Origin of the sequence: Rhizobium sp. RU35A, assembly GCF_900156005.1 — a bacterium.
GTDB classification, from domain to species: Bacteria; Pseudomonadota; Alphaproteobacteria; order Rhizobiales; family Rhizobiaceae; genus Neorhizobium; species Neorhizobium straminoryzae.
Genome location: NZ_FTMR01000001.1, coordinates 274981 through 331294, shown reverse-complemented (window position 1 = coordinate 331294; position 56314 = coordinate 274981). Strand labels below are relative to the sequence as shown.

50 protein-coding genes and 1 pseudogene (2 of these 51 running past the window's edge) are annotated in these 56314 nt (G+C 65.0%); 37 read left to right on the top strand and 14 right to left on the bottom strand.

The genetic code is table 11. From position 1 onward, the window contains the following. The 8 genes from F3H95_RS01775 to F3H95_RS01740 all read left to right on the top strand — a co-directional run. Window positions 1-17 carry the end of a hypothetical protein gene (locus F3H95_RS01775; RefSeq protein ID WP_143126655.1) on the top strand. The gene continues 631 nt to the left of window position 1, outside the view, so only the last 17 of its 648 coding nucleotides appear in the window; its start codon lies off the left edge, out of view; the stop codon is at window positions 15-17. 258 nt (window positions 18-275) lie between these two features. Next, window positions 276-1490 carry a phage portal protein gene (locus F3H95_RS01770; protein WP_149744720.1) on the top strand — a complete coding sequence of 405 codons (1215 nt, stop codon included), beginning with the start codon at window positions 276-278 and terminating at the stop codon, window positions 1488-1490. A 256-nt stretch (window positions 1491-1746) separates the two neighbouring features. Next, window positions 1747-2070 (top strand): DUF6107 family protein, encoded by a 324-nt coding sequence (locus F3H95_RS01765; protein ID WP_143127972.1) that lies wholly within the window; start codon window positions 1747-1749, stop codon window positions 2068-2070. Window positions 2071-2181: 111 nt separating this feature from the next. Then, the gene (locus F3H95_RS01760) at window positions 2182-2754 is read left to right on the top strand and encodes an HK97 family phage prohead protease (protein WP_143127973.1); all 573 of its coding nucleotides are present in this window, start codon (window positions 2182-2184) and stop codon (window positions 2752-2754) included. Between the two features lie 4 nt (window positions 2755-2758). Next, window positions 2759-4012, top strand: coding sequence for a phage major capsid protein (locus F3H95_RS01755; RefSeq protein ID WP_143127974.1), 1254 nt, complete (start codon window positions 2759-2761; stop codon window positions 4010-4012). A gap of 179 nt (window positions 4013-4191) precedes the next feature. Next, window positions 4192-4761 carry a head-tail connector protein gene (locus F3H95_RS01750; protein WP_149744719.1) on the top strand — a complete coding sequence of 190 codons (570 nt, stop codon included), beginning with the start codon at window positions 4192-4194 and terminating at the stop codon, window positions 4759-4761. Further along, window positions 4761-5096: a phage head closure protein gene (locus tag F3H95_RS01745; RefSeq protein ID WP_149744718.1), complete on the top strand. Its 336-nt coding sequence runs from the start codon at window positions 4761-4763 to the stop codon at window positions 5094-5096. Before F3H95_RS01750 ends, F3H95_RS01745 begins: the two co-directional genes overlap by 1 nt. Beyond that, window positions 5093-5491 (top strand): DUF3168 domain-containing protein, encoded by a 399-nt coding sequence (locus tag F3H95_RS01740; protein ID WP_149744717.1) that lies wholly within the window; start codon window positions 5093-5095, stop codon window positions 5489-5491. The genes F3H95_RS01745 and F3H95_RS01740 overlap by 4 nt, the downstream gene beginning before the upstream one ends. A gap of 7 nt (window positions 5492-5498) precedes the next feature. On the opposite strand, the gene F3H95_RS01735 is transcribed toward F3H95_RS01740, so the two are convergent. Beyond that, window positions 5499-6728: an MFS transporter gene (locus F3H95_RS01735; protein ID WP_149744716.1), complete on the bottom strand. Its 1230-nt coding sequence runs from the start codon at window positions 6726-6728 to the stop codon at window positions 5499-5501. A 372-nt stretch (window positions 6729-7100) separates the two neighbouring features. On the opposite strand from F3H95_RS01735, the gene F3H95_RS01730 reads away from it, so the two are divergent. The 21 genes from F3H95_RS01730 (at window position 7101) to F3H95_RS01630 (ending at window position 29377) form a co-directional block, all read left to right on the top strand. Then, window positions 7101-7508, top strand: coding sequence for a phage major tail protein, TP901-1 family (locus F3H95_RS01730; RefSeq protein ID WP_143127979.1), 408 nt, complete (start codon window positions 7101-7103; stop codon window positions 7506-7508). Continuing rightward, window positions 7508-7984 (top strand): gene transfer agent family protein, encoded by a 477-nt coding sequence (locus F3H95_RS01725; protein WP_149744715.1) that lies wholly within the window; start codon window positions 7508-7510, stop codon window positions 7982-7984. Before F3H95_RS01730 ends, F3H95_RS01725 begins: the two co-directional genes overlap by 1 nt. After that, a complete protein-coding gene (locus F3H95_RS01720; RefSeq protein WP_149744714.1) occupies window positions 7981-8229 on the top strand; it encodes a rcc01693 family protein in 249 nt (82 codons plus the stop codon). Before F3H95_RS01725 ends, F3H95_RS01720 begins: the two co-directional genes overlap by 4 nt. Before the next feature lie 3 nt (window positions 8230-8232). Next, the gene (locus F3H95_RS01715) at window positions 8233-8790 is read left to right on the top strand and encodes a phage tail tape measure protein (protein ID WP_149744713.1); all 558 of its coding nucleotides are present in this window, start codon (window positions 8233-8235) and stop codon (window positions 8788-8790) included. Window positions 8791-8803: 13 nt separating this feature from the next. Then, window positions 8804-9442, top strand: a complete 639-nt coding sequence (locus F3H95_RS01710; protein WP_149744712.1) for a DUF2460 domain-containing protein — start codon at window positions 8804-8806, stop codon at window positions 9440-9442. Next, entirely contained in the window at window positions 9439-10314 is an 876-nt protein-coding gene (locus F3H95_RS01705; protein WP_149744711.1) for a DUF2163 domain-containing protein, read from the top strand. Before F3H95_RS01710 ends, F3H95_RS01705 begins: the two co-directional genes overlap by 4 nt. Further along, a complete protein-coding gene (locus F3H95_RS01700) occupies window positions 10311-10751 on the top strand; it encodes an NlpC/P60 family protein (RefSeq protein ID WP_149744710.1) in 441 nt (146 codons plus the stop codon). Before F3H95_RS01705 ends, F3H95_RS01700 begins: the two co-directional genes overlap by 4 nt. A gap of 142 nt (window positions 10752-10893) precedes the next feature. Further along, on the top strand, window positions 10894-14703 hold the full coding sequence (locus tag F3H95_RS01695; protein ID WP_149744709.1) for a glycoside hydrolase/phage tail family protein: 3810 nt from the start codon (window positions 10894-10896) through the stop codon (window positions 14701-14703). Continuing rightward, entirely contained in the window at window positions 14703-14915 is a 213-nt protein-coding gene (locus tag F3H95_RS01690) for a hypothetical protein (protein WP_143127986.1), read from the top strand. Before F3H95_RS01695 ends, F3H95_RS01690 begins: the two co-directional genes overlap by 1 nt. 154 nt (window positions 14916-15069) lie before the next feature. After that, on the top strand, window positions 15070-15297 hold the full coding sequence (locus tag F3H95_RS01685; protein WP_244617872.1) for a hypothetical protein: 228 nt from the start codon (window positions 15070-15072) through the stop codon (window positions 15295-15297). A gap of 48 nt (window positions 15298-15345) precedes the next feature. Continuing rightward, the gene (locus F3H95_RS01680) at window positions 15346-16017 is read left to right on the top strand and encodes a response regulator transcription factor (RefSeq protein WP_143127988.1); all 672 of its coding nucleotides are present in this window, start codon (window positions 15346-15348) and stop codon (window positions 16015-16017) included. Further along, the gene (locus F3H95_RS01675) at window positions 16007-17404 is read left to right on the top strand and encodes a HAMP domain-containing sensor histidine kinase (RefSeq protein WP_149744708.1); all 1398 of its coding nucleotides are present in this window, start codon (window positions 16007-16009) and stop codon (window positions 17402-17404) included. Before F3H95_RS01680 ends, F3H95_RS01675 begins: the two co-directional genes overlap by 11 nt. Window positions 17405-17586: 182 nt before the next feature. Beyond that, window positions 17587-18009, top strand: a complete 423-nt coding sequence (locus tag F3H95_RS01670; protein WP_143127990.1) for an RT0821/Lpp0805 family surface protein — start codon at window positions 17587-17589, stop codon at window positions 18007-18009. 209 nt (window positions 18010-18218) lie between these two features. Beyond that, entirely contained in the window at window positions 18219-19397 is a 1179-nt protein-coding gene (gene ccmI, locus F3H95_RS01665) for a c-type cytochrome biogenesis protein CcmI (protein WP_149744707.1), read from the top strand. After that, the gene (ccmE, locus tag F3H95_RS01660; protein WP_149744706.1) at window positions 19394-19843 is read left to right on the top strand and encodes a cytochrome c maturation protein CcmE; all 450 of its coding nucleotides are present in this window, start codon (window positions 19394-19396) and stop codon (window positions 19841-19843) included. Before ccmI ends, ccmE begins: the two co-directional genes overlap by 4 nt. Beyond that, window positions 19840-21828 (top strand): heme lyase CcmF/NrfE family subunit, encoded by a 1989-nt coding sequence (locus F3H95_RS01655; protein WP_143126496.1) that lies wholly within the window; start codon window positions 19840-19842, stop codon window positions 21826-21828. Before ccmE ends, F3H95_RS01655 begins: the two co-directional genes overlap by 4 nt. A gap of 86 nt (window positions 21829-21914) precedes the next feature. Next, on the top strand, window positions 21915-22373 hold the full coding sequence (locus F3H95_RS01650; RefSeq protein WP_280177815.1) for a cytochrome c-type biogenesis protein CcmH: 459 nt from the start codon (window positions 21915-21917) through the stop codon (window positions 22371-22373). Between the two features lie 148 nt (window positions 22374-22521). Then, complete coding sequence (locus F3H95_RS01645; RefSeq protein WP_143126494.1) at window positions 22522-24084, top strand: Do family serine endopeptidase; 1563 nt, start codon at window positions 22522-22524, stop codon at window positions 24082-24084. Between the two features lie 105 nt (window positions 24085-24189). After that, window positions 24190-24942: a response regulator transcription factor gene (locus tag F3H95_RS01640; protein WP_280177825.1), complete on the top strand. Its 753-nt coding sequence runs from the start codon at window positions 24190-24192 to the stop codon at window positions 24940-24942. Further along, window positions 24939-26360, top strand: a complete 1422-nt coding sequence (locus F3H95_RS01635) for an ATP-binding protein (RefSeq protein WP_143126493.1) — start codon at window positions 24939-24941, stop codon at window positions 26358-26360. The genes F3H95_RS01640 and F3H95_RS01635 overlap by 4 nt, the downstream gene beginning before the upstream one ends. Window positions 26361-26395: 35 nt before the next feature. Next, window positions 26396-29377 (top strand): bifunctional [glutamine synthetase] adenylyltransferase/[glutamine synthetase]-adenylyl-L-tyrosine phosphorylase, encoded by a 2982-nt coding sequence (locus tag F3H95_RS01630; RefSeq protein ID WP_149745079.1) that lies wholly within the window; start codon window positions 26396-26398, stop codon window positions 29375-29377. Here the strand turns inward: F3H95_RS01630 and F3H95_RS01625 are convergent. Together F3H95_RS01625 and pepN are read right to left on the bottom strand one after the other, a co-directional pair. Then, a pseudogene (locus tag F3H95_RS01625) lies at window positions 29370-31673 on the bottom strand (ATP-binding protein); the annotation flags it as partial. The gene F3H95_RS01630 and the pseudogene F3H95_RS01625 sit on opposite strands and share 8 nt — an antisense overlap. Before the next feature lie 196 nt (window positions 31674-31869). Next, window positions 31870-34518, bottom strand: coding sequence for an aminopeptidase N (gene pepN / locus F3H95_RS01620; RefSeq protein WP_149744704.1), 2649 nt, complete (start codon window positions 34516-34518; stop codon window positions 31870-31872). A gap of 267 nt (window positions 34519-34785) precedes the next feature. Here pepN and F3H95_RS01615 point away from each other — a divergent pair, with 267 nt between their 5' ends. Further along, complete coding sequence (locus tag F3H95_RS01615) at window positions 34786-35724, top strand: DMT family transporter (RefSeq protein ID WP_143126490.1); 939 nt, start codon at window positions 34786-34788, stop codon at window positions 35722-35724. A 24-nt stretch (window positions 35725-35748) separates the two neighbouring features. On the opposite strand, the gene F3H95_RS27020 is transcribed toward F3H95_RS01615, so the two are convergent. The 4 genes from F3H95_RS27020 to F3H95_RS01600 all read right to left on the bottom strand — a co-directional run bounded on the left by F3H95_RS27020 (window position 35749) and on the right by F3H95_RS01600 (window position 38482). Beyond that, on the bottom strand, window positions 35749-35892 hold the full coding sequence (locus tag F3H95_RS27020; protein WP_185969894.1) for a hypothetical protein: 144 nt from the start codon (window positions 35890-35892) through the stop codon (window positions 35749-35751). A 21-nt stretch (window positions 35893-35913) separates the two neighbouring features. Continuing rightward, entirely contained in the window at window positions 35914-36105 is a 192-nt protein-coding gene (locus tag F3H95_RS01610; RefSeq protein ID WP_143126489.1) for a hypothetical protein, read from the bottom strand. A 150-nt stretch (window positions 36106-36255) separates the two neighbouring features. After that, complete coding sequence (locus F3H95_RS01605; RefSeq protein WP_149744703.1) at window positions 36256-37131, bottom strand: uracil-DNA glycosylase; 876 nt, start codon at window positions 37129-37131, stop codon at window positions 36256-36258. Between the two features lie 55 nt (window positions 37132-37186). Further along, complete coding sequence (locus F3H95_RS01600) at window positions 37187-38482, bottom strand: Hsp70 family protein (protein WP_149744702.1); 1296 nt, start codon at window positions 38480-38482, stop codon at window positions 37187-37189. Window positions 38483-38670: 188 nt separating this feature from the next. Between F3H95_RS01600 and F3H95_RS01595 the strand changes: the two genes are divergently transcribed. Then, window positions 38671-39693 carry an alginate lyase family protein gene (locus F3H95_RS01595; RefSeq protein ID WP_149744701.1) on the top strand — a complete coding sequence of 341 codons (1023 nt, stop codon included), beginning with the start codon at window positions 38671-38673 and terminating at the stop codon, window positions 39691-39693. Between the two features lie 89 nt (window positions 39694-39782). Here the strand turns inward: F3H95_RS01595 and F3H95_RS01590 are convergent, their stop codons facing one another. From F3H95_RS01590 to F3H95_RS01575, 4 genes are all read right to left on the bottom strand, one after another. Further along, window positions 39783-42914, bottom strand: a complete 3132-nt coding sequence (locus tag F3H95_RS01590) for an efflux RND transporter permease subunit (RefSeq protein WP_149744700.1) — start codon at window positions 42912-42914, stop codon at window positions 39783-39785. Then, window positions 42911-44263, bottom strand: coding sequence for an efflux RND transporter periplasmic adaptor subunit (locus F3H95_RS01585; RefSeq protein WP_149744699.1), 1353 nt, complete (start codon window positions 44261-44263; stop codon window positions 42911-42913). Before F3H95_RS01585 ends, F3H95_RS01590 begins: the two co-directional genes overlap by 4 nt. 173 nt (window positions 44264-44436) lie before the next feature. Continuing rightward, window positions 44437-44637 (bottom strand): hypothetical protein, encoded by a 201-nt coding sequence (locus tag F3H95_RS01580; RefSeq protein WP_143126483.1) that lies wholly within the window; start codon window positions 44635-44637, stop codon window positions 44437-44439. Between the two features lie 202 nt (window positions 44638-44839). Beyond that, window positions 44840-45628, bottom strand: a complete 789-nt coding sequence (locus F3H95_RS01575) for an SDR family oxidoreductase (RefSeq protein ID WP_143126482.1) — start codon at window positions 45626-45628, stop codon at window positions 44840-44842. A 341-nt stretch (window positions 45629-45969) separates the two neighbouring features. Here F3H95_RS01575 and F3H95_RS01570 point away from each other — a divergent pair, with 341 nt between their 5' ends. From F3H95_RS01570 to F3H95_RS01555, 4 genes are all read left to right on the top strand, one after another. Beyond that, window positions 45970-47628 carry an electron transfer flavoprotein-ubiquinone oxidoreductase gene (locus F3H95_RS01570; protein ID WP_149744698.1) on the top strand — a complete coding sequence of 553 codons (1659 nt, stop codon included), beginning with the start codon at window positions 45970-45972 and terminating at the stop codon, window positions 47626-47628. 220 nt (window positions 47629-47848) lie between these two features. Beyond that, a complete protein-coding gene (locus tag F3H95_RS01565) occupies window positions 47849-48499 on the top strand; it encodes a pentapeptide repeat-containing protein (protein ID WP_244617870.1) in 651 nt (216 codons plus the stop codon). A 632-nt stretch (window positions 48500-49131) separates the two neighbouring features. Continuing rightward, window positions 49132-50037 carry a hypothetical protein gene (locus F3H95_RS01560; RefSeq protein WP_149744696.1) on the top strand — a complete coding sequence of 302 codons (906 nt, stop codon included), beginning with the start codon at window positions 49132-49134 and terminating at the stop codon, window positions 50035-50037. A 499-nt stretch (window positions 50038-50536) separates the two neighbouring features. Next, window positions 50537-51166, top strand: a complete 630-nt coding sequence (locus F3H95_RS01555; RefSeq protein ID WP_149744695.1) for a L,D-transpeptidase — start codon at window positions 50537-50539, stop codon at window positions 51164-51166. Between the two features lie 33 nt (window positions 51167-51199). Here the strand turns inward: F3H95_RS01555 and F3H95_RS01550 are convergent, their stop codons facing one another. Then, the gene (locus F3H95_RS01550; RefSeq protein ID WP_149744694.1) at window positions 51200-51613 is read right to left on the bottom strand and encodes a DoxX family protein; all 414 of its coding nucleotides are present in this window, start codon (window positions 51611-51613) and stop codon (window positions 51200-51202) included. Between the two features lie 78 nt (window positions 51614-51691). Beyond that, window positions 51692-52912 carry an MFS transporter gene (locus F3H95_RS01545; protein ID WP_149744693.1) on the bottom strand — a complete coding sequence of 407 codons (1221 nt, stop codon included), beginning with the start codon at window positions 52910-52912 and terminating at the stop codon, window positions 51692-51694. A gap of 245 nt (window positions 52913-53157) precedes the next feature. Between F3H95_RS01545 and F3H95_RS01540 the strand changes: the two genes are divergently transcribed. Beyond that, window positions 53158-54117, top strand: a complete 960-nt coding sequence (locus tag F3H95_RS01540; protein WP_149744692.1) for a diacylglycerol kinase family protein — start codon at window positions 53158-53160, stop codon at window positions 54115-54117. Between the two features lie 6 nt (window positions 54118-54123). Here F3H95_RS01540 and F3H95_RS01535 read toward each other — a convergent pair whose 3' ends face one another. Further along, window positions 54124-55482, bottom strand: coding sequence for a glutamine synthetase family protein (locus F3H95_RS01535; protein ID WP_149744691.1), 1359 nt, complete (start codon window positions 55480-55482; stop codon window positions 54124-54126). A 155-nt stretch (window positions 55483-55637) separates the two neighbouring features. Here F3H95_RS01535 and F3H95_RS01530 point away from each other — a divergent pair, with 155 nt between their 5' ends. Beyond that, on the top strand, window positions 55638-56314 hold the 5' portion of the coding sequence (locus F3H95_RS01530; RefSeq protein ID WP_149744690.1) for an aspartate aminotransferase family protein. Its footprint extends 691 nt past the window's final position; 677 of the gene's 1368 nt are visible here — the first part of the coding sequence; its start codon is at window positions 55638-55640; its stop codon lies beyond the right edge, outside the window.

Genomic DNA, 56314 nt, shown 5'->3' with positions numbered 1-56314 from the left:
ATACCAAGGCTGCCTGAGCGGCAATCGGCGCTGAAACCCTTCGGGCGGGCGTCCTGTCGCCTGCCCGGATGCGCGCCTCCCCGACGGCCTGTTGCGAACGGCCACATGACCGTGCGGGCATTCCGGATGCATGCGTGTGCTCCTCTTTCCTTTCCGGGAGGCTGGACGTCGACCGTCACCTTCGGGATTCCTGAACCCTGAACCTCTGCGCGCCATGCCATCCGCCCCTCGGGCGGAGGTTTTTGCCCTGCGCGCCCTGCAAAGGATCGCTGCCCATGAAGATGCCTTTTCGCCTGCCGCGGCGTGCTGCGGCGGAACGCCTTGCCACGGCCATGCCTGCCGGCTCCCTGCGGGAGCCCGGTCGCGGTTCGGAGCGCAAGGCGCAGACGGCCGGTCTCGCCATCCTGTCCGGCGAGGGGGCCGCACACTGGTCCGGCCGCTCCTATGCGGCGCTGGCGCGGGCCGGCATGATGCGCAACCCCGTGGTCTACCGGTCGATCCGCATGATTGCCGAAGCCGCCGCATCGGTGCCTTGGCTGGCCTATGACGGGGAGCAGGAGCTGTCGGCGCATCCGGCGCTCACGCTGATGGCGCGGCCCAACCCGCGCATGGCGGGGCCCGATTTCCTGGAGGCGCTGTTTGGCCATCTGCTACTCTCCGGCAATGCCTATGTCGAAGGACTGTCGGTGGCCGGTCCGGTGCGGGAACTGCATCTGCTGAGGCCCGACCGGGTGAGCGTGGTGGCGGGCGCCGATGGCTGGCCGCTGGCCTATGACTACCGGGTCGGCGGCATGGTGCGCCGGCTGCCGGCGCTGGGCGATGGCGAGCGGCCGGGCCTGCTGCATCTGACGCTGTTTCACCCGCTCGACGACCATGGCGGATTTCCGCCGCTTGCCGCCGCGGGCGCCGCCCTCGACCTGCACAATGCGGCGGCGAACTGGAACAAGGCCCTGCTCGACAATTCCGCGCGTCCCTCCGGTGCGCTGGTCTACCAGCCGAAGGATGGCGGCAACCTCTCGCCCGATCAGTATGAGCGGCTGCGCGCCGAGCTGGAAAGCGGCTACAGCGGCGCGGTGAATGCCGGGCGCCCGCTGCTGCTGGAGGGCGGGCTGGACTGGAAGGCGATGGGACTTTCGCCGAAGGACATGGATTTCATCGAGGCGAAGAATGCCGCCGCCCGCGACATCGCGCTGGCTTTCGGCGTGCCGCCGATGCTGATCGGCATTCCCGGCGACAACACGTTCGCCAATTACCAGGAGGCGCATCGCGCCTTCTACCGGCTGACCGTGGTGCCGCTTCTGACGCGCACGGCAGCGCGCTTTTCCCACTGGTTTTCAGAGGTTTACGATGAGGCGCTGACCTTGCGCGCGGATCTCGACCAGGTGCCGGGACTGGCGGCGGAACGCGATGCGCTGTGGGCACGGGTGGGGGCGGCGGACTTTCTGAGCGATGCCGAAAAGCGGCAGGCGGTCGGCTATGCGCCGGGGTGAGGGGGCTTTTCGCACTGTGTCTGCCGGCGGATGAACTCAGCCGGGAATGAGGTCATGGCGGCCGGTTGCGACGCCGCAATTGACTCATCCTGTGAAGTCCTCGAGCCGCCACATGAACCCGCAGCGCCAACCGATTCCGATCATTGAGCAATGCGGCGCTGGCCGCTGACACATCGTCATCTTCTCGCGCCGACCTCTGCGGGCGTGGCGTCACCCTTTGCAACCCTTATAGCGCAGACCACGGGAGGAGAAAGCCATGGCAGACATGGGCCAGGAGGGCGGCATGCTGGCCGCCCGGGTGATCGGGGCGGCGGCCGGCGCCTGGGTCTCGCTCGTCTATCTGGTGCCGAAGAGCGGGCGCGAAGCGGCAAGCCGGTTCATGACCGGGCTCTCCTGCGGCATCATGTTCGGCGGGCCGACCGGTCTCTGGCTTGCCGGGCGGCTGGGCCTTTCCGGCGAGCTGACCCCCGTCGAGACCATGCTGTCGGGGGCTGCCGCCGCCAGCCTGACGGCCTGGTGGGTGCTGGGTGCCGTCGAGCGGATCGCCAGCCGCTATGGCGGCAGCCGCGACGGGCACTGACACTTCCGATCGGGCGGTCGCTCCCGTCCGGTCCCCTGCGGCGCGTCTGGCGCCGCCCCCCTGCCGGGAGTGCCGGCAGCCTTTTCCATTCCATCCTTTGGGGAGAACCTCATGCACGCCTATCGCGGGCCGCGCCCGACCGCGCGCAAATTCGCCAGCCTCGAACTCTCCGGTCTCGGCGGGGACGGCACCTTTTCCGGCTATGCCAGCGTGTTCGGCGAGGTGGACCTCGGCAAGGACGTGATCGAGCGCGGCGCCTTTCGCCACTCGCTGGTGGAGCGCGGTGCTGCGGGCGTGCGCATGCTCTACCAGCACGACCCGCACGAGCCGATCGGCACCTGGAGCGTGATCCGCGAGGACGCGCGCGGCCTTTATGTGGAGGGCCTGTTGTCCGGCGGCGTGGCGCGGGCCCGCGAGGTGTTCTCGCTGATGAAAAGCGGCGCGCTGGACGGGCTCTCCATCGGCTTTCGCACCGTGAAAGCCCGCACGGACGCCAAGACCGGCGTGCGGCGCATTCTGGAGGCCGATCTCTGGGAAATTTCGGTGGTGACCTTTCCGATGCTGCCATCGGCGAGAGTCTCCAACGTCAAGCATGCGCGGTTCTTCCGCGACCGGGAAACCGAACTCGTCCGCAGCCTGCGGCGAACGGCGAAACTGATGATGGCAACCACGTTCAAGGGATGAAAACATGACGGAAGCAGCACGGGCTCATGCGCCGGAGGTGAAGGCGGTGCCGGACACGGTGACGGCCGCCTTCGAGGATTTCATGCAGGCCTTCGAGGCCTTCAAGGAGGTGAACGACCGCAGGCTCGGCGAGATCGAGCAGAAGCTCTCCTCCGACGTGGTGACACGCGACAAGGTGGAGCGCATCAACCGCGCCATGGACGACCAGAAGAAGGTGCTGGACCAGTTGGTGCTGAAGAAGGCGCGGCCCGCCCTTGGGCATGGCGGCGAGGCCGGCCCGGAAGCGGCCGAGCACAAGGCGGCCTTCGATGCCTATATGCGCCGGGGCGAGGAGGCCGGCCTGCGCGAACTGCAGGCCAAGGCCTTCTCCGTCGGTACGGCTACCGATGGCGGCTACCTGGTGCCCTCGCAGATGGATGGCGAGATCGGCCGGCGCGTCTCCGTCGTCTCGCCGATGCGGGCGCTCTCCACCGTGCGCACCGTCTCCGTCTCGGTTCTGAAGAAGCCGTTTGCCACGGCCGGCTTGTCTACCGGCTGGGTGTCGGAGACGGCAAGCCGGCCGCAGACCAATACGCCCTCGCTTGCCGAACTCGCCTTCCCGACCATGGAACTCTACGCCATGCCGGCGGCGACCCAGGCGCTGCTCGACGATGCGGCCGTCAACATCGAGGAGTGGATCGCCGGCGAGGTGGACATCGTGTTCGCCGAACAGGAGGGCGATGCCTTCGTGCGTGGCGACGGAACCAACAAGCCGAAAGGGTTTCTCGCCTATACGACGGTGGCCGATGCCAGCTGGAGCTGGGGCAATCTCGGCTACATCGCCACCGGGGCGGCCGGCGCCTTTGCCAGCTCCAGCCCGTCCGACGTGCTGGTGAACGCCGTCTATGCGCTGCGCGCCGGCCACCGCCAGAACGCCACCTTCATGATGAACCGCAAGACGCAAGGGGAAATCCGCAAGTTCAAGGATGCCGACGGCAACTATCTGTGGCGCCCGCCGGCGACCGCCGCCCAGCCGGCCAGCCTGATGGGCTATCCGCTGGCGGAGGCCGAGGAAATGCCGGACATCGCCGCCAATGCCCTGTCGATCGCCATCGGCGATTTCCGCGCCGGTTATCTCGTCGTGGACCGCGCCGGCGTGCGCATCCTGCGCGATCCCTATTCCGCCAAGCCCTATGTGCTGTTCTACACCACCAAGCGCGTGGGCGGCGGCGTGCAGAACTTTGAGGCGATCAAGCTGATCAAGTTCGCCGCAAGCTGAGGCGGGCTGCCCGAGGGGGAGGCAGGCATGTCCTGCCTTCTCTGGGCAGCACGACGTCCAAGGCACAGCCGGCTCGTGCCTGCCCTGGTGCCGATCGAGCCACGATGTTTCGGACGCAGACGAGCGGGCCGGTCCAGCCTGTGCGCCGGCACCGCAATCCCATCAACGAGGATGTTTCCATGACCTATATCCTGACGGAGCCGCCGCTGGCGGAGCCGGTGACGTTGGCCGAGGTGAAGGCGCATCTGCGCATCGATCATGCCGACGAAGACGCGCTGCTTGCCGGGCTGATCCAGGTGGCCAGGCTGCATCTGGAGCGGGAGACGGGGCTCTGCCTTCTGGTGCAGGGCTGGCGGCTGTGCCTGGACGACTGGCCGGACGACGGCGTGGTGCAGATTGTCCGCGCGCCGGTGCGCACGATCGAGGCGGTGTCGGTCTATGACGGGCTGGGGCAGGTGGTGCATCCCGCGCTGACCGGCCATGTGCTGGATGCCAATCGCCAGCCGGCGCGGCTCTGGCTGTCCAGCCGGCCGCTGCCGGGACGGGCGATCAACGGCATCGAGATCGATTTTACCGCAGGCTTCGGCGAGACCGGTGCGGAGGTGCCGGCCTCGCTCATCCGCGCGATCCTGCTGCATGTGGCGCATATGCATGCCTTTCGCGGCGTCGTGGCGCTCGACGAGCAGCCGGCCGGCGTGCCGGATGGTTATGGCCGCCTCGTTGCCCCCTACCGGATGCGGAGGCTGTGATGCGGGCGGCTCTTCTCGATCCCGGCCGGCGGACGGCGCGGCTTGTGCGCGAGGTGCCGGTGGAGACGGCTGACGGACAGGGGGGCGCGAGCCTTGGCTGGACGGCGGCCGGTTTGCTGTGGGCGCAGATCGAGCCGGTGTCGCACGCCGCTTCCGAACTGGCCGGTGCCAGGCGGGTGGTGCTGACGCACCGGATCTGGATCCCGTGGCAGACGGGCGTGGCGGCCGGCCAGCGGCTGCGCAAGGGCACGCGCATCTTTGCCATCCAGGCGGTGCGCGATCCCGACGAGAGCGGTCGCTTTCTGGTCTGCGACTGCGAGGAGGAGGCGTCATGAGTGCGGTGAATGCGTTGCTGGCCGCGATCCGCGCCCGTCTTTCCGGCGATGCGGCGCTGATGGGCCTGATCGGCGCGGACGGTTTTCACGACCGGCTGCTGGCGCGCCCGCGGCTGCCCTGCGTGGTGGTCGGGGCGGTCGAGACGCGCGATTATTCGACCGCGACCGAGGCTGGGGCCGAGCATTTTCTGACGCTGGATGTCGTGGCCGAGGGCGAGGGTCGCAAGGTGGCCGAGATGGTGGCAGAGCGGCTGCGGCTGCTGTTGCACGATGCGCCGCTTTCGCTCTCCGGTGCGGTGCTGGTCAGCCTTCTGCTGCGCTCGACGCGCAGCCGGCGCGAGGCGAAGACGAAGCTTTTCGTGGTCGAACTGTCGTTTCGGGCGGTGACCGAGTGAGCAGGCGTCAGGCGCTCGCTTCCGTTGACAGGCCGGGTGGCACATCGCGCCGGTGGTCGCGGACCAGCTTTCCGAGCCGGACGAGCAGCAGGATGGACAGCCCCACCAGAAGGCTTGCAACGAGAAGGGCCGGCAGCGTGCCGCCGGCATCCATCAGCGCGGCGAAGGCAAGCGGGCCGGCGGCGATCGCCATGTTCTGCGGCAGCGAGATGCGCGCCGATTGCAGGCCGTATTCCTGCGGCGAAAACACCGCGAGCGGCAGTACGGCGCGCGCCACCGCCATGATGCCGGAGCCGAGGCTGTAGAGCACCACGAAGCCGATCAGCACCGGCGATGTGCCGGGCAGGAGCGCCAGCAGAAGGAAGCTTGCCAGCATGCAGAGCGTGCCGGTGAGCGCCGTCAGCAGCGGGCTGCCGCGACGGCCGAAGGCGAAATCCACGGCGCGGGCGGAAATGCCGATCACGCCGCGCGCCGCGCCGAGCTGCAGGGCAAGCGCCGGCGAGGCGCCGGATTTCTGCAGCAGTTCAAGCAGTGTCGGCGAAAAGCCGAAGGAGACGAAGGCGGCAATGGTGGTGCTGGCGGCGACCAGCAGAAAGGCGAGCCGCCTGTCACCCTCCGAGAGCGTAACGGGGGCCTGTGCGGCGCTGATGGCCTCTGCCATCTGCGGCTGCGCTTTCGGAAGCGCGAAGAGATGCAGCGGCAGGCAGACGAAAAATTGCAGGCCGGCCAGTACCAGCAGCGTGTCGCGCCAGCCGATCCAGTCCGCAAGCCAGGTGTTGACCGGCCAGAAGACGGTGGCCGACAGGCCGGTGAAGATCATGGTGAGTGCAATCACGCGCTTGCCGGCGGCGCCCTCGCGCTCGACGATCGCCGCGTAGGCGGGCGTCGACAGCGCCTGCGCGCCGCCCCAGCCGAGGACCACCCAGGTGGCTGCATAGGCGAAGAGATGGTGGCAGGCACTCAGCAGCAGCAGGCCGAGCCCCAGCCAGGCCGAGCCCATGGCGAGAACCCGGGCGGCGCCGTGGCGCGCCAGCATGCGCCCGACCGAGGGGCCGGCAAGGCCGCTCACCACCATCATGACGGTGAGGCCGCCGAAGATGACCGCGTTAGAGAGGCCGATCTCCGCCCCCATGCGCGGGCCGATGACGGCCACCATGTCGAAGCCGGTGCCCCAGCCGATGATCTGCGTGAGCGACAGCACGGCGATCAGCCTGGCGCGGGGGAGGAAGGCGGGCATGCGGGCTCCGGACGGTGCGGCTGTTAGGACGGAGCCTGAACGGCTCTGGCACGGATGGGGCAGCGATGAGCAGCGATCAAGAAAATGGCGGGCGGGACATTCTCCCTTTTCTAGCAATCCGGCGGGTCGCCGCAAGCCATCGGGCCGGTCAATCGGACAGTTCACGAAAGGGTGAACGTCTCGCTGCGCCTATCTCGAAAAGCCTGACGGAGGCTGACCAGACCGTGCCGGTGACGACATCGTGGCGGCTGGCCGGTGGAGGATCCGGCGGCCCAGCCTCTTCCATGCTGTGGTGGCCGGGCCGGATGCAGCGCGCTGGCGGATGCCTCCCCCGCCGCCGGAGGTTTTCAACACGCACGAAGGAGACGGTGCATGGCTGCGCAAAAGGGCAAGGACCTTCTGTTGAAGGTGGACAATGGCGGCAGCTGGCTGACGGTGGCGGGCCTGCGCTCGCGCCGGCTGGCCTTCAATGCCGAGACGGTGGATGTGACCGATGCCGACAGCAGCGGGCGCTGGCGGGAGCTTCTGGCCGGGGCGGGCGTGCAGCGGGCGTCGATTTCCGGGGCGGGGATCTTCAAGGACCAGGCCTCGGACCTTCTGGTGCGCAGCACCTTCTTTGCCGGCACCATCCTCTCCTGGCAGGTGCTGGTGCCGGGCTTCGGCACGATCAGCGGTCCCTTCCAGATCACCGCGCTCGAATATTCCGGCGAGCATGACGGCGAGATCCGTTTCGAACTGGCGCTGGAATCGGCCGGCAGCCTCAGCTTCGGGGCGCTGTGATGGAGCGGTTCGGACAGGTGGGCAATCGCGCCAACCGGCGGCGCGGCGAAATCGAGGCGGTGATCGACGGCGAGCGGCGCATCCTGTGCCTGACGCTCGGCGCACTGGCGGAACTGGAGACGGCCTTTGCCGCCGACGACCTGACGGCGCTTGCCGCCCGCTTTTCCCGCGGCCGGCTGACGGCGACCGATCTGGTGCGCATTCTGGGTGCTGGCCTGCGTGGCGGCGGCAACCTCTATTGCGACGAGGAGGTGGCGGCGATGAGCATCGAGGGCGGCGTGGCGGCCTATGCGGCGATTGCCGCCGCCCTTCTGGAGGCGGCCTTCGGCGGCGAGGCGGGCGTGGAGACAATGGGCGATGGCCGGCGGCAGGCGGGCATCGGCCATACGGGGGCTGGCCATACGGGGGCTGGACTGGCGGGGGTCGGGCTGTCGGGCGGCGGGGCGCGCGACGTGGGTGCGCCGTCAAACCCTTGAGGGCCGCAGCAGGTGGCGAAGGGCCGGTGCCGCCCTTTCCCTGGCAGGCGGTGATGCATGCCGGGTTCTGCCTGCTGCGGCTTTCCCCACGCGACTTCTGGCAACTGACGCCGCGCGAATTCTTCTGCATGGCCGGCGGTTTTTTGGCGCGGCCGCAGGGGCTCGCGCGCGACGGCCTGGCCGCACTGATGGCGGCTTTTCCGGACCGGCCGGCCGGGGCGAATGGCGACATTTCAGGGAGATGACCGATGGAGACGGACAGTGCATCGCTGGATGACCAACTGACGGGCACGCAGGCGCTGAGTGCCGCGATGAGCGATCTCGAAAGCCGCTCCGAACGGTTCGGGGCGGCGCTGACCAGTGCGCTCAAATCCTCGACGGTGAGCGGGCGAAGCCTGGAGGACGTGCTGAAGGGGCTCGGCAACCGGCTGACCGACATGGCGCTCTCCTCGGCGCTGAAGCCGCTGGAAAGCAGCCTGTCCGGGTTTATGTCGGGGCTCGGCGGTAGCCTGCTGGGCAGTTCGAGCTCGGTGACCGCCTTTGCCGATGGCGGGGTCGTGCGGTCGCCCACCTATTTTCCGATGGGTGGCGATCTCGGCCTGATGGGAGAGGCGGGGGCGGAAGCCATCCTGCCGCTGAAGCGCGGCGCGGATGGGGCGCTTGGCGTGGCCGCCGGCACGGGCGGCGGGGCGGCGCAGATCGTGTTCAACGTGACGGCAACCGACGCGGCAAGCTTCCGCAAGAGCGAGGGGCAGGTGTCGGCCATGCTGGCGCGCAGCGTGGCGCGCGGCCGGCGCGGGCTGTGAGGAGGCATTCCACATGAGCGGTTTTCACGAGGTGCGCTTTCCACTGCGGCTGGCGCATGGGGTGACCGGCGGGCCGGTGCGGCGCACCGACATCGTCAACCTGTCGAACGGGCGCGAGCAGCGCAATGCCCGCTGGCGCCATGCACGGCGCAGCTATGACGCGGGATCGGGGGTCAAGTCGATCGCCGATCTCTACGAGGTGCAGGCCTTTTTCGAGGCGCGCCTCGGCGAGCTTTACGGCTTCCGCTTCCGCGACCCGGTGGACTGGAAATCCTGCGGGCCGCTGCAGGTGCCCACCGCCAGCGACCAGCCGATCGGCACCGGCGACGGCGCTACCGCCGACTTTGCGCTCTGCAAGACCTATGCGGATGCTGCCGGCAGCCATCAGCGGCCGATCGCCAAGCCGGTGGCGGGCACGGTGACGGTGTCGGTCGCCGGCGTGGTCAAGCCGGCCTCCGCCTTCACCTGCGACGTGACGACCGGCATCGTGACCTTCGCGCCCGGCCATGTGCCGGCGGCGGGTGCTGCGGTGCGGGCCGGCTTCGAATTCGACGTGCCGGTGCGCTTTGCGACCGACCGCATCGAGGTGAACCTCTCGACCTTCAATGCCGGCAGCATTCCGGCCATTCCGATGACGGAGATCCTGCCATGAGAACGATCCCGGACGCGCTCGCCGCGCATCTTGCCGGCGATGCCACCACCACCTGCCAGGCCTGGCGGGTGACCCGCAAGGACGGCGTGGTGCTGGGTTTCACCGACCATGACCGCGCCCTTTCATTCGACGGAACGCTCTATCGGGCCGCAAGCGGCTTTGCGGCGAGCGAGGCGGACCTGGGCGAGGGCATGGCGGCCAGTTCCGCCGAGGTGGCCGGCGGTTTTTCGAGCGAGGCCATCACCGAAGCCGATCTCGCAGCCGGGCGCTTCGACGGCTCGGTGGTGGAACTCTATCTCGTCAACTGGGCCGATCCCGGCCAGCGCCTGCAGCTTTCTGTGCGCGAGATCGGCGAGGTGACGCGGGCCGGCGGCCGCTTCACGGCCGAACTGCGCAGCCTTGCCCATCGGCTGGATCAGCCGCAGGGCCGGCTCTACAACCGCCGCTGCGACGCCAGTCTGGGCGATGCCCGCTGCCAGGCCGACCTCTCCGGCTTTCGCGCCGTCGGGACGGTGGTGGCCATGGAAAGCCGCAGCCGTCTGCGGGTGGCGGGGCTTTCCGCCTTCGCGACCGGCTTCTTCGACCGGGGCACGCTGACGCTTTCCAGCGGCGACGTGGCCGAAGTGGACGGGCATGTGCGGGAAGAGGACGGCACGGCCAAGCTGACGCTGTGGCTGCCGCTGGAGCGGGCCGTCGCGGCGGACGAAGGCTTTTCCTTGAACGCCGGGTGCGACAAGAGCTTTGCCACCTGCAAGGTCCGCTTCGGCAACCACCTGAATTTTCGTGGCTTCCCGCATGTGCCGGGCAGCGATTTCGCCTATTCCTACGTGGACGGGGAGCGCGTGCATGATGGCGGCGCGCTGTTTTCATGAGCGCCGGCAAGGACGATCGCGCGGCCTTGATCCTGGCGATGGCCGAGGGTTTTCTCGGCACGCCCTATCGCCATCAAGGCGCGACGCGGGGCGTGGGCTGCGATTGCATCGGCCTGATCCGCGGCGTGTGGCGGGAACTTTATGGCGCCGAACCGGAGGCCGTTCCGCCCTACGCGCCGGACTGGGCGGAACGCTCCGGTGAGGAGCGGCTGCTGGATGCCGGGCTTCGGCTGTTCGGCCCGCCGATTGCCTTCAGCGCGGCGGCGCCCGGCGACGTGCTGCTGTTTCGCTGGCGCGCCGGCTGTGCCGCCAAGCATGCCGGCATACTCTGCGATGCCGGCCATTTCATTCATGCCTATGAGCAGCAGGCGGTGACGCGCTCCGCTCTGGTGCCCGCCTGGCGGCGGCGCATCGTGGCCGTGCATCGGTTTCCCTAAGTCCGGTTTCCCGGAACCCGGTTTCTCTGAGCCCGGTTTCACGGTGCAATCTGTCTGGCTGGCCTTCGCGCGCCGGTCTTCCCTCGATTTTGTCTGCGCGCTGCCGCCCGCGTGACGGCGGCCTGAGCGAGGCTTTTCTTTCATGGCGACACTTCTCTTTCAGGCGGCCGGTGCGGCGCTGGGTTCCGTGCTCGGGCCGGTCGGGGCGATGCTTGGCCGCGCGGCCGGCGGGCTCGCCGGTGCAGCACTCGACAAGGCGCTGATCGCCGGTACCAGCACGGTGACCGGCACGCGGCTTTCGACCGCCCGCGTGCCCGGTGCCGATGAAGGCGCGCCGATTGCCCGCGTCTATGGCACGGCGCGCATTGCCGGCACGCTGATCTGGGCGACCCGCTTCGAGGAGGAGGTGACGGTCGAGCGGCAGGGCGGCAAGGCGACCGGCGGCACTCGCGTCGAGAATTTCAGCTACTACGCCAATCTCGCCGTCGGGCTTTGCGAGGGTGAGATCGCCCATGTGCGGCGCGTCTGGGCCGACGGGCGGGAACTGGACCTGACCACGCTCGAGATGCGCCTCTACCGGGGAAGTGAAGACCAGCTGCCGGACCCGCTGATCGAGGCAAAGCAGGGAGCGGGCAATGCGCCGGCCTATCGCGGCCTTGCCTATGTGGTGTTCGAGCGGCTGCCCCTCGACAGTTTCGGCAACCGCATTCCGCTCCTGCAGTTCGAGGTGCTGCGGCCGGTCGGGCAACTGGAAAGCCAGGTGCGGGCCGTGACGATCATTCCGGGCGCCACCGAGTTCGGCTATGCCACCGTCGCGGTCAGCGAGCAGGATGGCAGCGGCGCGGCCAGCCTGCTGAACCGCCATGTGCTGCATGCTGCCACCGACTGGCAGGCCTCGCTCGACGAAGTGCAGGCGCTGTGCCCGAACCTGCAAAGCGTCGCCCTGGTCGTCAGCTGGTTCGGCACGGATCTGAGGGCCGGTGAGTGCCGCATCCTGCCGGGCGTGGAGGTGGCGGCGCGCTCCGGTCTTTCCCTGGACTGGCAGGTGGCCGGCATCGTGCGCGAGGATGCCCATCTCGTCAGCCGGAGTGATGGCGCGCCGGCCTATGGCGGCACGCCGGCCGATGCCAGCGTGCTGCAGGCGATCGCCGACCTCAAGGCGCGCGGGTTGAAGGTCTATCTCTATCCCTTCGTGATGATGGATATTGCGGCCGGCAACGGGCTGCCGGACCCCCATGGCGGCAGCGAACAGGCCGCCCATCCCTGGCGCGGCCGCATCACCTGTCATCCGGCGCCGGGGCAAACAGGTTCGCCGGACAGGACGGCCACGGCCCGCACGCAGGTGGAGATCTTCTTCAACCGGACGGACGGGCTGCGGCGCATGGTGCTGCATTATGCCGACCTTGCGCTTTCGGCAGGTGGCGTCGATGGCGTGATCCTCGCCTCCGAACTGGTGGGGCTGACACGCGTGCGCGGCGAGGCGGGACGTTTTCCTGCGGTCGAACAGCTGGTGCAACTGGCAAGCGACGTGCGCGCCAGACTGGGGGCCGCGACGAAGCTGACCTATGCCGCCGACTGGAGCGAATATTTCGGCTACCAGCCTGACGACGGATCGGGTGACGTCTATTTTCCGCTCGACGCGCTGTGGGCCTCCGCCAGCATCGATGCGGTGGGCATCGACAACTACATGCCGATCTCGGACTGGCGCGACGACGATCTCGGCGCTGCCAATCCGGACGGGGCGCGCCTCTCGGACGATCCCGCGGCACTCGTCGCGGGGATCGGCAGCGGCGAAGGCTTCGACTGGTTCTATGCCGACGAGGCTGCCCGCAAGGCGAGAGCGCGCACGCCGATCACCGACGGACTTGCGGGCAAGCCCTGGGTGTTCCGCTCCAAGGATCTCGCCGGCTGGTGGGGCAACCGCCATTACGAGCGGGTGGGCGGAGCCGAGCGGACGGTGCCGACCGCCTGGGTGCCGGGCTTGAAACCGGTCTGGTTCACCGAACTCGGCTGCTCCGCCATCGACAAGGCGGCAAACCAGCCGAACCTGTTTCTCGATGCCAAATCCACCGAAAGCGGGCGGCCGCATTTTTCGACCGGCGCGCGCGCAGACAGCATGCAGCGTCGCGTGCTGGAGGCGCATCACCGCTGGTGGCAGGGGGAGAGCGCTCCCGCCGGTATGGTGGACCCGGACCACATCTTCCTGTGGTGCTGGGATGCGCGGCCCTATCCGGCCTTTCCCCATGACACCGAGGCCTGGAGCGATGGCGAAAACTGGATGACCGGCCACTGGCTGAATGGCCGGCTGGGCGCAACGACGCTGGCCGATGCGATCGCCGCCATTTTGCGCGATCACGGCTTTCCGGCCTTCGACGTGTCGGAGGTGAGCGGCGACCTGACCGGCTATGTGCAGGGTGAGACGGTCTCGGCGCGGTCGCTGATCGAGCCGCTGGCGGAGACCTTCCTGCTCGACATTCTGGAAGAGCCGGCGGGCCTGCGCTTTCGCTCGCGCAGCCGCGTCAGCCTGCCGCCGCAGGTGATCACGGTGCTGGCCGAGCGCGACGAAGAGGCCGCCTGGAGCGAGACGCGCGGCCATGACAGCGATTTCGCCGCAGAGGCGGTGCTGGGCTTTGCCAATCCGGCCCTCGACTACGAGCAGGCAAGCGTGCGCTCCCGCCGCATTCCGGGCGCCGGCAACCGCATCCTCTCCGCCGATCTCGTCGCGGCCCTGTCCGAGGAGACGGCGCAGGCGGCGGCCGAACTGCTGCTGCGCGACAATCATCTGGCGCGGCGGACGCTGAGCCTGCCGCTGTCGCCGGCCGATCTTGCGCTGATGCCGGGCGATGCCTTTCGTCTGGCCGACGGGCCGGACGGGGTCTATCGCGTGACGCGGGTGGAAGAGGGGGCGGTGCGCCGGATCGAGGCATGCCGGCATGAACCGGCCGCCCTGCTGACGACGGCCGCGGCAACCGCCGGGCGATCGAGCGGCAGCGCCGCCTCCGCCGGCTTTGCGCCGGTGGTGCATTTCCTCGACCTGCCGCGCTTCGAGGCGGGCGAGGCCGAGAGCTTTGCCCGCATCGCGCTCTATGCAAAGCCCTGGCGGCGGGTGCTGGCTTCGTCATCGGCAACCACGCAAGGCTATCGCAGCCGGGTGACGCTGGACCGGCCGGCGCAGACGGGCGCGCTGACGGCTGCGCTGTCCCCCGGCTTTTCCGGGCGCTTTGACCGGCTGGGCGTGCTGGAATTCGACCTTGCCTTCGATGGGCTTTCCTCGGCGGACGAGACGGCGGTGCTGAACGGCGAAAACCGGCTGGCGGTGCTTTGCGCCAGCGGCGCCTGGGAGGTGCTGGGCTTTGCGACTGCCGAGGAGACCGCGTCCGGCCACTGGCGGCTCGGCCAGCTGCTGCGCGGCCTGGCCGGCACGGAGGATGCCATGGCCGCAGGGGCCGCGGCCGGTGCGCCGGTGGTGGTGCTGAATGCCGCCGTGCCCCCGCTCGGGCTTGCCGCCTCCGAACGCGGCATGCTGCTGAACTGGCTGGCGGAGGCGCAGGGGACGGGCGGCGGGCAGGCCGGTCCCTTTGCCTTTGCCGGCGGTACGCGGGCCGAGACGCCGCTGTCGCCGGTGCATCTCGCCGCACGGCGCGGCGAGGACGGCGTGACATTCACGTGGGTGCGGCGCGGACGCGTCGATGCCGACGACTGGGAGGCCTCCGACATCGTGCTCGACGAGCCGGAGGAGCGTTACCGGCTGGAAATCTTTTCAGGCGAGACGATGCGGCGGACAATCGAGGTGAATGCGCCCAACGCCCTCTATCCCCTTGCAAACGAGATTGACGACTTTGGCGTGGCGCAGGCGAGTTTTCGCCTGCGGCTGCGGCAACTGGGGCGGGCCGTGCCGCTCGGCATTCCTCTCACCACGGAAATTGTTCCCAAACGACAAGGAGATGCATGATGGATGACGCGAAACCCTGGTATCAGTCGAAGACCATCTGGGGAGGCCTGATCGCCATCCTCGCGGCCGTGATGCAGGCCAGCGGCAAGGAGATTTCGCCAGCCTCGGCGGGCGATCTGACGGAGGCTGCAACCAATGTGGCAGGCGCTGTCGGCGGAATTCTGGCCGTGTACGGACGGCTGTCGGCCCGGACCAACATTACCCCGAATTAATTCGTCCGCCCCCCGGAGAACGGCGGCTGAACGGTGCATTCATTTGCCATTCAGCCGCCTTTGCTAAATAATTCCTTCATCGGGTCGCTCTGGAACCCGTGCGTCACTGTGAGTGAAAGTTGTAGTCATGGCAGCAAACAGAATGATCGCGACGATGGGCGCGGCGCTCTTGACCCTCTTTGCCGGGCAATCGACTGCGCGTGACTATCTCGTTCTGGTGGCGGGCGATTGCGGTGACGCGGCGACCAAGGTCGTGCGCGATACCGGCGGACAGCTGCTGTCGGCCCAGCCCTCCACGGACGGCCGCAGCTGTGTCGTCACCGTGCTGGTGCAGGGCAGCGGCGAGCGTCCGCGCAAGGTGACGGTGCGGGTGCCGATGTAGTAGAAGGGCCCCGACGCAATCCGCAGCACGCCATTCCGAAGGGTCACCATGCGCATTCTCGTGGTCGAAGACGATGAAAACCTCAACCGCCAGCTCTCCGAGGCCCTGAAGGAATCAGGCTATGTGGTGGATCAGGCCTTCGATGGCGAGGAAGGCCATTACCTCGGCGAAACCGAACCCTATGATGCGGTGATTCTCGATATCGGCCTGCCGGAAATGGACGGCATCACCGTGGTGGAGAAGTGGCGCGCTGCGGGCAAGGGCATGCCGGTGCTGATGCTGACCGCCCGCGATCGCTGGAGCGACAAGGTGGCGGGCATCGATGCGGGTGCCGACGACTACGTGGCCAAACCCTTCCATGTGGAAGAGGTGCTCGCCCGTGTGCGGGCGCTGATCCGCCGCGCCGCCGGCCATTCCTCCTCGGAAATCGTCTGCGGCCCGGTGAAGCTCGACACCAAGGCCTCCAAGGCGACCGTCAACGGCACCGCGCTGAAGCTGACCTCGCACGAGTTCCGCCTCCTCTCCTATCTCATGCATCACATGGGGCAGGTGGTGTCGCGCACCGAACTCATCGAACACATGTATGATCAGGATTTCGACCGCGATTCCAACACCATCGAGGTGTTCGTCGGGCGCCTGCGCAAGAAGATCGGGGTGGACCTGATCGAAACGGTGCGCGGCCTCGGCTACCGCATGCAAGCCCCATCCGATGTACGTTAGGTCGGTCACCGCCCGCGTTCTGGCTCTGGCAACGGCGTGGTCGGCGCTGGCCCTGGTGGTGATTGCGCTGGTGATCTCGGCGCTCTATGCGAAATCCTCGGAGCGTGCCTTCACCGACCTGTTGCGCGCCCAGCTCTACAACGTGATCAACTCGATCACCATCGGCGAGGACAACAGCCTGGCCGGCAATCCGCAGCTTGGCGACCTGCGCTTCTCGCAGCCGGAAACCGGCTGGTACTGGATCGTCGAGCCGCTCGGCACCTTTGCGGCAACCCCGCTCTCCTCCTCCTCGCTCGGCACCTCGAACATCCAGGTGCCCTCGATCCTCAACGTTCCCTTCAACAACCGCTATGAGCGCTTCTATCCGGCGACCGACGCCTATGGAAACCACGTGCTGGTGGCTGAGACGGAGGTTGTGCTGGATGCCGATGGCCGGGCGGCACGCTTTCGCGTCTCCGGCAACCTGAACGTCGTGCAGGAGGATATCCAGGCCTTCACCCGCAATCTCTATATCGCGCTGGTGGTGTTCGGGGTGTTGAGCCTGGTGGTCAACGGGCTTGCCATTCTCTTCGGCCTGCGGCCTCTGGACGAAGCCCGGCGCGCGCTGGAAAAGGTTCGGCGCGGCGAGGCGGAGCGGCTGGAGGGGCAGTTTCCGCGCGAGGTGCGCTCGCTGACGGTGGAGATGAACGCGCTGATCGACAGCAACCGGCGTATCGTGGAGCGCGCGCGCATGCAGGTGGGCAATCTCGCCCATTCGCTGAAAACGCCGATCGCGGTGCTGCTGAACGAATCGCGGCTTCTGGAGCGTTCGCAGGGCGAGGTGGTGCGCTCGCAGGCCGAGGCGATGCAGGGGCAGGTGCAATCCTATCTCAACCGCGCGCGCATTGCCGCCCAGCGCGAATCGCTGCTCGCCCGCACCGAGGCCGAGCCTGTTCTGGAACGGCTCGTCCGCGTGATGCGGCGCCTGAACCCGGAGCGGAGCTTTGAGCTTGTGGTCTCGCCCGCCGGCCTGTCGCTTGCCATGGAGCAGCAGGATGTCGAGGAAACCGTCGGTAACCTCCTGGAAAATGCCGCCCGCCATGCGACCTCCACGGTGTGGCTGTCCGCCCATGCGAGCGAGGCGCCGGAGGGCTCGGAAGCCGGTGGCCGGCAATGGGTGGAAATTGTCGTCGAGGATGACGGGCCGGGTCTTGAGCCCGACGAGATCAAGGAGGCGCTGAAACGCGGCCGCCGGCTTGACGAAAGCAAGCCGGGCACAGGGCTTGGCCTCTCCATCGTCGGCGAGATCACCCGCGAATATCAGGGCGAGTTGCAGCTGTCGCGCGGGGAGCGCGGTGGCTTGAGGGCGCGCCTGACCCTTCCGGGGCTGGCACGCGAAACGGTCTGAGGCTGGATTTTGCGGCAGGTGCGAACATATCTGTCGCACGGCCGGCCGAAATACGGGCGGGGGCCGGCTTCGGCCTCGACCTCGCCCACGAAAAGGCTAAAAGATCTGGTGCGGAGCGCAAGGACGAGGATTGCGATGCCGTTGCCGGAAGGCTGCTGTTGATGTCGATTGGTTGGAGAAGAATGTCTTTGCGCGCTGTCACATTTGCCCTGTCTGCCCTGATTGCCGCGAGCACCCTCTCCGGCTGCGCAACCTCGGGAGGAATCGGATCGGGCGGACTGTTTTCCAGTCGCAAGCCGGGTGTGGACTATATCGCAGCACTTCAGGGCGGCATTGTCGGGCGCCTGCCGGCCGAGATCAGCAAGAGCGACCGCCAGCGCGCGCTGGAAGCCGAGTATCGCGCCCTCGAGCAGGGCGAGGTGGGGCAATCGGTGGCCTGGAAGGGCCGCGGCGCAAGCGGCACCGTGGTAGCGGCCGCCCCCTATCAGGTGGGGTCGCAGAACTGCCGCCAGTACACCCACACCGTTACCTCGGAGGATGGCGAGGTCTCGGCCCGTGGGGCGGCTTGTCGCAATGCCGACGGCACCTGGACGCCCCTGCTGTAACGTCCGGGCATCAGGCGAAGGGGTTCCGCCAGCTCTCGTCTCGGCCTGCGGTTCAGCGCCGCAGGGACAAGGTTCGATTGACGCACATCAAGGCTGCACGCAGACTGCGCCGCCATAGGTGCGGGAGAGCTTGTGGTCAAACGCCTCAAATTCGTGTCATCGTCCCCCTTCCGGTTGGAATGCGGGCCAGCTTGAAGTAATTGGCCTCTATGGTTTTATGGATCGTCCTTGCTTGTTTCACGGCCCTGGTGGCGGCGATCCTGATCGCGCCGCTGATGCGGCCCATCCCCGAAAGCCGCAAGGGGCACGAGGATGAGGCAGCCGTTTATCGCGACCAGTTGCGCGAAATCGAGCGGGACCGGCACCAGGGGCTGATCGGTGCCGCGGAGGCGGACTATGCCCGTGCCGAGATCGGTCGCCGGCTGCTGGCCGTCGCCGACAAGACCGCCCGCGCCGAACGGGACGGGACGGAACCTGCCTCCCGCAAGCATCAGCTCACCACCTTCTCGATCCTTCTCTGTCTGCCGCTCGTCGGCATCGGTCTCTATGTGACGCTCGGCAGTCCCGGCCTTCCGGCGCAGCCGCTCGAAGCGCGGCTGGCCAATCCCGGCAACAACATGGCGCTGCTGGTCGCCAAGGCCGAACGGCATCTGGCCGCCAACCCGCAGGATGGCGCCGGCTGGGATCTGCTCGCGCCGATCTATTTCCGCAGCCAGCGCCTCGGCGATGCCGAGATGGCCTATCGCCGGGCCATCGCACTGCTCGGCGAAACCCCCGACCGGCTGGCCGGCCTCGGCGAGACGCTGATTGCCGCCAATGAAGGCGTCGTGACGCTCGATGCCCGCCAATCCTTCGCGCGCGCCGTCGAACTCGACCGTGGCAACATGCGCGCCCGCTTCTATCTGGCGCTCTCCGACGAGCAGGCCGGACGCCGGCAGGCAGCGCTCGACGCATTTCGCGCGCTCGCAGCCGATTCGCCGCCGGGTGCGGCCTGGATGGCGCTGGTCAACGAGCATATCGCCCGCAATGGCGGTGCGCCGCTGGCAACGCCGTCCGACGGACCCCAGATCGGCAAGGCTTCCGGGAAGGCGCCCGGCAATCCGGATGCGGCGGCGGTCGAGTCAGCGCAGAACATGAGTGCGGGCGACCGCAAGCAGATGATTGAGGGCATGGTGACGAGCCTTGCCGCCAGGCTGAAGGACGATCCGGACAATATCGAGGGATGGCTGAGGCTGGTGCGCTCCTACAAGGTTCTGGGCGAGGACGGGAAAGCGACCGATGCGCTGCGCATGGGGCTGAAGACGTTTCCGGCCGATGGTGCGCCGGGACAGCGTCTTGTGGCGCTCGCCCGGGAGATTGGCCTGTCCGTCGAGGGGGTGACGCAATGACGCGCAAGCAGAAGCGACTGGCCGTGATCGGCGGTGGCATGGGCTTCATCATGGTGGCGGTGCTGCTGGTGATGTTCGCCTTCAGCCAGTCGGTGGCCTATTTCTACATGCCGGGCGATCTTTCGGCCGTCAATGTTTCGCCGGGTACCCGAATTCGTCTTGGTGGTCTCGTGGAAGCCGGTTCGGTGGTGCGCGGTGCGGGATCGACGGTCAGCTTCAAGGTGACCGACGGCAATGCCAGCGTGCCGGTTCGCTATACCGGCATCCTGCCGGACCTTTTCCGCGAGGGGCAGGGCGTGGTGACCGAGGGCGTGTTCGACACGGGCCATGATTTTCGTGCCGATACGGTGCTCGCCAAGCATGACGAGAATTACATGCCGAAGGAGGTGGCCGATCGCCTGAAGGAAAAGGGCGTGTGGAACGAAGGCGAGGGGGCCAAGCGATGATCATCGAAATCGGCCATTACGCGCTGGTGCTGGCGCTGGCCACGGCGCTTATCCTTTCCATCGCCCCCGTGATTGGCGCGCGGCGCGGCGATGCGGCCCTGATGGCCTTGGCACCCCTCGGCTCGGTGCTTCAGTTCGCGCTGGTCGCTTTTGCCTTTGCCGTGCTGACCTGGGCCTATGCCGTTTCGGATTTCTCCCTGCGCAATGTCTGGGAAAACTCCCATTCGCTGATGCCGATGGTCTACAAGCTCTCGGGCGTCTGGGGCAATCACGAAGGCTCCATGCTGCTGTGGCTCCTGATCCTGACGCTGTTCAGCGCCATGGTGGCGGTGTTCGGCCGCAACCTGCCGGACACGCTGAAGGCGACGGTCCTGTCCGTGCAGGCCTGGATCAGTCTCGCCTTCCTGCTGTTCATCCTTTTGACATCCAATCCCTTCCTGCGGCTCGATCCGGCCCCCGCCGAAGGACAGGACCTCAATCCCGTGCTGCAGGATCCGGGGCTCGCGGTGCATCCGCCGCTGCTCTATCTCGGCTATGTCGGCTTTTCCGTCTGCTTCTCCTTTGCAGTCGCTGCCCTGATCGAGGGACGGATCGATGCGGCCTGGGCGCGCTGGGTGCGGCCGTGGACGCTGGCCGCCTGGACCTTTCTCACCGCCGGCATCGCCATGGGCTCCTACTGGGCCTATTACGAACTTGGCTGGGGCGGCTGGTGGTTCTGGGATCCGGTGGAAAACGCCTCCTTCATGCCCTGGCTTGCCGGCACTGCGCTTCTGCACTCGGCGCTGGTGATGGAAAAGCGCGAGGCGCTGAAGATCTGGACCGTGCTGCTGGCGATCATGACCTTTTCGCTGTCGCTGCTCGGCACCTTCCTGGTGCGCTCCGGCGTGCTGACCTCCGTGCATGCCTTCGCGACCGATCCGTCGCGCGGCATCTTCATCCTGGCGATCCTCAGCCTGTTCATCGGCGGCGCCTTCACGCTGTTTGCCTGGCGGGCGCCGCAGCTGAAGAGCGGCGGCCTGTTCGCGCCGATCTCGCGCGAGGGGTCGCTGGTGCTGAACAACCTGATCCTGACGGTGTCCGCCGCCACGGTTCTGACGGGCACGCTCTATCCGCTGGTTCTGGAGACCCTGACCGGCGAGAAGATCTCCGTCGGTGCGCCCTTCTTCAACCTGACCTTCGGCCTGTTGATGATCCCGCTGCTTCTGGCGGTGCCCTTCGGTCCGCTGCTGGCCTGGAAGCGCGGCGATCTTCTGGGCGCGCTGCAGCGCCTCTATCTGGTGGCGGGGCTTTCGCTTTTGGCGGGGCTTGGCCTCTTTTATGCCGAGCATGGCGGGCCGGTGCTGGCGGCGCTCGGGCTTGCACTCGGCTTCTACCTGATCCTCGGTGCGCTGGCAGATCTCTGGTATCGCGCCAATTTCGGCAAGCTTGCCGTCTCCATCGCCTTTCGCCGCCTGAAGGGGCTGCCGCGCTCGGCCTTTGGCACGGCGCTCGCGCATATGGGGCTTGGCATCACCGTGCTCGGCATCGTCGCCGTCACCACCTTCCAGACGGAAACGGTGGTGGAGATGAAGCAGGGCCAGACAGCGGAGGCCGGCGGCTATACGCTGATCTTCGACGGCATGCGCGAGGCGGTCGGCCCGAACTTCACCGAGGAGCGGGCGCATTTCACCATTAGTCGCGGCGGCGTGACGGTGGCCGATGTCTGGTCTTCCAAGCGGCTCTATACAGCCCGCCGCATGCCGACGACGGAAGCCGGCATCCTGAGCTTCGGCCTCAGCCAGCTCTATGTGTCGCTGGGCGATCCGATGGACGATGGCGGCATCGTCGTGCGCATCTGGTGGAAGCCGTGGATCCTGTGCATCTGGGGGGGCGCGCTGGTGATGATGCTGGGCGGTTTCGTCTCGCTCTCTGACCGTCGCCTAAGGGTCGGCGCGCCGAGCCGCCGCACGAAGGCGGTGAAGGCGCAGATGGAGCCGGCGGAATGATCACGCCTCCAAGGGATCTTCGTTTCTGCATGGGCCTTTTCTCCGTTGGGGGACGAGGAGGCTCTGGGCCGGCCGAAGGGCGCGGCTTGCGCCTTGCAAGGATTGTCCTCGGGCTTGTCCTTCTTCTGGCGCCCATGCCGGCCTTCGCCGTCAATCCGGACGAGGTGCTGAAGGACCCGGTGCTGGAAGAGCGGGCGCGTGCGCTTTCCGGCCAGCTGCGCTGCATGGTCTGCCAGAACCAGTCGATCGATGATTCGAATGCGGAGCTGGCCAAGGATCTGCGGCTTCTGGTGCGCGAACGGATCGTGCGCGGTGACAGCGATAGCCAGGTGATCGACTACGTCGTTTCCCGCTACGGCGAATTCGTGCTGTTGAAGCCGAGGCTGAGCGCCAGGACGGTCCTGCTATGGTGCATGCCGGCCGTGCTTCTGGCGGCCGGAGCGCTTGCGCTGGTGCTGACCATGCGCCGCCGCCGTGCGACCGTGACGGAGCAACCGCTGACCGAAGCGGAAAAAGCCCGGCTGGATGCGCTGCTCGGCGAGTGACGGCCTCTGCAACATTCGGAAACATTACGAACATTTCACCCGCCGGACAGATGCAGTTAAGGCGGGCCACCCTATATCTTCTGTCATCCACCGCCGCCGGATCGCCGGCACTCCAGTCTGAATGAAGTGAAGCAGAAGGTATCTTACAATGCTCAAGAGCAAGATCGGACGTCCCTCCCTGAAAACCGTGCTGAAGGGATCGACCGTGGCGGGCCTCGCGGCCGTCATGCTCTCCACCGGCATCCCGGCCCAGGTCTACCAGACCTTCGCCGAGCCGGTGACGGTCGCCGCACCGCAGGTTCCGAGTTTCTCCGACGTGGTCTCCGCCGTTTCGCCGGCTGTCGTCTCGGTTCGCGTCAAGTCGGATGCGACCCCTGTTTCCGATGACAGCGGCAACGGTTTTTCGTTCAATTTCGGCGGTCGCGGCTTCGATGACCTGCCGGACGACCACCCGCTGAAGCGCTTCTTCCGGGAGTTCGGCAACCAGCAGGGCCAGGGCGGCAAGAACCAGGACCGCGCCCAGCGCGACCCGAAGCGCCCGCACTACCTGCGCCCCGTCGCCCAGGGCTCCGGCTTCTTCATCTCGGAAGACGGCTATGTCGTTACCAACAACCACGTCGTCTCGGATGGTTCGGCCTATACGGTGGTCATGAACGACGGCACTGAACTCGATGCCAAGCTGGTCGGCAAGGACAGCCGCACCGATCTGGCGCTGCTGAAGGTCGATGCCAAGCGCAAGTTCACCTATGTGAAGTTTGCCGATGACAGCAAGACCCGCGTCGGCGACTGGGTGGTGGCTGTCGGCAATCCCTTCGGCCTTGGCGGCACGGTGACGGCCGGTATCGTTTCCGCCCGCGGTCGCGACATCGGCTCCGGCCCCTATGACGATTTCATCCAGGTCGATGCAGCCGTCAACCGCGGCAATTCCGGCGGCCCGACCTTCAACCTGAACGGCGAAGTGGTGGGCATCAACACCGCGATTTTCTCGCCCTCCGGCGGCAGCGTCGGCATTGCCTTTGCCATCCCCGCCTCCACCGCCAAGGACGTGATCGCCGACCTGATGAAGGACGGCAAGGTGGAACGCGGCTGGCTCGGCGTACAGATCCAGCCGGTAACGCAGGACATCGCGGATTCGCTTGGCCTCTCGGAAGCCAAGGGTGCGCTGGTCGTTGCGCCGCAGGACAATTCTCCGGGCGCCAAGGCCGGCATCAAGCAGGGTGACGTAATCACCGCCGTCAATGGCGAGCCGGTCAAGGATGCCCGCGATCTCGCCAAGAAGGTGGCCGCGATCGGGCCGAACAAGAAGGCCGAAGTGTCGATCTGGCGCAATGGCAAGGCGCAGTCCGTCACGGTTCTGCTCGGCAATCTGGCCAGCGACGAAGCGACCAAGGCGGAAAGCAGCCAGAACCAGGATCAGGGTTCGCAGCCCTCCACCGAAAAGGCGCTGACGGCACTGGGTATCACGGTTGCCCCGTCCGATGACGGCAATGGCGTGGCCGTGACCGATGTCGATCCCGACTCCGAGGCCGCCGCCAAGGGGTTGCGCGAAGGCGAAAAGATCACCTCGGTCAACAACCAGCAGGTATCTTCGGCCGCCGATATCACCAAGGCGATCGAAGCAGCCCGCAAGGATGGCCGCACCCGTGCACTCTTCCAGATCCAGTCTCAGAACGGCAGCCGCTTCATCGCCCTGCCGCTGAACGAAGGCTGACCGGGGCCGAGCCTTTCTGAAACGGGGCGCCGGGCCGGGAATGGCTCGGCGCCTCTCTTTCATTCGGCATTGTGTTTCCATGCGATGAGGCTTTCACCCATGCAGATGACCGGACATGAGAGCGATGGAAAGTCCGAAACCTGTTTTACGGATGGCGTGACGGACGCTATTGTCCCGCACATGAAGATTCTTGTGATTGAAGACGATCTGGAAGCCGCAGCCTACATGACCAAGGCCTTTCGCGAGGCCGGCATCGTGGCCGATCACGCCAGTGATGGCGAAAGCGGCCTGTTCATGGGCTCGGAAAATGCCTACGACGTGATGGTGGTCGACCGTATGCTGCCGCGTCGTGACGGCATTTCCGTCATTACCGAGCTGCGCAAGCGTGGCATCAACACGCCCGTGCTGATCCTTTCGGCACTTGGCCAGGTGGATGACCGCGTGACGGGCCTGCGCGCCGGGGGCGACGATTACCTGCCGAAACCCTATGCCTTCAGCGAGCTTCTGGCCCGCGTCGAGGTGCTGGGCCGTCGCAAGGGCGCGCCGGAACAGGACATGGTCTACCGGGTCGGCGATCTGGAACTGGACCGCCTGTCGCATGAGGTGCGCCGCGGCGGCAAGGAGGTCCTTCTGCAGCCGCGCGAGTTCCGCCTGCTGGAATATCTGATGAAAAATGCCGGTCAGGTGGTCACCCGCACCATGCTGCTCGAAAACGTGTGGGATTACCATTTCGACCCGCAGACCAACGTGATCGACGTGCATGTGTCGCGCCTGCGCTCCAAGATCGAGAAGGATTTCGACAAGCCGCTGCTGAAGACCATTCGCGGTGCCGGCTACATGATCAAGGACGAGGCGTGAAACCCTCGCTCAGCCGTATCCGCCTTGTCTTTCGCTCGACGACCGTTCGGCTCTCGGCGCTATACATCCTGCTGTTTGCGCTCTGCGCGGCCTTCCTCGTGGTCTATGTGACGGCCATGTCGGAGAGGCTTCTGGCGCAGCAGGTGCGCGAGGCGCTTATCCAGGAGACATCGGATTTCCTGCGCGCCTATGAACGCGGCGGCATTACCGTTCTGCTGCGCATCATGGAGCGGCGGGCGCGCCAGCCGGGTGCCAATCTCTACGTGATCGCAAGTTCGAGCGGCGAGATGCTGGCCGGCAATGTGGCGAGTGTCGAGCCCGGCGTGCTCGACAATGAGGGCTGGACCCGCTTTCCCTTCCATTACGAGCCCTTCACCGAGACCGGGCCGCCGCGGCCGCATGTGGCAACCGCCAATGTGTTCTTCCTCGACAATGGCCTCAGGGTGATGATCGGCCGCGATCTCGGCGAACCCGGCCGGTTCCGCGGCATCGTGCGGCGTGCGCTGATGGTGGCGCTGGCGATCATGGGGCTGGGTGCGCTGGTGATCTGGTTCGGCATCGGCCGCAATGCGCTGAAACGCATCGACCGGATGTCGGCGGCGAGCACCAAGATCATCGCGGGCGACCTTTCGCAGCGCCTGCCGGTTGGCGTTTCCGGCGACGAGTTCGACCGTCTGTCCGAATCGCTGAACGCCATGCTGGAGCGCATCGAGAAGCTGAACGAAGGCCTGCGGCAGGTCTCCGACAACATCGCCCACGATCTCAAGACGCCGCTGACCCGGCTCCGCAACAAGGCGGCCGATGCGCTGGCCCAGGATCGGGAAGAGAGCCGCCGGATGGCGCTGGAAGGCATCATCGCCGAATCCGACCAGCTGATCCGTACCTTCAATGCGCTCCTCATGATCTCACGCGTGGAGGCCGGCTCGATTGCCGCCGAGATGACGAGTGTCGATCTTTCGGCCATTTCCGCCGACAGCGCCGAGCTTTACGAGCCGGTGGCGGAGGAGGCGGGACTGGCGCTGACCACCGATATCGAGCCCGGGCTTGCCGTGCACGGCAATCGCGAACTGATCGGGCAGGCAATCTTCAACCTCCTGGACAATGCGATCAAATATGCCTGTGAGGCCGATGGGGCCGAACCGATCCGGGTGATCCTGCGCCGGCAGGCGGACGGGCTTCACCTGTCCGTGGCCGATAGCGGGCCGGGCATTCCGGCCGACAAGCGCAAGGAAGTGACCAAGCGCTTCGTGCGTCTCGACGAAAGCCGCTCCAAGCCGGGGACCGGGCTTGGCCTTTCGCTGGTGGAGGCGGTGATGGAACTGCATGGCGGCCGGCTGGAGCTTTCCGCTACCCATGGCGATGAGGCAGTGCAACCAGGACTGACCGTTACGATGGTGTTTCCCCTCCAGAAGCTCTAAAGGGAGCATGAGGAGCATAGGGAGGATGCGTGACGATGACGGTTCGGCGGCTGACGCAGACGGTGCGGGAACTGAAACCCTTCAACCAGACCGAGGCGCGCTCGGCGCTTTCGGCGCTGAAGGAGATGGGGGCGCGCGAGGCGGCGATTGCCGCTGTTCTTGCTGAAGGCGGACCGCTCAAGGATTTTCTCGTCGGCGCGCTCTCGCTCTCGCCCTACCTCAAGGACATTGCGGCGATCCGGCCCCAACTTTTGGCGTGCGCGCTGGAGGAGGCGCTGGAGCCGCAGCTGGAGGCGGCCCTGGCTGGCGCGCGTGACTGCTGGCAGCCGCGCATGGATGGGGTGACCCCGACCGAGTCCGAGGTGATGACCGCATTGCGCGATGCCAAGCGGCAGGTGAGTTTCCTGCTGGCGCTCGCCGATCTCTCCGGGCTGCTGCATGCGCGCGAAACGACGCAATGGCTGACGAAGCTTGCCGATGCGGCGGTGGCGGCCGCCATGGATCACCTGCTGCTGGCATCTCATCACGCCGGCAAGCTGCGGCTTGCCGATCCCGCACGGCCGAGCGACGGTTCCGGCTTGATCGTGCTCGGCATGGGCAAGCTCGGCGCGGGCGAGCTGAACTATTCCTCCGATATCGACATCGTCGTCTTCTTCGATCCGGACAGCGGCATTCTGCCGGACCCGGCCGAAGCGACCGAAGTGTATGGTCGCATGATGCGCCGGCTGATCCGCATCCTGCAGGAGCGGACGGGTGACGGCTACGTGTTCCGTACGGACCTGCGCCTGCGGCCCGATCCCGGTTCGACACCGCTTGCGGTGCCCGTCGAGGCGGCGCTGATCTATTACGAGGGGCGCGGCCAGAACTGGGAGCGGGCCGCCTATATCAAGGCGCGGCCGATGGCCGGCGATCTGAAGGCCGGCGAGGCTTTCCTGCGCGAAATAACGCCCTTCGTTTTCCGCAAATACCTCGACTATGCGGCGATCGCCGACATCCACTCGATCAAGCGGCAGATCCATGCCCACAAGGGGCATGGGGTGATCGCGGTCAAGGGGCATGACGTGAAGCTCGGGCGGGGCGGCATTCGCGAGATCGAGTTCTTTGCACAGACGCAGCAGCTGATTGCCGGCGGCCGCGTGCCGGCGATCCGTGAGCGACGCACGGAGGCTGCCCTTGCCGCGCTTGCCCAATCCCGCTGGATCACGCCGGAAATCGCCGCCGAACTGACAGAAGCCTACTGGTTCCTGCGCGATGTGGAGCATCGCATCCAGATGGTGCGCGACGAGCAGTCCCACCGCCTTCCGGAGACCGAGGCCGAGTTGAAGCGCATTGCCTATATGCTGGGCTTTGCCGACACGGCGACGTTTTCCGCTCGTCTCGAAGATGTGCTCCGCCGTGTCGAACGTCGCTATGCGCGCCTGTTCGAGCAGGAGGCGAAGCTTTCGGCCAGCGAGGGCAATCTGGTCTTCACCGGGCAGAACGATGATCCGGAGACGCTGGTCACGCTGTCGAAACTGGGTTTCGAGCGGCCGGCGGACATGTCGCGGGTGATCCGCACCTGGCATTACGGGCGCTACCGGGCGACGCAATCCGTCGAGGCGCGCGAGCGGCTGACGGAACTGATGCCGGAGCTTCTCTCTGCCTTTGGTGCGAGCAAGCGCGCCGACGAGGCATTGCTGCGCTTCGACGGTTTCCTGAAGGCGCTGCCGGCGGGCATCCAGCTGTTTTCCCTCCTTGGCAACAATCCCGGTCTGCTGTCGCTGCTGGTGATGATCATGGCGGCGGCGCCAAGGCTCGCCGATATCATCGCCGCGCGCCCGCATGTGTTCGACGGCATGCTCGATCCCGGCCTGATGCAGGAAATGCCGACGCGGCATTATCTCTCCGAGCGGCTGACGACCTTTCTCGGTGGCGCTCGCCATTACGAGGAGGTGCTGGATCGGCTGCGCATCTTCACCGCCGAACAGCGCTTCCTGATCGGAATTCGCCTGCTGACCGGAACGATTTCCGGCGTCCAGGCCGGTCGCGCCTTTACCGATCTCGCCGACCTTGTCATCGAACAGGCGCTGAGGGCGGTGCTTGGCGAGATGGCACAGGCGCATGGAACCTATCCCGGTGGCCGCGTCGCCGTTCTCGGCATGGGCAAGCTCGGCAGTTACGAGCTGACGGCGGGCTCCGATGTCGACCTGATCCTGCTCTACGACTATCCGGAGGCGGTGCAGGAATCGGATGGTGCAAAGCCGCTCGATGCCATGCGCTATTTTACCCGCGTGACGCAGCGGCTGATCGCGGCCCTTTCGGCACCGACGGCGGAGGGGATCGTCTTTGAGGTGGATCTGAGACTGCGTCCCTCCGGCAACAAGGGGCCGGTCGCCACCCGTATCAATGCCTTCCGAAGGTATCAGGAGGAGGAGGCCTGGACCTGGGAACACATGGCCTTGACGCGGGCGCGCCTTGTCTGCGGTGACGAGAGCCTGATGGCCGAGGCCGGCCAGGTGATCGCCGATGTGCTGGCAAGACCGCGCGACCGCCAGAAGACGGCGGCGGACGTTTCCGAAATGCGCGCGCTGATCGAGCAGGAAAAGCCGCCACGCGATCTCTGGGATTTCAAGCTGATCCCCGGCGGGCTGATCGACATCGAATTCATCGCGCAATATCTGCGACTCGTCGCGCCGTCCGGGGCGGCGGGGCAGGACGATGAGGCGGCCGTCTCGATGAGCGGGACAGAGGCGGCGTTGCGCCGGAATGCCAGCGGGCGCCTGAGCCCGGACGATTTGGAGACCTGCGTGACGGCGCTCCGGCTCTATACCGAACTCTCGCAGATCATCCGGCTGTGCGTGGAAGGCGCCTTCGACCCGAAGGACGCACCGGCCGGCCTGATCGAGCGGTTGTGCACGGCGGGCGATGCACCGAGCCTCAAGCTGATCGAGGCCGAGGTCAAGCGGCTGTCGAAGAGCGTGCGATCGATCCTGCAGGCGTGCCTGTCCCAGCGCAGCAGCCCCGCTGCTGAGGAATGAACAGCGCAACGACGGTGCCGCGATCGACGGCCGAGCGGATGCGCATGGTGCCGCCATGCAGCGTGACCAGCGAGCGCGAGATGGCGAGACCGAGGCCCGAGCCGCCCTTGCTCTTGGCATACTGGCTCTGCACCTGTTCGAAGGGCTGGCCGATCTTGCCGAGTGCGGCCTTGGGAATGCCGATGCCCGTATCGGCGATGGTGAGCCAGATGCCGCGCTCCGACTGGCGGGCACGCAGTTCAACACGGCCGCCTTCGTTGGTGAACTTGACCGCATTGGACAGGATGTTGAGGAAGATCTGCTTCATGGCGCGCCGGTCGCCATGCATGTGCAGGCCGGAGGTGACGCGCTGCGTGACGGCGATCAGCTTGGCTTCCGCCGGCATGGCGGTGAGGCGGATGCTCTCCTCGATCAGCGGCGCGAGATCGATGCTCTCGCAGACGATCTTCATGTGACCTGCCTCGATCTTCGACATGTCGAGGATGTCGTTGATGACGTTCAGCAGATGCTTGCCGCTGTCATGGATGTCGCGGGCATATTCGCTGTATTTCGGCGAGCCGACCGGGCCGAACATGCCATTCACCAGGATTTCCGAGAAGCCGAGGATGGCGTTGAGCGGCGTGCGCAGCTCGTGGCTCATATTGGCGAGGAATTCGGATTTTGCCTTGTTGGCGGCCTCGGCGCGTTCCTTTTCGGCCTGATAATTGGCATTGGCGACGGAAAGTTCCGCCTTCTGGCGCTCGAGCTTCTTCTGCGAGGCCGAGAGATCGCCGATGGTGGCCATCAGGCGGCGCTCGGATTCACGCAGGCGCTCCTGATGGCGCTTCAGAAGCGTGATGTCGGTGCCGACGGACACCATGCCGCCATCGCGCGTGCGCCGTTCGTTGATCTGCAGCCAGCGCTCGTCGGCAAGCTGCACCTCTGTGGTGCGCGAAAAGCCGTTATGATCCGGATCGACGATGCGCCGCTCGATGACCGGGCGGGCGGCCGCGGCCGTCACCACGCTCTTTTCGGTGCCCGGCACCAGCACGGTGTCCGGCAGCCCGTAGGCCTGCTGGAAGTGGGTGTTGCACATCACCAGACGGTCGTTCTTGTCCCACAGCACGAAGGCTTCGGAGGTGCATTCGATGGCGTCCGCCAGACGCTGGTCGGCCTCCGCATAGCGCTGGGCGAGACGGTGCTGTTCCGTGACGTCCATCGCAATCCCGATCACATGGGTGCGGCCGCTGCTCGACTTCATCACCTGGGCGCGGGCGCGCATCCAGACGTAATGGCCAGCCGCATGGCGCATGCGGAACACCTGGTCGATCTGCTTGGCATTGCCGCGGCCGACGGCACGCGCCAGTGCAAACAGGTTGCCATCGGCCGGGTGCATCAGTCGCGCGGCTTCGCTGAACGAGAGCATGTTGTTGCCCGGCGGCAGGCCGAGCATTTCATACATGGAGCGCGACCAGAACAGCCGGCGGTTGGCGAGATCGAAATCCCACAGGCCGCAGCGTCCGCGCGACAGCGCCGTTTCGACGCGCATGTTGGATTCCAGGAAGATCTCGTCGGCGTCGCGGGCGCGCTTCACCTGCATGTAATAGGCGTAGAGAATGACGAGCAGCACCGAGGAGATGCCGGTGAACAGGGTGACGTTGAGCGACACCTGCTGGCGCCAGAACTGATCGGCGCCTTCCAGCGAATGGCCGGCGACGACGAGCCCGCCTTGCGGGCCGCCCAGCGCGCGGATGGAGGCGTAGTGCGGGATTTCGTTGAAGGCCGTCTCGATCACGCCGTCATCGCCGCCGAACCGGCGCAGGGCGACCATTTCCGGCAAAAGGGAATCCAGGCGCTGGTTGATGTAGGCACTGGCCTGCGGCGTGCCGCCGAAGATGCGACCGCTGGAATCGACCAGGATGACAAAGGCGCCGGCCTGTAGCCGGTTCTTCGGCAAAAACAGCGCCAGCCGCTCTTCCGCCGCCTTGCGGTCATCGGTTGCAAAGGCCTGCTCGTGGCCGGAAAACGCAGCAGCACTCGCCGACGCCAAAAGCGCGGTGGACTGGCGGGCGGCCTCCTCCATGCGGGCGCGTTCCGACACCAGACCGAGCAGACGAGAGGCCGCGATCACGGCGAGGAAGGCGATGATCAGCAGGGGGATGGAGCGCTTCAGCCACAGTTCGGCGCTCGGCAGGTCTTCCAGCCGGCGCCGCAATACACGCAGCCCGTTTCCGTCGCCGAGCGCGACGCCCAGCCAATCCGGAAATTTGAAACGCAACCGTTCTCCGGCTGCGGTTTCCCGCTGCACGTCCGCCATCGCTCTGATTGATCCCTCATGCTGATTCGCAATGCCGCTTGCGAACTATGCGCAGTGAATCAAAGCCGATTCGGCTTGTCCAGAGCGTGTGGTCATAAATTGTTAACCATGACGCCGGGTTTTTGCCGCAGCCGGAATCAGCGGCTGCAGGGATTGCCACGACAAAGCTTCAGGTGGTGGCAGTCCCGCCAATCACTCAGTCCTGGATCATCCGCTCGACGATGTCGCGAACGTCGGTGGAGAGGCTGGCAGCGGCCGAGATCTCGCCCAGCGCGGTGCGGGCATGCTCGGCGCGGGCCGGTTCCAGCGACCGCCAGGAGCGCATGGAGGTCAGGATGCGCGCGGCAAGCTGCGGATTGCGCGGGTCGATCGCCAGGATCTGCCTGGCCAGGAAGCGGTAGCCCTCGCCATCCTTGCGGTTGAAGCCGGTCGGATTGGCAAAGGCGAAGGTGCCGATCAGGGCGCGCACGCGGTTCGGATTGGTGGCGACGAAATGCGGGTCTTCCATGAGGGCGCGCACGCGTGCCAGCGTGGCAACACCTGGAATGGTTGCCTGGATCGAGAACCACTTGTCCAGCACCAGCGGATTGTCATCAAAACGCTTCAGGAAGGCGCCGAGCGCATTGGCGGTGGCGGCCTCGCCGGGGAAACGGTGGGCCAGCACCGTCAGTGCCTGTGTCATGTCCGTCATGTTGTCGGCGCTGGCAAAGGCGTCTGCCGCACGCGCAACCCCGCCATCGAGATAGGAGAGGTAGGAGAGGGCGCTGTTGCGAAGCGCCCGCCGACCGGCACTGGCGGCATCCGGCGTGAAGGCGCCTTCCGTGCGCATGCTGGCAAACAGGGCCTCGAAGGTGGCAGCCCCTTCGCGGGCAAGGTGGGCGAGGATTGCCTGACGGCCGGCATGGATGGCGTCCGGATCGTTGTTGCCGCCGAGTTCCCGGGCAATGTCCGCCTCACTCGGAAGGGCGAGCGCCTGCGCGCGGAAGGCGGGTTCCAGGTTTCCGTCACCGGCAACCTCCAGCAGGGCCGTGAGAAAGGCCGGATCGCAGCTGATCTCCTTGCCGTCGCGCGCGTCGCGGGCCGCCTGCAGGAGGTTCGGCAAGGCGAGATCGGTCAGCGCCTGCCAGCGGGCGAAGAGATCGCTGTCGTGGCGTGCGATGTGGGCGAGGTCCGCCGGTGTCTGGCGGAAGTCGAGGTTGATCGGCGCCGAGAAGCCCCGGTTCAGCGACAGCACCGGCCGCGCGCCGATGCCGGAGAAGGTGAAGGTCTGGTGACGCTCGGTCAGATGCAGGACGTCGTCCGTCACTTCACCACCGGTGATGCTCGAGGGTTCGCCGATCGAGCCATTGTCGAGGATGAGGGCGAAGGAGAGCGGAATATGCATCGGCTCCTTGACGCTCTGGCCGGGTGTCGGCGGTACGTTCTGTTCCAGTGTCAGCACAAAGCTTCGGCTGGCGGCGTCGTACTCTGCCGAGGCGGTGACCATCGGCGTTCCGGCCTGATGGTACCAGCGCGAGAACTGCGTCAGATCGCGGCCACTGACCTCTGCGAAGCAGGCAACGAAATCCTCCACGGTGGCAGCGTCGCCGTCATGGCGTTCGAAGTAGAGATCCATGCCCTGCTTGAACCGGTCGCGACCGAGAATGGTCGCGATCATGCGGGTGACTTCCGAGCCCTTCTCGTAGACGGTCGTCGTGTAGAAGTTGTTGATCTCGCGATAGGTGGTCGGGCGCACCGGATGCGCGAGCGGGCCGGCATCCTCCGGAAACTGCTCGGACTTCAGGTGGCGGACCTCGGCGATGCGCTTGACGGCGCGTGAGCGCTGGTCGGCGGAAAACTCGTGGTCGCGATAGACGGTCAGGCCTTCCTTAAGGCACAGCTGGAACCAGTCGCGGCAGGTGATGCGGTTGCCGGTCCAGTTGTGGAAGTATTCGTGGGCGATGATCGCCTCGATATTGGCATAGTCCTGGTCGGTGGCCGTCTCGGGATCGGCCAGCACGTATTTGTCGTTGAAGACGTTGAGGCCCTTGTTCTCCATGGCCCCCATGTTGAAATCGGAGACCGCGACGATCATGAAGATATCGAGATCGTATTCGCGGCCGAATCGCTCCTCGTCCCAGCGCATGGAGCGCTTCAGGGCGTCCATGGCATAGGCCGCGCGCGGTTCCTTGCCATGTTCGACATAGATTTTCAGCGCGACCTCGCGGCCGGACATGGTCGTGAACGTATCCTCGACGATGCCGAGATCGCCGGCGACAAGGGCGAAGAGGTAGCTTGGCTTCGGGAAAGGATCGAACCAGGCGGCGAAGTGACGGCCTTCGTCGTAATTGCCGCCGCCAAGAAAATTGCCGTTGGACAGCAGCACCGGATTGGTCGCCTTGTCGGCGATGATGGTCACCGTATAGGGCGCCAGCACGTCCGGCCGATCCGGAAAATAGGTGATGCGGCGGAAACCTTCCGCCTCGCACTGGGTGCAGTAGACACCGTTGGTGCGATAAAGCCCCATCAACTGGCCATTGGCTTCCGGATTGATGATGGTGATGACGGTCACTTCAAAGGGTGCTGCTTCCGGCAGGTCGCGGATGACAAGACTGTCCGGCGTCACGTCGAATTGCGCGGGCGGCAGTTCGTTCTGGTCGAGACGCAGTTCCGCCAACGTCAACTCGTCGCCATCAAGCACAAGGGGTGCCTTCGGATCGGCGCCGTCGCGGCGATGAAAGATCAGCCTTGCCTCAAGGCGCGTTGCTGTCGGATCCAGTTCAAAGGTAAGATCGACGCGTTCCAGGATGAAGTCAGTGGGGCGGTAGTCTGCCAGATGGACAATCTGACCCGTATCTGTGCGCATGATGTTCCCTGGTCTGGACTTGCCGGATGGCGTCTGTTCGTCGTTCGACGGTTGCGATTTTGGCTGCAATATTGCATCCAAACCTGAACGATTGTTAAAACTCGCGTCAAAAGACCTCGCCTGGAGCGGGGCGGTTCCGGATTTTTCCATATTGATGAATCCATCACAAGTCGTGATGTGTCATTTCTTCCCTTTGCGTTAGTTTGAGGGGGTATGAGTCCTGTTCCGGCCCGGTTTGCCGCGGTCGTGTCTGCCGTGAGCGATTGAATGAGTGCCGAAGCGCAGAATCCCTTAAGGGGGATTGCGATGAAAGTGATGTCCGTCATTGTGTTTCTGGGAATGCAGACGTGCATCAAGTCGGCCGGCGACGGCATCCCGGCCGGTCAGATCACCTTCTTTCGCTCCGCCTTCGCGCTGGTCCCGATCCTGATCTATCTCGCCGTCCGCGGTGATCTCAACACGGCCTTTCGCACTGACAGTCCGGTCGGTCACCTGAAGCGCGGCATTCTCGGCATCGGCGGGATGGCCTGTGGCTTTTATGGCCTCATTCATCTGCCGCTGCCGGATGCCATTGCGATTGGCTATGCCTCGCCGCTGATGGCGGTGATCTTTGCCGCGCTGATCCTGAAGGAGACCGTGCGCATCTACCGCTGGACGGCAGTCGCCATCGGCATCTTCGGGGTGCTCATCATTTCCTGGCCGAAGCTTTCGCTGTTCAGCCATGCCGGGCTCGACAGCGGTCCGGCCATGGGGGCGGCCTCCGTGCTGCTGGCGGCGGTGCTGGGCGGCCTTGCCATGGTGCAGACGCGCCAGCTGGTGCGGACGGAAAAGACCTCGACCATCGTCGTCTATTTCTCGCTGACGGCGGCCGTCCTGTCGCTGGTCAGTCTGCCGTTCGGCTGGGTGCCGCTGACCCTGGAGGAGAAGATCTTCCTGGTCTCCTCCGGCTTCTTTGGCGGTCTCGGGCAGATCTTTCTCACAGAAAGCTACCGGCATGCCGATGTCTCGACGGTGGCGCCTTTCGATTATTCCTCGATCATTCTCGGTATCGGGATTTCCTACGTCCTGTTCGGCGATGTGCCGACCATCCAGATGCTCATCGGCACCGCCATCACGGTCTTGGCCGGCATCTTTATCATCTACCGTGAACACCAGCTGGGGCTGGAACGCAAAGCGGCGAGGAAGGCTTCCTCGCCGCCGACGTGACTGCACCTGCCTCTCAGAGGCGTATTAGAGCGGGATCGATGAGGCCGGATGTGCGGCGCGTTCGCTTGCGCCTGCCGAAAGCGTGAGTTCGCGGCTGGCGCGCACGGCAGCGCCTATGCTGGCAAAGGTGTCACGCAACGACTTGAAACAGCGGATCGGGTGGCTCATGGTAATCTCCCGGAAATCGACTCAGCGTTCGCGAAAATCGGCAAAGATCGCCGTCGGGCGCGTCAGCATGCCACGGCGGGCGCTGGCGCGGGCTGTCAGCTGCTCATGAGTGGCTGTCCCGAAGCGGTGGTAGCCTTGCGTCGAACGCGGCGAAAGGCCCGCGAGACGCAATGTCTCGAAGCCGGAGTGAATGGGGCGAATACGCGTGGTCATAGCCTTGGTTCCTAAATCTGTTCCTCCCAAGACATGTCCTAATATTGCACTGCAACATCAAATGGGCAACCGGTCGCGCCGCGTCGCTGCCATGCGCAAGTTGCATGGCTGCTTTCATAAAATTTTAAGATCGACGATTCGCCTCCCGCTTCAGCCGGTAAGGCCGTGACGGAAGGTCAGCAAATCCTGCCAGGCAAGCGCCTTGTTGGCCGGTGCGGTCAGAAGGTCCTGCGGGTGGAGGCTGGCGAGCGCGCGGACGGTGAGGGGCCCGAGGGCAATATCCCGCCATGTGCCGCGCAGGCTGAAGATGGTGCCATCCTCGCCGAGAAAGAAGCGTGCCGTGAAATTGCCGAGCAGCAGCAGTCGGCGTGGTGCCGCGAGCTGGATCTGCCTTTCGATGAACGGGCGGCAGATCTCCATCTCTGCCGGGGAGGGGGCACGGTTCCCCGGTGTACGCCAGGGCACCACGGTCGAGAGCAGAACCGTATCGCGCGCCAGTCCGATCGCTGAGAGCATGCGATCGAGAAGCTGGCCCTGCCGGCCGCAGAAGGGAAGGCCGTCGCGATCGTCATCGGCAGACGGCATGGGGCCGAGCACCATGATGCCGGAGGCCGCGCTGCCGGTGGCAAACACGGTGGAGCGCGCGCCGTTCTTCAGATTGCAGCCGCCAAATCCTTCCAGCGCCTGTCTCAACGCCTCCAGCGTTCCAGCACTCTCTGCCGCAAGACGGGCGGCTGCTACCGCATCCGCATCGGGTACGGCGACGGGTGCGGCAGGCGACGCGCCTCGCGGCGCCGCGCCTGCAGAGGCGCGTTCAGCAGGTCCGCCGGCAGCCGGGCCGACGGGCGCCGCCTGCGGGGTGGCCGGCCGGTCGCGCCGTTGCGCGGCGCGCGCCGCCTGCTGCTCGGCAAATTCTGCAATACGATCAACCGGCGCCTCCTCCAGCAGCCAGTCCACGCCGCAATCCGCATAGAAATGCAGAAGGGCGGACAGTGCTGCGGGAGAGAGGGGCTCGGCTGAGGTCATGCCATGACCTTAGCGGAAGCGAGCCTCGCGAGAAAGCCAATGGATGACGTTTCCCTCACGCCGCCCACTGCTCAACATCGCCGCTTTCGCCGATCAGCGCCAGACCATGGGCGATGGAGAGAAGCTCGCCGCCGCTTTCAATGCGGTCCTCGCTGAAGCGGCGGCGGAAGATGTTGCGCACGGCCGGCACGAAGGAGGTGCCGCCGGTCAGGAACACCTTGTCGACCTGGTCGGCGGCAGTGTTGGTCTTCACCAGAACCTCGTCCAGCGCTTCCTCGATGCGGGCGAGATCATCGGCGATCCAGCCCTCGAAATCGCTGCGCTTGACCGTCTTGTGGCCGGCCTTGCCGAGCGGGGCGAAATGAAACTCCGCCTCTTCCGTCTGTGACAGGGCCATCTTGGTCGCCGAGATTGCCTGGTAGAGCGGATAGCCCTCGTCATGCTCGATCAGTTCGATGAAGAGTTCGAGCTTGTCCGGTTCCGTTGCGGAGCGAACCAGAGACTGGAGGTCCGTGAATTCGCGCGTGGTCTTGAAGATCGACAGCTGGTTCCAGCGGCCGAAATTCGCATAGTAACCGGCGGGCACATCCAGAAGCTTGCCAAAGCTCTTGAAATGGCTGCCCTTGCCGATTTCGGGCGAGACGAGATTGTCGATCAGCCGGTAATCGAAATGGTCGCCGGCAATGCCGACGCCGGAGTGGCCGATCGGAACGGCGCGGAGCTGGCCGGCATGGCGTTCGAAGCGGATCAGCGAATAGTCGGTGGTGCCGCCGCCGAAATCCGCCACCAGCACATTGGCATCGCGCGTCAATGACTGGGCGAAGTAATAGGCAGCCGCCACCGGCTCGTAGACGTAGTGGATTTCCGGAAAGCCGAAGCGGGAGAGGGCTGCCTGATAGCGCGTCAGCGCCAGCGCCTCATCCGGGTTGGCGCCGGCAAAGCGCACCGGGCGTCCGACCATCAGCCGCGAAATGTCGGAGGGCCATGCCTCGCCGGCATAGGCCTTCAGGCGGCGCAGAAACACCTCCATCAGATCCTCGAACTGCTGGCGCCGGGCAAAGACGAGGGTGGCCTGAAAGGCGGCGCTCGCCGCAAAGGTCTTGATCGACTGCAGGAAACGGCAATCGCCGGGATTGTCGATGAACATGCGGATCGCCGCCTGTCCCGCCTCGACCTTGAGCGCCTGCACGCCGAGCGCGGCATCCTTCATGAAGGAGAGCGCGGTGCGCATGCTGTCGCTGGTGCCGGCGCTGCTGGTGAAGGGCAGCGAATGGGTGGTGGTGGCGCCGGCATCGGCCAGCGCCAGAACGGTATTGGTCGTGCCGAAATCGAGCCCGAGCGCGCGTGACATGCGTCTCTTCCTTCACAATGTTGACGTGAGAGTTGCGGTGAAAGGGCCTCTTGGGCCGAAAGGAGCGGCCTTTTCGCACAGGCTTGACCGCGATACAAGGGAGCGGCGAGGGGGAGCGGATGCCCGCATCCCCGGTCGTTGCTGTATTGCCTGTTGCGCACCATGCCTGCGATGCGAGGAAGCCGATCATGTCCCGTCCGTTTGCCGGCCACTCCCTCTGTCTGCTTCTTGCCCTTCTGGTTGCCGCGCCGGATCAGGGACTGGCACTCACCTGCGAGAAGCTCAATGCCGCCGAGGTGAAAAGCCTGCGCCGTGCCGTGGAGAAGGAGCCGGATGCGCCGCGCGCCCTTCCACGCGTCCACACCGAAGGCACACTGCCGCATCAGGGCATCCGGGACGAGAGCATCGCCGCGGAGAAGGACTGGCCGCTGATGCGCCGGCTGGCGCTGCTTTACCGCGCCGGACACCGGCCGGAGGATCTGAGCCGCGCAGAACGGCTGCTGGACGCCTGGGCCAAGACCTACAGGCCGAGTTTCAATCCCATCGACGAGACCGGGCTTGATGCGATGATCGATGCCTACGCGCTGCTGCAGCCCGACCTCGATGATGCGACCCACAGCGCGGTTTCCGCCTTTCTGCGAAAACTGGGGGAGGGCTATCTCAGGCAGCTTGAGCACAATCTCGACCCTTCCAAGGGCTCCTGGATCAACAACTGGACCTCGCATCGGGTGAAGCTCGCCGCACTCTCAGCCTTCGCTCTGCACGACAAGGCGATGATCGACAGAGCCGAGGCCCAGTTCGTGGCACAGCTGGCCCGCAACATCGGGCCTGATGGCGAGACGGTGGATTTTCGCCAGCGCGATGCCCTGCATTATGTCGTCTATGACCTCGAGCCGCTTTTGCGGGCGGCGGTGGAGGCAAAGACGGAGGGGATGGACTGGTACCGTCTGAAAGGGCCGCAGGGTGGCGATCTGCGCGCCGCACTCGACTGGCTGCTGCCCTATGCCGCCGGTGAAAAGCCCCATCAGGAATTCGTGCATTCCACGGTGACGTTCGACGCAGAGCGACGGCAGGCCGGCGTCAAGGGCTTCGAGGGGACGTGGGACCCGGCACTCTCCGGCCGGCTCTACCGGATGGCGGCGCAACTCGATCCCCGCTATGCCTCCATCGCCGACCGGCTGGACGGTCAGGACCTCTGCCGAAAACCCTGAGCGAACCGCCCAAATGACAATGTCCCGCCATTGGAGTGGCGGGACATTGGAAGTGCTGCGTTGCGCAGCACGAAGGAGTGCCCGCAGGATTACTCTGCGGCAAGCGGGGTGACGGCACCAGTGCCGTCATTGTCGGCTTCATGATGCGTCTGCTTGCGCGAGAACAGCCGCTGCAGGCCGCGTCCCAGACGGTCCATCTCGACGAAGATGACCGGCGTGATGAACAGCGTCAGCAATTGCGAGACGATGAGGCCACCGACCACCGCAATCCCGAGCGGCTGGCGCAGTTCCGAGCTTGCGCCGGAGCCCATTGCAATCGGCAGGGCGCCGAGCATGGCGCAGAAGGTGGTCATCATGATCGGCCGGAAACGTCGCACGCAGGCCTCGTGAATGGCAACCGCGGTTGCCTCGCCCTTGTCGCGCATCAGTTCCACCGCCACGTCGATCATCATGATGGCGTTCTTCTTGACGATGCCGATCAGCATCAGAAGGCCGATGAGTGCGATGACCGAGAGGTCGAAGTTCATCACCTTCAGCGCAAGAAGCGCACCAAATGCCGCTGCCGGAAGACCGGACAGGATGGTCAGCGGATGGATGAAGCTTTCATAGAGCACGCCGAGCACCACGTAGATCGTCAGCACGGCGGCCAGGATCAGCAGGCCGGTATTGCCCTGGCTCTGCTGGAAGATCGCCGCCGTTCCGCCATAGGAGGTGAAGACGTCGCTCGGCATGCCGATGTCGCGCTTGATCTCGTCGATCCGCTGGGTCGCCTGGCTGAGCGCCACGCCATCCGGCAGGTTGAATGAGACCGTGGTGGAGACCAGCTGGCCGGTCTGGTTGATCGTTACCGGCGACTGCTTGCGCTCGACGGTGGCGAAGTTGGAGAGCGGCACCAGCGTGCTCGTCTTGCTCGACAGAACGTTGATGTCGCGCAGGAACTGGTCGTCCCAGGGCTTCGAGCGGTCGAACTCGACAATCACGTCATAGCTGTCGCCGGTCGACTGGATCTGGGCTGCGGTATAGCCGCCGAAGGCCATTTCCAGCGTCTTGCGCAGCTGGTCGTTGGTGATGCCGTAGGCGGCTGCCTTGTCGGTATCCACCTTGATGTCGGCGGCGATCGCCCCGTTCTGGGCGTCGGAGGTCACGTCGGTGAACATCCGGTCGCGCAGCAATGCAGCTTGGATCTTGCCGGCCCACTCATTGGTGGTCGAGGCGTTCAGCGCCTGGATCACGAGCTGGTACTGCGAGGCCGTGCTGCGACCGCCGAAGCGCAGGCTCTGCTGCGGGGTAATGAAGGTCTTGATGCCGGCAACCTTGGCGGTCGCCTTGCGCAATTCGTCGATCGTCTGTGACAGTGGCGGGCGATGCTCCTTGTCCTTCAGCTCGACGAACATCGTGCCGTTGTTGAGGGGGCTGCGCGCATTGCCGCCGACGATGGAGGTGACGTGTTCCACGGCCGGGTTCTTGCCGATGATCTGCGCCACCTGTGCCTGCAGATCGCGCATGGCCGTGTAGGAAATGTCCTCGCGGGCACGGGTGGAGATCGAAAGGCGCCCGATGTCTTCCTGCGGGAAGAAGCTGGAGGGCAGCGTCATGAACAGCCAGGCCGAGGCGCCGACCGAGGCGAGGAAGCTCAACAGCACCACGCCGCGATGTCTGAGACACCAAGAGACCGAGCGGTCATAGCCGCGCAGCGTGTAGCCGAAACCGGCCTCGAACCAGCGGATGATGAACGGGGGGCGCGAGGAATGGGAGGACAGGCGCGAACCGAGCATCGGTGTCACCGTCAGCGACACGATGGCGGAAGCAAGGATCGCAAGCGTCACCACCATGCCGAACTCGTTGAACAGACGACCGACAACGCCGCCCATCAGCAGGATCGGAATGAAGACGGCCACCAGCGAGATCGACATCGAGATGATGGTATAGCTGACTTCGGCGGCGCCCTTCAGTGCCGCCTCGCGCATCGGCAGGCCTTCCTCGTGTAGGCGAAGGATGTTTTCCAGCATGACGATCGCATCGTCCACCACAAGGCCGACGGACAGCGTCAGGCCCAGGAGCGAGATGTTGTCGATGCTGTAGCCCATCACATACATCGCGCCGAAGGTGGCGATCAGCGACAAGGGAACGGCAAGGCCGGGGATCACGGTCGCCATCAGGTGGCCGGTGAAGAGGTAGATCACCAGAACCACGAGACCGATCGTCAGCATCAGCGTGAATTCCACGTCCTTGATCGCGTCCTTGATCGCGGTCGAGGCGTCGTTCATCACGTTGAGATGCACGGAAGGCGGCAACTGCGCCTTGAGCGCCGGCAGCTTCGCCTTGATCGAATCCACCACGTCTACCGTGTTGGCATCCGGCTGACGCTGCACGGCCAGAATGATCGACTGCTTGCCGTCGTACCAGCTGCCGGCATCGAGGTTCTCGACGCTGTCGTCCACCTTGGCCACGTCGCCCAGATGAATCGGTGCGCCGTTCTTGGTGGCGATCACCAGCGTGCGGAATTCATCGGCATTGGTGCGCTGGGTCTTGGCATCGATGGTGAGACGCTGATCGGCCGTCTGCAGCGTGCCGACCGGAGTCTGGTTGTTGGCATTGGCGATGGCCGTGGTGACGGTATCGACGCCGAGTGCACGGGCCTGCAGGGCATTCGGATCAAGTCCGACGCGCACCGCATAGGTCTGAGAGCCGTAGATGCTGACTTCGGCGACGCCGGGGAGGGTGGAGAGAAGCGGAGAAATCACGTCTTCGGCGATTTCATCCACCTTGGAACGCGGCAGTTCGTCCGAACCGACGGTGAGCAGCAGGATCGGCGCGTCGGCGGGGTTGGTCTTGCGGTAGCTCGGGGCCGTCGTCATGTTGCTCGGCAACTGACGGGTTGCCTGCGAGATGGCGGCCTGCACGTCGGCTGCGGCAGCGTCGATGTTACGGTTCAGGTCGAACTGCAGCACGATCGAGGTGTTGCCGAGCGAGTTGGTGGCGCTGATTTCGCTGACGCCGGGAATGGTCTCGAACTTCTTGATGAGCGGCGTCGAAACCGAGGTCGCCATCGTTTCCGGCGATGCGCCGGACAAGGCTGCCGAGACGTTGATCGTCGGGAAATCCACCTTCGGCAGGGCTGCCACCGGCAGTTGGCGATAGCCCGCCAGACCGGCCAGGACGAGGCCAAGCGCCAGAAGCGTGGTGGCGACCGGCCTGTTGATACAGAAGGCTGGGATCATGGCGTGACGGCTCCCGTGACAGAGGCTGCATCGGCGACTGGCATCGGCTTGTCGCCGGCGAACTGTTCCACGACGCGCTGGCCGTCAGCGAGCTGGACCTGGCCTTCAACGACCACGTGATCACCTTCCGTCAGACCGGAGGCAATGGCGCTGAGGTCGCCGTTGGTGCGAAGGACGCTGACCTTCGTGGCATGCAGCCGGCCGGTATTGTCCACGGTATAGACGAAGGAGCCGTCAGCGCCGGGACGCACGGCGACCGTCGGCACGATGATGGAGCGGCCCGTCGGCTGGAAGTGCACGGTGACGTTGACGTTCTGACCCGGCCAGAGCGTGCCCTTGTCGTTCTTGAACTCCGCCTTGGCGAGCACGGTGCCGGAGCTTTCATCGACCGAATTGTCGAAGAAGGAGAGAATGCCGCGATCGGCAACGCCGCCGGTGGCGGCCGGATCGGCTTCAACGGCCACCGCATCGGTCAGGCCGCGATGCAGGTCCGGCAGGTAGCGCTGCGGCAGGCGGAAGGCGACGGAGATGGGATCGTAGCGGGTGATCGTGACGATCGTCGCGCCGGCACTGACATAGGCGCCGGGGCTGACGATGATGTCGCCGAGGCGGCCATCATAGGGTGCACGGATGTCGGTATGTTCCAGCGTCACCTGGTCGGATGCGAGCGTGGCCTTGTCGGCCTCCAGCTTGGCCGTCGCGGTATCGCGCGCGGCCTTGGCCTGCTCGTAGCTCTGCTGCGACTGCGCGTTCTGTTTCATCAGGCTTTCGGCACGCTGGAAGGCGGCAATCGCTTCGGCCAGCGTGGCCTCGTCGCTGGCAATGTTGGCCTTGTCCTTGTTGACGGTGGCAAGCGCTGTCCGATCATCCAGCTTGGCGATCAGATCCCCGGACTTCACCTCCTGGCCATCCTTGGCGGCGATGGAGATCACCAGTCCCTGCTGCAGTGCGGCAATGGTGGTTGTGTCTGCAGCTTCCGCAAAACCGTTGGCCGGCACGTCAAGTGCAAGGGTGCCCGTGGCGGCGGCCACGGTGCGGACGGTCATGGGGCCGCCATTGCGGCGCCCCTGGCCACCCTGTCCGCCCTGGCCTTGGGCGCCGGCCTGCTGTGCACCGCCCTGACCCTGACCCTGGCGGCGCTGACCGGACCCGGCACCGTCTTCCGCGGAGGCAGCGCGATGCTGACCTTCTCCTTCGGCCTTGGTCGGCACGGTTTCACTGAGGCCTGCGGCGGCGGCAAGCTGACGCAGGCTTGGAATTTGCAGTGCGGCGGGGAGGGCATCCCGGTAATACCAGGCGCCACCGACGCCGATGGCGATGATGCCGAGAGAGGTCCAGAGCTTTTTCATGAGCGGGGCCTGAAAGCGTCGAGTGAAAGGAAACCGCCCATTGCTGCGATGCAATATGGCGATGCGACCAAGAAACGCCCAAGGCTTGCAAAAATCACCTTAAACTTCGGTAATGTACCTTGAAATTTCAGGGCTCCCGAAGACGTGAAGCTGCAATTTCCCGCAAAGGCGCCTCAGGGACGCGATCTGGAGGCGAACAGCAGGCCGATGCCCGCCAGAAAGACGAGGCCGCCGTAGAAAATCCACTGTGTCTGGCGGATCATGAAACTGGAGGCGGGGTAGGGGAAGTAGCCGCTGCCCTGGCCCATCCAGACAAGGCCGATCAGCAGGCAGAGGCCGGCAAGCACTGTCAACACGAGACGGGCAATGCGCATGCGTCGATCTCCTGGCGGTGTTTTCGGGCAGATGCCGCCCGGCCGACATCCGGCCGCGGGCGGTGACTGCAAGCGCGCCGTCCGGGGCGCACTGCCATCTGCTGCCCTACGGAGGACGCCGGACCGCCCCGTGCAGCGGATGATCCACCATAGCACGTCCCCGACATCCGGCAATGCGGATGTCGGGGACGTGGATCAACGGTCAGAGGGAGCGTGCGGCGCCACCGTCAACGCGGATCATGCTGCCGGTCACGTAGGCGGCCGGGCCTGAGCAGAGGAAGGCGCCCACAGCACCAAATTCTTCCACCGTGCCGAGGCGGCCGGCGGGAATGGTCTTGATCGAGGCCGAGCGCACCTCTTCGAGGCTCTTGCCCTGACGCTTGGCATTGGCGCCATCGAGTTCGTCGATCCGGTCGGTATGGATGCGGCCGGGCAGGATCATGTTGGCGGTGATACCGAAGCCGGCCACTTCTGTCGCGAGCGTCTTGTTCCAGCCGACCAGCGCGCCGCGCAGCGTGTTGGACAGCGCGAGATTGGCGATGGGTTCGATGACGCCGGACGAGGCGACCGTCAGGATGCGGCCAAAGCCCTGCGCCTTCATGGCCGGCAGGAAGGCATTGGTGAGCGTGATCACACGCAGCACCATGGTCTGGAAGAAACTCTCGAGCTTTTCCGCGCTCATATCTTCCGAGGTGCCCGGCGTCGGCCCGCCGGTGTTGTTGACGAGAATGTCGAGACCGCCGAGCTTGTCATGAACCGCCTTCACCAGATTGGTGACCGCATCCTCCTCGCCAAGATCCGCCCAGACCCAGTCGGCCTTGCCCTTGCCTTCGGCATTGATGACACGGCAGTTTTCCGCCAGCGTTTCGCCGCTTCGGCCGCACAGCAGCACATGGGCCCCTTCCGCGGCGAGCGCCTTCGCAATGCCGAGCCCGAGGCCGCGCGATGAGGCGAGCACAAGGGCCCGCTTGCCGGAAATACCGAAATCCATGAAGTGATCCTTCTCGTTCTGCGTCTTGCGGCGCGTGCGGACCTCTGTCGTCGCAATGTCCGACGCGCCTCTTGTCAGGGGCGCTCATCTTGAAACAGGTGGTCCTCGCTTGGCAAGCGCCGGTCGTTTCAACCCGAACGGAAGGACCCTGGCGGGGGACGGGCCTTCGTGTCGGAATTTCTGCCTTTATTGACGTGAACGTAAACGTCATATAGTGTTTTCCACCGAATGAGGACGAGCCTGTCCATCCCGGTCATCCGCTGTCGCAAGTTGGCTCGACAAGCCGTCTGTGTTTTGACAAGGAAGGGGTGACAAGGGGTCAGGCCGAGCGGAGCATGAGAATGAGCGAGATGGAGCTTCCCGAACGCGAGAGCATGGAATTCGACGTGGTGATCGTCGGCGCCGGTCCTGCGGGCCTGTCTGCCGCCATCCGCCTGAAGCAGCTTGACCCGGAGCTTTCGGTCGTCGTTCTGGAAAAGGGTGCGGAAGTGGGCGCCCACATCCTCTCCGGCGCGGTGGTCGATCCCATCGGCATCGACCGGCTGCTGCCGAACTGGCGTGCGGAAGAGGGGCATCCCTTCACCACGCCTGTCACGGACGATCATTTCCTCTTTCTGGGCCCCGCCGGCTCCGTCCGCCTGCCGAATGCCTTCATGCCGCCTTTGATGAACAATCACGGCAACTATATCGTCTCGCTCGGTCTCGTCTGTCGCTGGCTGGCGGGCAAGGCGGAGGAGCTCGGCGTCGAAATCTATCCGGGTTTCGCCGCGACCGAAGTGCTCTACAATGACGAAGGCGCCGTGATCGGCGTCGCCACTGGCGATATGGGGATCGAGAAGAACGGCGAACCGGGCCCGAACTACACCCGTGGCATGGCGCTTCTCGGCAAATATGTTCTGATCGGAGAAGGCGTACGCGGTTCGCTCGCAAAGCAGCTGATCGCCAGGTTCAAGCTGGATGACGGGCGGGAGCCCCAGAAATACGGCATCGGCTTCAAGGAGCTGTGGGAGGTGAAGCCGGAGAAGCACAAGGCGGGGCTTGTGCAGCATTCCTTCGGCTGGCCGCTGGACGTGAAGACGGGCGGCGGCTCCTTCCTCTACCACCTGCACGACAATCTGGTCGCCGTGGGGTTCGTCGTTCATCTCAACTACAAGAATCCCTATCTTTTCCCCTTCGAGGAATTCCAGCGATTCAAGACGCATCCGGCGATCTGCGATACCTTCGAGGGCGCCAAGCGCATCTCCTATGGTGCGCGTGCCATCACCGAAGGCGGCTGGCAGTCGGTGCCGAAGCTGTCCTTCCCGGGCGGTGCACTGATCGGCTGTTCGGCCGGCTTCGTCAACGTGCCGCGTATCAAGGGCAGCCACAACGCCGTTCTGTCCGGCATTCTGGCGGCCGAGAAGGTCGCCGGGGCGATTGCCGCTGGCCGCGCCAATGACGAACCGGTGGAGATCGAGAACGAGTGGCGCTCCACCGCCATCGGCAAGGATCTGAAGCGCGTGCGCAACGTGAAGCCGCTGTGGTCGAAGTTCGGCACGGCGCTCGGTGTCGCGCTCGGCGGCATCGACATGTGGATCAACCAGATCTTTGGTTCCTCGCCCTTCACCCTGAAACATGGCAAGACCGATGCGGCCTCGCTCGAGCCCGCTGCCGGCCACAAGAAGATCGACTATCCGAAGCCCGATGGCGTGCTGACCTTCGACCGCCTCTCCTCCGTCTTCCTGTCCAACACCAACCATGAGGAAGACCAGCCGGTCCACCTCAAGGTCAGGGATATGGACCTGCAGAAGCGTTCCGAACTCGGCATCTATGGCGGCCCCTCGGCACGATACTGTCCCGCCGGCGTCTACGAGTGGGTGGAGAAGAATGGCGAGCAGGTCTATGTCATCAACGCGCAGAACTGCGTGCACTGCAAGACCTGCGACATCAAGGATCCCAACCAGAATATCACCTGGGTTCCTCCGCAGGGTGGCGAGGGACCTGTTTATCCCAGCATGTAACCCTCCGATCGATGGAAGCGGCAAAATGGTCTTCCGCAAGTCGTCAAAGGGGGGTAAGACTTTTTCCATTGGCGATCAGGAGAGCGTGGTTGGCGTGACGAAGACGGCAGGCAAGGCAGGACAGTCGATCCGTCCGCACAATGCGCTTGAGCATCTGCGTCGCAGCCGGTTGCGTGCCGTCATTCCGGTGGTCGCGGTGGCTGCCGGCCTTGTGGTGCTGGTGCCGGCCAAGCCATCGAACAGTGCGGCGGGAAAATGCCGCCAGGATGCGGCGCCTGCCATTGACTGGAGCGACTGCCAGAAGCGGCTGCTGATGCTGAACGGCAGCAATCTCGACGGCGCCAATCTGAGTGATGCCGATTTCAGCATGACCGATCTCAGTCGCAGCAGCCTCAAGGGGGCGAACCTGAGCAAGGCAACCCTGGTGCGCGCCTCGTTTGCCTATTCGGATCTGAGCGGCGCAAGCTTTGAAAAGGCAGAGGGCTATCGCAGCGATTTCAGCAGTGCGTCGGCCGAGGGCGCCTCCTTCGTGGCCGCCGAGTTGCAGCGCGCCACCTTTGGCGGCGCCAACCTGAAGGGCGCTGATTTCACCAAGGCGGAACTCGGCCGGGCGATCTTCTTCAAGGCTAAGTTCGAGAATGTACGTTTCGGCAAGGCCAACCTGTCGCGCGCCATCCTGCATAATGTCAGCTTTGCCGGCACCGCCGATTTCAGCGATGCCTTCCTGTTCCTCGCCCGCATCGAGGGAACCGATCTCTCCCATGCAACGGGACTCGAGCAGGAGCAGATCGCTCTCGCCTGTGGCGATGCCCTCACCAAGTTGCCGCCGGGTCTCACGGTGCCGGCGAGCTGGCCCTGCGAGGATGACTGAGGTGCCCTGATTGGGTCGGAACCCGACCGGGTAAAGGAAAGCCTGACACGCAGGCGTGTACTTTTTGAGTCGAGCCAGTCGCAACATGTCGCGGCGATGAAGATTCCGGAAAGGAATATGTGGGCGCATCGGTCGTGCAGGTCTGCGACGCGTCTCCAGCCTTAATCCTGCCGAACATGTTCTCGACACCGTAGTGTGGTCGATAGAGGTCCTTGTCGTACTTGGCCGGGTTCTTTCGTTTGGCGCGGGGTGATATACAGGCGGGAATTTCCTGATATTTCAGAGTTTTGTGAGCGAAACGGCATCGCGTCTGCGCTCCGTGAGCAGGTCCTTTGCGCCTGGCGATCGCTCAAGCAGTTGGCGCGACAGGCGAAATGCGCCCACCATGTTGCAACTCGGGCTGGAACCACGTGGCAGGAGACCACAAAGGCGGTCGAGGTGGCTATCATGCTGCGGCGGAGGTTGTGGCAAGGGCATTCCTCCTTCCGGTTGGGCCGGAATCCGGCTATCCTGCCGTCAATCAGGAGCGGATAGGCCGCCCAGATGGGAAATGTCGGGTTCGGTTACAAAATGCGGATGTAACAAGCCATGGCCGCGTTTTCCGGCCAGAATGTCAATTGAGGAACGTTGCCATGAACGTGCAGCTTGAGCAGGCATTGCCGGATGGCAGATCTTTGCAGGCAGGCATGGTCGACAAGGAGATTGTAATCGCGGGTCTCGCTCGCGATTGCGCGCACTCGCTGCCGCGGCTGCTTCCGGTGCTGGAAGAACTGGCCAATCGTTTTTCCCGTCGTCATTTCATCTTTCTCGAAAACGATTCCATCGATCGGACAAAGGAAGTTTTCAAAGCTTTCGCTAGACAGCATCCCTCCTGTTACTTTGAGAGCCTGGATGGAATTGGCCGGACTTACCGCAAGCGTACGGCTCGATTGGCCTATCTGCGCAATGCCGTTCTGGAGCGCGCCGAAGTCTGCGTCGCAGATCCTCAGCATGCTTTTCTGTTGCTGCTCGATCTTGATGACGTCAATTCCACCGTCAGCGTCGATTATCTGGTGAACCTTGTCGAAAATGACACCGGCGACTGGGCCGGGCTCTTCGCCAATCAAGAGGACAGCTACTACGATCTGTGGGCCTTGCGCCATGCTAGGCTCTGCCCCTATGATGTCTGGAGGAAGGTGCGCGAGCGCCCTAAGGGGATGAGCCAGGAGGACGCCGTTGCGCGCTTCGTCACAGCGCTCTCCTTTTCGCTACCGCCAGATCAAGGGCGTGTGGAGGTAGAAAGTGCCTTCGGCGGATTGGGCCTTTATCGGTTTTCCGCGATTTCCGGGTGCCGTTATGTGGGGCTTGGCGATGATGGCCGTGAGGTTTGCGAGCATGTGGCCTTCAATGAGGAGGTGCGTCGGCGTGGCGGTCGGCTTTTCATTGATTGCGCTCTGATCAATGGCAGAGGGACCGAGGCTCATGCACCGCCCAGGACCCGCTGGCAAAAGTGGAAGAAGCGCCTTCGCAAACTGACAGGGATACGATGGGAAATATGAACCCATCCTATTCAAACAAGGCTGATTTTCGAACCGGGCTATGCGCCAGAGGCGAGTCTGGTGTCGGCGATTGGCCGTAATGGCTGCCGTGATCGAGCCTTACAGGCGCCCCCATTCCGGAAGTCGCCTTTCACGCCGCCGGTTTTCGTCTTTCGACGCCGATCGCGGATTGAGCGATCCCGGGTCTGGCCCGATAATCGGGTGTGGTCGAGCTGGATTGCCTAAGTCTTTCTGTGAGTGCTGCAGTTGCGGTCAGGATTAGGCGATAGTAGTGGATTGCGCGATGATCATCGTGATGCGCCGGGCATGCGCGGCGAGCCGAGCGCCGACTTTCAGGATGGTCTCGCGTAAGCGGCGCAGGCTATAGCCTGTGCGGTGACGATCTCCACCACCCCCGTCCGGGGCGCAGGGCCTCTTAGGCGAGCATGTCTTTAGACATTCATTAACCATAATCTCCTTAAGTTGCGGCTGACATAACGAACGCAACAAGGACAGATTCATGTCGATTTCGCGCCGCGGCCTGATCTTCGGACTGCCGCTCTTTCTCGCCGGCTGTGCCTCCACGACGATCGATCCCCAGATGGATTACGCCGCGCTGCCGCAGGAAAAGTTTCCGATGAAGCCGGTGCCGATCGACCGGATCAAGCCGGAACTGCGCCGCACCGAAGTGGCCTACGAGACCACCCACAAGCCGGGTACGGTGGTGGTGGATACGCCGGCGCGGCGTCTCTACTACGTTCTGGAGAACGGTCGGGCGATGCGCTACGGCGTCGGCGTCGGCCGCACGGGCCTTGCCTTCCGGGGCAGCGCCTATGTGGGCCGCAAGGCGGAATGGCCGACCTGGACGCCGACCGCCAACATGATCCGCCGCGATCCGGCAAAGAACCGCCGGTTTGCCGCCGGCATGCCGGGTGGCCCGAACAATCCGCTCGGCGCGCGTGCCATGTATCTCTACCGCGAGGGCAATGACACCCATTTCCGCATCCATGGCACCAATCAGCCGGAATCGATTGGTCATGCCATGTCGAGCGGTTGCATCCGCATGATGAACCACGACGTGATCGATCTCTATGCGCGCGTCAAGGTCGGCGACCGGGTGGTGGTGATCCAGGAAACCAGGCCGGCCTGAGGGGAAACGGGCTTGCCCGTTTCCTGACACGGGTCAGCGGCACTTCCACGCCACCAGCATCAGCGCGCCGACGACGCTCACGTGTTCCGTGACCACATAGAACTCGAAGGTCTTCATCGGCTCTTCCATCGCCCAGAAATTATGGGCGATCGGAATGGTCAGCAGAGTAAAGACGGCCAGCGCGCCGGCTCCCAGCCACGCGTGGCGGTTCAGGATGATCAGCGCCGAGCCGCCGAGCTGTGTGATGATGACGGCAATGTTGAAGGCTGCCGCAGGCTCCAGGCCGAAATGTGCCATTTCGGCCATGCCACCGGAAAAGTCGAGAAGCTTCGACAGACCGCTTCCCCAGAACATGAAGGTCAGCACGGTTCTGGCAAGATAGCCGAACCAGTGCGTGCCAAAGATATCCAGCCGCGATGGCAGGTGACTATTTTCTGCAATGGCCATGACAATTCCCCCTCTGATCGAATGAGGGAATTCTAATAGAGTTTCATGTCCGGCGAAAGCCGTCTTGCTCGTGCCAGTTCAGCGGCTGCCGCGCTGTTCCAGCGCCACCGAAACGATGAAGACGACCAGTCCGAGTGCGGAGAGGGCGGCCCCGACATAGCCCGTCGCGCCATAGCCGAAGCCGGCGGCGATCACCAGCCCGCCGAGCCACGCGCCCAGCGCATTGGCAATGTTGAAAGCGGAATGGTTCGTGGCGGCGGCGAGCGTCTGCGCATCGGCGGCCACATCCATGAGGCGTGTCTGGACGGCGGGGCAAGCGGCAAAGCCGCAACCCGTCAGGAACACGCAGATGCACAGCATCACCGGGTTGTGGGCGGTCAGCGAGAACACCGCCATCATCACCACGTTGAAGGCCAGCATGCCGCCGATCGTGCCCTTCAGCGAGTAGTCCGCCATGCGCGAGCCGACGACATTGCCGACATTCATGCCGATGCCGAACAGGGTGAGCACCACGGCGACCATGCTGACGGGAAGACCGGCGGTATCGGTCGTCGTCTTGGCAATGTAGCTGAAGATGGAAAACATGCCGCCGAAGCCAATGGCGGCCACGGCGAAGGACAGCCAGACCTGCAGCCGCGCAAACGCGCTGAGTTCCCGGCGGATGCTGGCGCCCTCGGCCACTCTGTCCTTCGGCAGGTAGATGGCGATCAGCGCTACAGTCAGCGCACCAACGGCGGCCACCAGCAGGAAGGCGGCCCGCCAGCTCATGATCTGGCCGAGGAAGGTGGCGATCGGCGTACCGACCAGTGTCGCGATTGTGAGGCCCAGCATGACGCGGCCAACGGCGCGGGCGCGCCGGTGCGGCGGTGCCATGGAGGCGGCCACCAGCGCAGCCACACCGAAATAGGCGCCGTGCGGCAGCCCGGTGATGAAGCGCAGCAGGGTGAAGCTGCCAAATTCCGGTGCGAGCGCGCTCATCGCATTGCCTAGCGCAAACAGCGACATCAGCATCAGAAGAAGCGTCTTGCGCGGCAGCTTGGCCGCCAGTGCCGCAATGATCGGCGCGCCGATCACTACACCCAGCGCATAGGCACTGATCACGTGGCCGGCCTGCGGAATGCTGACATCATAGGTTGCCGCCACGTTGGGCAGCAGGCCCATGATGGCGAATTCCCCGGTGCCGATGCCGAAACCGCCGACGGCAAGTGCCAGTTCGATCAGGACAATGGAAAGGGGCGTCAGGCGGTCCGTCTGCTCGATATGGCAGTCGGATGCGAGGGTGGCGGGGGCATCTGTCATGGCGTTCGCAAAGAGAGGCCGTCTGCCGGGGCGGGCATGGGCCTTTGAGTTTTGGGAGGAGATCATTTCGGTGGATCGATAGTAAGGCTACCATAGTATTTTGCGTTGCGGGAGAGGCTAAATGCACTGCCGCGAAATAATCATGATCGGGGATCAGCATGATGGCGCTTGCCAGGCTTGAGGCAAGCAACCATTTGAAGGCCTGCGTCGTTGTCACGCGCACCTGTCTCTGGATTCCGGACCCCATGAACCTTATTGCCATTTTCAACCGCGATGGCGGCACCTTCAAGACGACGGACATGGCGGCCTATTGTCATCGTGCCGAACAGGTCTTTCGTCAGGCAGGCCATGAGATCGAATGCCGCGTGGTCGCGGGCGATGACGTGGTCGAGGCGATGGAGAACGTAGCGGCGACCAGAGGTGTCGAGGGTCTGATTGCCGGCGGCGGCGACGGCACCATTTCGGCAGCCGCGTCCATTGCCTGGAAAAGCGGCCTTGTGCTCGGCATCGTGCCGGCCGGCACCATGAACCTGTTTGCGCGATCGCTGAAACTGCCGCTCGATATCTGGCAGGTTCTGGAGGTTCTGGCGAAGGCCGAGGTGGAGGCGGCCGACATCGCCAGCGCCAATGGTCGCCCCTTCATCCATCAGTTCTCGGCCGGCCTGCATGCGCGCATGGTGCGCTATCGCAACCGCATGAGCTATGCCTCGCGCCTCGGCAAGATCCGGGCGAATGTCCGGGCAGCTTTCGGCGTGATGCTCGATCCGCCGGTCTTCGAGGTCGAATTCGCGGCACATGACCGCAGGGACTATCGCCGGGTATCCGCCATTTCGGTCTCCAACAACGAGTTCGGCAATGATGCACTGATGTATGCGGACAGCGTCAATGGCGGCCATCTGGGTTTCTATGTCGCCGATGCGCTGACGCCGGCCGGGGTTGCGGCGCTGACCATCGACATCCTTCGCGGTCGGCTGAAGGACAATCAGGCCGTCAGCGCCATGAAGGTGACGGAAGTGGACCTGCATTTCCCGAAGGCCCGGCGCGATATCCGCTGCGTGATGGATGGAGAGCTTCTACCGATGGATCGCGACGTCGCACTCAAGGTGCATGCCGGCGAGTTGAAGGTGCTGGTGCCGGCCGCGCAACGCCCGGTGGTCGGCGCGAGATGGACTGAAGGAACGGCCGGAAACCCCGTAACCCTCTGAGCCGGTTCAGATCCGTGGCAGGTAGGTCTGGTAGTCGAAGCTCGACACCGTGCGCAGGTAGGTGATGGCTTCCTTGCGCTTGGTGTCGCCATAGATGCGCTGGTAGTCGGCGCCGAAGATGTCGCGGATGAAGGCCGAGGCGCGGAAGCGGTCGACGGCTGTCAGGAAATCATGGGTGAGGATGTCCGGACTGTCCGGTGCGCTTGTGGGGGAGGTCGCCGGGCCCGGATCGAGCGTCTCGTCGAGCCCGAGCAGCATGCCGCCGAGGATCGCCGCGAGCAGCAGGTGCGGATTGGCGTCGGCGCCGGCCACGCGGTGCTCGATGCGGGAGCCCGGTCCGTTGCTGTCGGGGATGCGTACCGCCGTGCCGCGATGGCCAAAACCCCAGTCGATCTTGTCGGGCGCGAACGATCCCGGCTGGAAGCGGCGATAGGAGTTGGCGAAGGGGGCAAAGATCAACTGCGCCTCCTGCATGGTCTTCAGCATGCCCGCGGTGACTGATTTCAGCCGGAGCGGATCGCCGCCCTTTGCATCGAGAACATTGTTGCCGTCGCGGTCGAGGATGCTGGCATGCACATGCAGGCCGGAGCCTGCCTGGTCGCCATAGGGTTTGGCCATGCAGGTGGCTTTGAGCCCATGCCGGCGGGCGGCAAAATCCACGACGCGCTTCAGATAGATGCAGTCGTCGGCGGCGGCCATGGCGTTGGGCTTGTGCAGGAGGTTGACCTCGAACTGGCCGGGGCCGAATTCCGCGGTCGTCGCATCGGCCGGCAGGCCCATGTCGTCGCAGTAGCGGCGTACCGTATCGAGATAGTCTTCCATCGCGGCGGTCGCCCGCATGTCGTAGAGCTGAAACCCTTCCACCTCGCCATTCATCACCAGCGCCTTCGGCGGCATCGGCCGGCCCGTGCTGCGGAAGTCCGGTTCGATGACGTAGAATTCCAGTTCCGTCGCCACCACCGGAGTGAGGCCACGCGCCTCGTAACGTTTCAGAACGCGCGCCAGAATGGCGCGCGGGCAGATATAATGGGGTTCGCCAGCCAGCGTGTGCATGGTTGCCATCACCTGTTTCGAGCCCTTCGGCCCCCAGGGCAGCGTGGTCAGCGAGGTCCTGTCCGGCACGCAGATGCCGTCGGGATCGCCGAGCGTCAGCGAAATGCCGGTGATGTCGTCATTGTCGTCGCCCCAGATATCCAGCGACTGGGTGGAGGAGGGCAGGCGCACGGTGTTTTTCCACACCTTCTCCTCGGCGCCGAGGGGAATCATCTTGCCGCGCAGGTCGCCGTTCATGCCCACCAGCAGCACCTCGATCCGCGATGCCGTTGCCGTTTCGCCGCCTGCCTGCCCGGCCGAATGTTGCGTCATGAAAACCCGTCCTGCTGGGGTCGGCCTGCGCCGTCCGCGGCTGCTTGCCAAACCTGTTCCCGTTGGTCCATGTTCGTAACCGATCGGTGATCGCCTTACAATCAGTCAGGGCGACGCGCGGATCGCTCGCTTTATGTCCATGCGGAGGAAAATTCGTGAACCCGTTGACGTCCCAGTCTAATCTCGGCGCCATCGATGCAGCCCACCACCTGCATCCCTTCTCCGACATGAAGCAGCTGAACGAGAAGGGCACCCGCATCATCGCCCGCGGCGAAGGCGTCTATATCTTCGATGCGCAGGGCAGGAAATATCTCGATGGTTTCGCCGGTCTCTGGTGCGTCAACATTGGCTACGGGCGAAAGGAGATTGCTGAGGCGGTGCAGCGGCAGATGAACGAGCTGCCCTATTACAATACCTTCTTCGGCACCACGACGCCGCCGACCACGCTTCTGGCGCAGAAGATCACCGCGCATACCGGCGGCCGGCTGAACCATGCCTTCTTCACCAATTCCGGCTCTGAGGCGACCGACACCTGGTTCCGCATGGCGCGCGTCTACTGGAAGGCGCTCGGTCATCCCACCAAGACGCATGTGATCGCGCGGCGCAACGGCTATCACGGCTCCACGGTCGCCGGTGCCTCGCTCGGCGGCATGAAGCACATGCACGAGCAGGGCAACCTGCCGATCGAGGGCATTTCCCATATCGGCCAGCCCTACTGGTATGCCGAGGGCGGCGACCTGACACCGGATGCGTTCGGCCTGAAGATGGCGCGCGAACTGGAGGCGAAGATCGATGAACTCGGCGAAGAGAATGTCGCGGCCTTCGTTGCCGA

What these genes read in the sequence shown, in the direction of transcription:
- F3H95_RS01705 (WP_149744711.1), top strand. Translation starts at nt 9,439, where the DNA reads ATGAGAACGATCCCGGACGCGCTCGCCGCGCATCTTGCCGGCGATGCC.
- F3H95_RS01590 (WP_149744700.1), bottom strand. Translation starts at nt 42,914, where the DNA reads ATGATCCCAGCCTTCTGTATCAACAGGCCGGTCGCCACCACGCTTCTG.
- F3H95_RS01755 (WP_143127974.1), top strand. Translation starts at nt 2,759, where the DNA reads ATGACGGAAGCAGCACGGGCTCATGCGCCGGAGGTGAAGGCGGTGCCG.
- F3H95_RS01725 (WP_149744715.1), top strand. Translation starts at nt 7,508, where the DNA reads ATGGAGCGGTTCGGACAGGTGGGCAATCGCGCCAACCGGCGGCGCGGC.
- F3H95_RS01630 (WP_149745079.1), top strand. Translation starts at nt 26,396, where the DNA reads ATGACGGTTCGGCGGCTGACGCAGACGGTGCGGGAACTGAAACCCTTC.
- F3H95_RS01645 (WP_143126494.1), top strand. Translation starts at nt 22,522, where the DNA reads ATGCTCAAGAGCAAGATCGGACGTCCCTCCCTGAAAACCGTGCTGAAG.
- F3H95_RS01710 (WP_149744712.1), top strand. Translation starts at nt 8,804, where the DNA reads ATGAGCGGTTTTCACGAGGTGCGCTTTCCACTGCGGCTGGCGCATGGG.
- F3H95_RS01685 (WP_244617872.1), top strand. Translation starts at nt 15,070, where the DNA reads ATGGGCGCGGCGCTCTTGACCCTCTTTGCCGGGCAATCGACTGCGCGT.
- F3H95_RS01745 (WP_149744718.1), top strand. Translation starts at nt 4,761, where the DNA reads ATGCGGGCGGCTCTTCTCGATCCCGGCCGGCGGACGGCGCGGCTTGTG.
- F3H95_RS01585 (WP_149744699.1), bottom strand. Translation starts at nt 44,263, where the DNA reads ATGAAAAAGCTCTGGACCTCTCTCGGCATCATCGCCATCGGCGTCGGT.
- ccmI (WP_149744707.1), top strand. Translation starts at nt 18,219, where the DNA reads ATGGTTTTATGGATCGTCCTTGCTTGTTTCACGGCCCTGGTGGCGGCG.
- F3H95_RS01690 (WP_143127986.1), top strand. Translation starts at nt 14,703, where the DNA reads ATGGATGACGCGAAACCCTGGTATCAGTCGAAGACCATCTGGGGAGGC.
- F3H95_RS01570 (WP_149744698.1), top strand. Translation starts at nt 45,970, where the DNA reads ATGAGCGAGATGGAGCTTCCCGAACGCGAGAGCATGGAATTCGACGTG.
- F3H95_RS01550 (WP_149744694.1), bottom strand. Translation starts at nt 51,613, where the DNA reads ATGGCCATTGCAGAAAATAGTCACCTGCCATCGCGGCTGGATATCTTT.
- F3H95_RS01760 (WP_143127973.1), top strand. Translation starts at nt 2,182, where the DNA reads ATGCACGCCTATCGCGGGCCGCGCCCGACCGCGCGCAAATTCGCCAGC.
- F3H95_RS01765 (WP_143127972.1), top strand. Translation starts at nt 1,747, where the DNA reads ATGGCAGACATGGGCCAGGAGGGCGGCATGCTGGCCGCCCGGGTGATC.
- F3H95_RS01695 (WP_149744709.1), top strand. Translation starts at nt 10,894, where the DNA reads ATGGCGACACTTCTCTTTCAGGCGGCCGGTGCGGCGCTGGGTTCCGTG.
- F3H95_RS01735 (WP_149744716.1), bottom strand. Translation starts at nt 6,728, where the DNA reads ATGCCCGCCTTCCTCCCCCGCGCCAGGCTGATCGCCGTGCTGTCGCTC.
- F3H95_RS01640 (WP_280177825.1), top strand. Translation starts at nt 24,190, where the DNA reads ATGACCGGACATGAGAGCGATGGAAAGTCCGAAACCTGTTTTACGGAT.
- F3H95_RS01610 (WP_143126489.1), bottom strand. Translation starts at nt 36,105, where the DNA reads ATGACCACGCGTATTCGCCCCATTCACTCCGGCTTCGAGACATTGCGT.
- F3H95_RS01595 (WP_149744701.1), top strand. Translation starts at nt 38,671, where the DNA reads ATGTCCCGTCCGTTTGCCGGCCACTCCCTCTGTCTGCTTCTTGCCCTT.
- F3H95_RS01555 (WP_149744695.1), top strand. Translation starts at nt 50,537, where the DNA reads ATGTCGATTTCGCGCCGCGGCCTGATCTTCGGACTGCCGCTCTTTCTC.
- F3H95_RS01560 (WP_149744696.1), top strand. Translation starts at nt 49,132, where the DNA reads ATGAACGTGCAGCTTGAGCAGGCATTGCCGGATGGCAGATCTTTGCAG.
- F3H95_RS27020 (WP_185969894.1), bottom strand. Translation starts at nt 35,892, where the DNA reads ATGAGCCACCCGATCCGCTGTTTCAAGTCGTTGCGTGACACCTTTGCC.
- F3H95_RS01615 (WP_143126490.1), top strand. Translation starts at nt 34,786, where the DNA reads ATGAGTGCCGAAGCGCAGAATCCCTTAAGGGGGATTGCGATGAAAGTG.
- F3H95_RS01600 (WP_149744702.1), bottom strand. Translation starts at nt 38,482, where the DNA reads ATGTCACGCGCGCTCGGGCTCGATTTCGGCACGACCAATACCGTTCTG.
- F3H95_RS01540 (WP_149744692.1), top strand. Translation starts at nt 53,158, where the DNA reads ATGAACCTTATTGCCATTTTCAACCGCGATGGCGGCACCTTCAAGACG.
- F3H95_RS01605 (WP_149744703.1), bottom strand. Translation starts at nt 37,131, where the DNA reads ATGACCTCAGCCGAGCCCCTCTCTCCCGCAGCACTGTCCGCCCTTCTG.
- pepN (WP_149744704.1), bottom strand. Translation starts at nt 34,518, where the DNA reads ATGCGCACAGATACGGGTCAGATTGTCCATCTGGCAGACTACCGCCCC.
- F3H95_RS01655 (WP_143126496.1), top strand. Translation starts at nt 19,840, where the DNA reads ATGATCATCGAAATCGGCCATTACGCGCTGGTGCTGGCGCTGGCCACG.
- ccmE (WP_149744706.1), top strand. Translation starts at nt 19,394, where the DNA reads ATGACGCGCAAGCAGAAGCGACTGGCCGTGATCGGCGGTGGCATGGGC.
- F3H95_RS01715 (WP_149744713.1), top strand. Translation starts at nt 8,233, where the DNA reads ATGGAGACGGACAGTGCATCGCTGGATGACCAACTGACGGGCACGCAG.
- F3H95_RS01575 (WP_143126482.1), bottom strand. Translation starts at nt 45,628, where the DNA reads ATGGATTTCGGTATTTCCGGCAAGCGGGCCCTTGTGCTCGCCTCATCG.
- F3H95_RS01675 (WP_149744708.1), top strand. Translation starts at nt 16,007, where the DNA reads ATGTACGTTAGGTCGGTCACCGCCCGCGTTCTGGCTCTGGCAACGGCG.
- F3H95_RS01545 (WP_149744693.1), bottom strand. Translation starts at nt 52,912, where the DNA reads ATGACAGATGCCCCCGCCACCCTCGCATCCGACTGCCATATCGAGCAG.
- F3H95_RS01750 (WP_149744719.1), top strand. Translation starts at nt 4,192, where the DNA reads ATGACCTATATCCTGACGGAGCCGCCGCTGGCGGAGCCGGTGACGTTG.
- F3H95_RS01535 (WP_149744691.1), bottom strand. Translation starts at nt 55,482, where the DNA reads ATGACGCAACATTCGGCCGGGCAGGCAGGCGGCGAAACGGCAACGGCA.
- F3H95_RS01770 (WP_149744720.1), top strand. Translation starts at nt 276, where the DNA reads ATGAAGATGCCTTTTCGCCTGCCGCGGCGTGCTGCGGCGGAACGCCTT.
- F3H95_RS01670 (WP_143127990.1), top strand. Translation starts at nt 17,587, where the DNA reads ATGTCTTTGCGCGCTGTCACATTTGCCCTGTCTGCCCTGATTGCCGCG.
- F3H95_RS01730 (WP_143127979.1), top strand. Translation starts at nt 7,101, where the DNA reads ATGGCTGCGCAAAAGGGCAAGGACCTTCTGTTGAAGGTGGACAATGGC.
- F3H95_RS01680 (WP_143127988.1), top strand. Translation starts at nt 15,346, where the DNA reads ATGCGCATTCTCGTGGTCGAAGACGATGAAAACCTCAACCGCCAGCTC.
- F3H95_RS01740 (WP_149744717.1), top strand. Translation starts at nt 5,093, where the DNA reads ATGAGTGCGGTGAATGCGTTGCTGGCCGCGATCCGCGCCCGTCTTTCC.
- F3H95_RS01580 (WP_143126483.1), bottom strand. Translation starts at nt 44,637, where the DNA reads ATGCGCATTGCCCGTCTCGTGTTGACAGTGCTTGCCGGCCTCTGCCTG.
- F3H95_RS01700 (WP_149744710.1), top strand. Translation starts at nt 10,311, where the DNA reads ATGAGCGCCGGCAAGGACGATCGCGCGGCCTTGATCCTGGCGATGGCC.